The sequence below is a fragment of the Filimonas effusa genome, assembly GCF_004118675.1.
GTDB classification, from domain to species: Bacteria; Bacteroidota; Bacteroidia; order Chitinophagales; family Chitinophagaceae; genus Filimonas; species Filimonas effusa.
Genome location: NZ_SDHZ01000001.1, coordinates 1730143 through 1786709 on the forward strand (window position 1 = coordinate 1730143; position 56567 = coordinate 1786709).

Here is a 56567-nt window from a genome sequence, read left to right on the forward strand (position 1 = left end):
GCACTGAGGATAGATAAGATACTGGTGACAGTTGAGGAAGGAACAGACGGCAAGTAACGGATGGTGAAGGTCAAGAGCCGGCAGCGAAGCATAGCAGGACGATTCTTTAGTTAAAATTCAGGATGATAGAGGATTGAGGGGCTGTTATTTTAGCGCTCTGACGTTTGTTGCTGATAGTGGCGTGGATGATGTGCATTTGGGTTTCGAAAAGTTCGTATAACATATTCGCATTTATACTTAGCGTGCGGGGTTGCGGAAGCTGAGAAGACTGAAGGTAACACCAGGCGGCTTCGCCTTCTTTTTCATAGCCTATATATTGCAGGGATAATGGTTTATTATCGGCTTTTATTAACAAGTGCTGTTGCAGATAAGAAAAGATCATTTTATCGGTTTGGGCTTTGTCTTTGGGATGGCTTAAATCGACCTTTGTTTTATACTGGGTTGCAAGCGCTTTTTCAAAATCGTCGATAAACAGTTTACAACTGATCTCCATGTTTTTTTCAGTAGCATTGTAATTCATCTCCGTTACTGCAACATAAAAGGGATGTAAGATATTTACCATGGCCATCAGCAGCCAGTGACTAAAAACAGTTGCCATTCACCGATAATTTTTTCTTTCTGCAAAAGTGTAACATAAGTTCGACAACATGAGCGATTTCAGCATATTCTTCGTTGCGGGTACTGAACATATTACAGATCTTACCGGAATTGATCATATCCTGTTCATTACAGCTTTGTGTTTAAGGTATGTAATTGCGGACTGGAAGAAACTGCTGGTGCTTGTTACTGCATTTACCGTTGGGCATTCTATAACGCTGGCGTTGAGCACGTTGAACATTGTAAATTTTTCGCGCGACTGGACAGAGTTCCTCATTGCCGCTACCATTTTATTCACGGCGTGTAATAATCTGCTGGTGAAAGATTTCCGGTTTACGGGGAAGAAGCCGTTTATTTATTTTCTGGCACTTTTCTTCGGACTTATTCATGGTTTGGGCTTCAGCAGCCTGCTTAAGAGCATGCTGGGTAAAGACAGCAATATAGTATGGCAATTATTTGCCTTTAACCTGGGGCTTGAGGTGGGGCAATTGCTGATAGTGCTCGTTATTTTACTGCTTTCCTTTATATTCGTGTATATCCTACGCTTTAACCGGAGAGAACTGCTTGTGTTTGTAAGCGGCGCTATTGCTGCTTTAGCCCTCCAGATGATGATAGCCAGGATTCCCATTTCAAAAGCGCACACTGATGAAGAAACTGCTGATTTGTACCAGCCTGCTGGCGGGATTAAGTATAAGTTCCCGGGCACAGAACATTCAAAATAACCCGGGGAGCAATCACGGCAATAAATTTGAGCAGTTAGGCACTATATTGCCTACTCCCAATTCGTACCGTACAGCGAGCGGTGCTCCGGGCAATGCCTACTGGCAGCAGCGTGCCGATTATGAGATCCGCTGTACGCTTGATGAGCAGCAAACGAAGATCACCGGCATTGAGACGGTGACCTATTACAATAATTCTCCTGACGCCCTCTCCTACCTGTGGTTACAGTTAGATGAAAATCAGCATAGCAATATCAACAATGCGAACTATCAATCGGGTTCGACGTTACCTGCCGACGGACAGGTAGATCTGCGTACACTTGAAAAAATGGGTGAGCCGCTTACGGACAACGGCTTTGGCGTAAAGATTAGCCAGGTTACAGATGCAAGCGGGCAAAAGTTGGCTTACACCGTGAATAAGACGATGATGCGGATTGAGTTAAAGCAGTTTTTAAAGCCGGGAGAAAAGATCATTTTCAATGTAGGGTGGAGTTACAAGATAGCAGACCGCATGCGCCAGGGTGGCCGTGGCGGTTATGAGTATTTTGAAGGAGACGGCAATTACTTATTTACCATTACGCAGTGGTATCCTCGTTTATGCGTTTACAGTGATTTCCAGGGATGGCAAAATCACCAGTTTGCCGGCAGGGGTGAGTTTGCGCTTGTTTTCGGCAATTTCAATGTTCAGATGACAGTACCGGCGGATCATGTGGTTGGGGCTACGGGTGAATGCCAGAACTACAGCCAGGTGCTGGATGCCACGCAGTATGCCAGGTGGCAGAAGGCGCAAAGCAGCAAGGAGCCTCTTGAGATTGTGACACTTGCGGAGGCACAAAAGGCTGAGGTAAAAAAAGCGGGCAATACCAAAACCTGGATCTTCAAGGCGGAAAATGTGCGTGATTTTGCGTGGACCTCTTCCCGCAAATATGTGTGGGATGCGATGCCTACTGTTATAGAGGGCAAGAAGATCATGTGTATGAGTTTTTACGGCAAGGAGGCTTATGGATTATATCGCCGTTATTCCACCAAAGTGATCGCGCATACCTTGCAGTCTTATTCCAAATTCACCATCCCCTATCCTTATCCTGTTGCGCAGAGCGTAGAAGCAGCCAATGGGATGGAATACCCTATGATCTGTTTCAACTATGGCAGGACTGAAAAGGACGGGACTTATTCTGAAGCTACCAAAAACGGGATGATAGGTGTTATCATACATGAGGTTGGGCATAATTTCTTCCCGATGATCGTTAACAGCGATGAGCGGCAGTGGACGTGGATGGATGAAGGGTTAAATACCTTTTGCCAGTATCTTACCGAGACTTTATTTGACAACCAGTTTCCATCGCGGCGTGGGCCGGCCTGGGCCATTGTAGATTACATGAAGCTGCCGAAGGATGAGCTGGAGCCTATTATGACGAACAGCGAAAACATCAACCAGTTTGGGCCTAATGCCTATGCGAAGCCTGCTACGGGGCTGAATATATTACGTGAGACAATCATGGGGCGTGAACTATTTGATTATGCCTTTAAAGAATATGCACGCCGGTGGGCGTTCCGCCATCCTACGCCGGCAGATTTCTTCCGGACGATGGAAGATGCCAGTGGTGAAGACCTGGATTGGTTTTGGCGTGGCTGGTTCTATGGGACTGATGTATGCGATATAGCGCTTGACAGTGTGAAGGCTTTCCAGATAGATGCGCATGCGGTTCCGCAGCCGTTGGCGAAGGCTGAAGCAGGCGGGCTTCGCCAGCTTGACCGTCCTTTATTACCGGGGTTTGATGACATATCGGCGATAAGGAACAGGGCTGACACCAGCATTCATTTTCTTACAGACCGGGATACCAGTTTACGTGATTTTTACTGGCGTTATGGGAGGAACCAAGAGCCTTACAATACCCGCTTTACTTATACTACAGCCTCGATCACTCCTACTGAACAACTGGATGAAGCGGCCAGGAAGAAATTTCATGGGCAGTATCTTTATGAGCTAGTGTTTACGAATAAAGGCGGGCTTGTGATGCCGGTGATCATAGAGTGGAATTTTGCAGACGGCACCAAGCAAGTGGAGAAGATACCTGCGCAGATATGGCGGCAGAACGAGCAGCATTTCGGCAAGACATTTCTTCATGCCAAGGAGGTGAAATCGATCCGTATAGATCCTTTCCGTGAGACGGCTGATATAGATGAAAGCAATAACAGCTGGCCCCAGGTAGCGGCTATGGGTAAATTCAAAGCCTTTAAAGCAAAGCAGGCTACACGCGGGCAATCGGAAGGGCCTAACCCGATGCAGTATCCTGCAGGAAAGAAGTAGTGCTATCAGTAAATCCAGATTAACGCCGGGTGGCGTAGTGGCTTGCATGCGGCACGGTTTCTGATTTCATAACAGAAACATGCTACTATGAATGTAAACTCCCTTACTGGCAGCAAGCCAGAGGTCAATGTATCCAATACAGAACGTGTTATTTCCGCCATTGCCGGTAGTTTGCTGGTGTTCAATGCTATCAGCAAGCCTGGTAACCGTGTGGTTAAGGCGGGGGCGGGTGTATTTCTCTTATACCGGGCTATTTCGGGCAATTGTCCGGCTTACAGTTATGCCGGGAAGCGGCGTTTGCCTGACCCGGTGAAGAATATCAACGTCAGGGCTTCCGTACTTGTAAACAAACCAAGGGCTGAGGTGTATGCTTTCTGGCGCTCACTGGAAAACCTGCCACTTTTTATGAAACATCTGAAATCAGTAGAAGAAACCGGTGACGGGAAGTCGCACTGGGTTGCTGCATTCCCGGGATTACCGGGTACTATCAGTTGGGATGCAGCTATCGTGAAAGAGGAAGAGAACCGGTTCCTTGGCTGGAATTCTCTGCCGGGAGCGACTATAGATACTGCGGGCAAAGTTGAGTTTACAGATGCAGGAGCAGGCATGACAGAAGTAAATACCGTGATCACCTATCGTGCGCCGTTAGGACCTGTGGGTGAACAGGCAGGGCGTTTATTGAATCCTGTACTGGAGGAAATGATCCAAAACGACCTGCTGCAATTCAGCAGTTATTTTGACGTTATTCCTGACCGGCTGACTGAGTATTAAGCGCCGGCTTTTTCTTAATGATTAAGGCGCCAACACATAACATAATGAATGAGATAACCAGGAAGCCATAATTACCCGGGGAATGATCGGGAGACAATTCTATTACGTTGTGCAGTTTTAATACTTGATGGTCGATGATACCTTCCACTATATTAAAAAGCGCCCAGCCTACCAGTAATCCTCCGGCAAGCAGGTTTCCTGATTTATCTATTTCTTTTCTGCGTGCTGTTTTCCAAAGCAGTATTATGCCTGTTAATACTACGAGCAGGCAAAACAGATGAAAAATACCATCCCAGAACATATTGATGCTTTTACCTACATAGTCTGTAGCGGGTATTTTATTTGAAAGCATCTCGTGCACCTGAAAGACCTGATGCAGCAAGATACCATCCAGGAATCCTCCCAAACCAATTCCCAATATAACCGAAGCAGTGGTTAAAGGTACGGGCGAGCGCAACCTGTTTCCGGGGTAATTAATCATCCATTTTTTATAGCGCCTGGTTGAGATTATCACCAGGGCAAATACAATTGCAGCAAGGACAACAAATGCGGACAGCATCGTCAATAGATTTGGATAAAACGTGGAGTTGTAAATTCCGTTCATGATGTCCCTGTTGCAGAATGGGCATGCCATTAAGGATGTTTGATTTGCAACAAGCAAAATCAGGCAGGTGATGGAGTACTTCATACGTTGATCTTTTCATTTGTTTGCGTTATCAATTGGAGGGCATTTTTTATTGCGCAGGCATTGCCGTCGTTATTAAAAAACGCCCAGATTATATGTCCCTCCTGTTTCCATAGCAGCATTTTTTTTGCATAACTGTTAATCTGCTGTGTTGAATAGAGTGAATCGTATCCTGTTTTTCCGTGAAACCTGATGTAAACGTGCCTGGCGGTTAATTCGCTGGCTGATGGCCAACGTTTGCCGGCATCGGCAATGACAAAAGTTATTTTGAATTTACGAAGCAACGAAAGGGCTTCGGGTGTGAACCAGCTTTCGTGTCTTGCTTCGAATGCGAAGTGGTAGCCTTTATACTGCTTTAGTATGGAGAAAAAGTGGGTGGTTTTTTCTTCATTAAATGCAAGGTTGGGCGGCAGCTGTATAAGAACGGGGCCAAGTTTCTTTTTAAAAGGTTTGAACACATCGAAGAAACGCGGAAGTGTTTGTTCGGGATCATTTAGTTTTTTTACATGGGTAATATACCTGCTGATCTTTGGGCAGAAGCGGAATTTAGCCTTTACCGTTTTCATCCAATTGGCTACTGTTCCGGGTTTTGGCAGATGATAAAAGCTTGTATTAATTTCTGTAGTCCCGAAATATTGTGCGTAATAGTCCAGGTAAGCGTTTGCCGGCAGGCCTTGGGGATAAAAGCGTTCGCGCCAGTGTTTATAGCTCCAGCCAGATGTGCCTATATGAATTTTGCCTGTCATACATACGTTCTTTTAGGGCTATGCCTGTTTTTTGCATGTTATTATCCGGAATGAGATACAATAGTTATACCGCCGGTTTCCCTTAATTAAGGGCGGTGGATGTGTGGCGTTATGGGGGCAGGAATATTTTTTGCATTACTCTTAGGTTGATTTACCGGTGATTTGTTTACCCGTCAAAAATATTTTTATGAGTTTAGGTCCTGCTTTATTAAAACTATTAGACAAAAAGTATGCGCCCCTGACAATGGTAGAACAGAAGTTCAAGGGATATGATCTTTCCTTTAAAACAGATGTGGATGGTTTACCTATTTTATTATTTATAGGGAAGCGGGATGAGGGCGGCAATGTACGCGGAGAGCGTTATGCAAGGCGTTTGGCAAAAGATAAGGAAGGGGCTGTTATAAAAGACCACTGGGATTTTAAAGGGAAAGCGTCATGAAAAAGGAGGCCATCAAGTTAAGCGATATAAAAAGGATTTTAATAGGAGAAGCTCCCTTTGAGTTTCTCCTGGAAGTATTGCTACGTACCGGTATCATTTACTGTGTTCTTCTACTGACTGTACGGTTATTAGGAAAGCGTATGTCGGGCCAGCTTACGATCACCGAGTTAGCGGTAATGATACTTATGGGCGCTATTGTTTCCGCTCCTATGGAGCTACCGGAGCGTGGCATCATGCAAGGTTTTGCCATCCTTATCCTGATATTGTTATTACACCAGGGGGTGACCTGGCTGGAGGTAAAGTTTAAAAAAGTAGAGCTGGTTACACAAGGGATACCTAAAATGCTTGTAGCTGACGGCGTTATTCAGACAGCAGTACTTGCGCATGTACAGATCTCGAAAGACCAGCTATTTGCGGTATTAAGGGGGCAGGCTATTTACAATCTTGGGAAGGTAAAGCGGGTATACCTGGAGACATGTGGAAAGTTCACTATTTATAAATTTAAAGCATCGAAGGCCGGATTATCGGTATTACCACCGGAGGAGGGAAGGGACAATACGATGCAGCAAGTGAAAGAAGGGAATGAAAGCTGTTCGGTATGTGGTTATACGCGGGAAGTTAAAGAAGCAGTTGCTTCGTGTCCGAACTGTTTCAACAATTCGTGGGAGTGGGCGATCCTATAAAATATTTTGTTATGAAAGAATATGAGATAAAGCTGGGAGACTGGCAGCGTATTTTATTTGGAGAAGTACCTCCCGAGTTTTACCTGGAGGCGGCGTTACGGATCATTTTCATGTATATACTTGTAGTGTTCAGTATGCGGAAGATGGGTAAACGGCTGTCATCGCATCTTAGCAGGAACGAGATGGTGGCTACCATTGCGCTGGCTGCGGCGGCAGGTATACCGGTGCATACGCCGGAAAGGGGACTGTTACCTGCGGTAATAGTAGCCTTTATTGTTATTATCGGGCAGTATCTTGTTTCGCAGCGGGCTATGCGCAGTAATACATTTGAACGTCATGCGCTTGGACAAATAGCAACATTGGTTCATGGTGGGTATATGCATCTGGGAGAAATGGTAAAAAGCCGTTTATCGAAAGACCGTGTTTTTTCTGAGTTAAGAGGCAGGGGATATATTCATCTTGGGCAGGTAGAACGCCTTTATTTTGAGGCCAACGGGCGTTTCAGTATGTTAGAGGCCACCGATCCGCGCCCCGGCCTGTGTGTGCTACCTGAATTTGATAAAGATTTTATCCAGGAACAAATAATAAGGCGCGATATACAGGTATGTACCACTTGCGGGAAGATAAAGGAGACCGGCCCTTATTGTGTTAACTGCGGAAAGGAGGAATTTGATTATGCGGTAGAAGATAGCCCAACGAGATGATAAGCTGTTCAAATTTCTGTCATCCTATAGCCGTTTTTTAAACGAGTCTGGTTTCGTTAGGCTGCATCTTTTTTTTCGACACCAAAGGCAGCAATAAACAAGAGAAAATTGGTGGCCTGCAATAGCATCACATGCGTATGGTTCAGGTGCCTGGCAGCCTCATAATGCCTGGGATAGGTAATAATGAAAGCTGTGGCAAACATCAATGCCTTTGATGGCTTGTAATCGGAAGAATTCTTTGTAAAATCAAGTACAGTATGTCTTTCTTTAAAGAGCACAGTGGCAAGCGCAATTACCGATGTTAAAAACCAGATATAATAGGCAGCTCCTCCTGTAAAAAGCAAAGCATTGTTAGCGATAAGGATCACATAAATAATTACCAGGAGCCGATATGTCTTATATTCTTTGGTCATGTTGGAAATAACTTGTTATTAAGTAAGGATCTTACCTGCCGGGGCGCCGCAGGTGCAGATCACTTTGGGATGGCAAAGCTCACGTAAGCAACAGGGGGGCCTGACAGGAATGCAAATTTAGCTTTAGTGATGAATTTTCAAAATAGTCATTTACTTAGTCTTTTGCGCCCTCCTATCAATATGTGAGGCCATACGCCTTTTTATTTTTAATCTTTAAAGCTATCCTGACCATATAGGCTATAAAGGCAAGCAGTAAAAGGTAGAAGCAGGTATGGTTAACAAAAACACGAGGCAAAACACAGCAGCAAGCTGCGGGAAGAGCACCCAACATGCCCGAAGGGGTACGATTGGAACAAAACCACAGCGCCATTCGAATTTACGGGCAACGGGATAGAGGTGCCTGTTAAATAAATCCGCGGCTACGGCAATATTTAGCTCCAAGGGAAAAACGATTTCAAATTCGTCGAGGTAGGCGGTTATGGCTGCAGCGATTTCCTGTTGCTCTGTTCTTCCTTTGATGCGGGGGAGGTAATACATAAAATTGTTGAGCGATCTCCGGTGGAAAAAGCGCTGGTATTTTTTGGGAATCTCTGCAAAAACAGCTTCCATCCTTTGGTTTATTTGGTCGATAGCGATATCATTTGTCATAGGCAGGAGATGGTTTCAAACGTTAAGCGGGCATCTTCGCGGCAACCATAGAGACGGGTTTAAAACGGCTTTATGAGCCGTATATAAAGCGTTGTTTTCGTAGATGAGGGGCTACGGTGTTTAAAGATAAGAATAGACGGTGAATGACAGAAACGGGAAAAATGTTTAGTGTGGATATAAAGAAGCCGTATCGTCTTTCGATGATACGGCTTCCTGTTCAGGTCTTTTATATACTACAGTGCTGCGGGTTCTACAGCGGTATGTTCTTTCGTGATCTTTACTTTTTCTTTACGCAGTACGCGGGAGTAAAGAGAGAGTTTGGGATTGAAGATGAACAGTAAAATCAATTTTGTCCATGACTGGTGAGAGATCAGGGAATCGTAGTATGATGGCGCTTTGCTGCGGATCTGTGGTAACTTATTCCAGGGGATAGAAGGGAAATCGTGGTGTTCGTTGTGGTAACCTACGTTAAAGGCGACCTTGTTGAGGGGGCCATAGTAGCTATAGGTTTCCTGAACGGGATCGAGGGTAAGGTAATGTTCCTGAATCCAGCGGGCACCGAGGGGATGCAATCCTACTGAAAAGAAGAAACTTATAAGCATAAAAGCAAGGGCTTTGGGGCCTATTAAAAACCAAACGGCGACGTTAAAGGTGATCTGGATGATCCAGTTGATGAGTACCCAGCGGTCGAACAGTTCGATGTTGAGGCGTGCGGTGCGGGTTACCTGGAATACGGGGAAGAGTAAGAACCACAGCATTTTACTGAAGGGGTTGTTACTGATGAGTCTGGCTTCCCAGAAATCGGGCAGATCGGCGTCGAGGTCGTGTTCGCCCTGGTGCGCGTGGTGTTTGAGGTGATAGCGCTGAAAGGACACCGAGCTGGCGAAAACATGGGGCAGATTGGCCAGGATGCCTGCCAGCAGGTTAGGTACTTTTCCTTTGAAGAGCAAGCCGTGGCTTGTTTCATGAATCATCACCCATAAGGCGTGGCTGATAAAGGCTCCCCCAACATAGGCTACCAGGAAGATAAGCCACCAGGCGGCATCGGCAAGCCACCAGGACAGTGCTACCTGGGCGCTGACGAGGCCAATGATCATGAAAATAGTGTAGGGGTTCTTTCCTACCAGCTCCTTTACCTCGGGATGCTGCTTGAGAATCTGTCGCACACGCACGTGATGTGGGTTGGGATCAGTGCTCCACGTAAAATCAGTCGGACGGTTATTCATATTTTAAAAATAGCTTTTTTTTCAATCTATCGAGCGGAAATATGGGAGGGTTACGGCATGCGGGGAATATGCCTTACTTTTGCAGCCCGAATTAACATTACATACACAGATTCCCATGGAACTAAGCAAAAATTTTGAGCCGGCGCAGGCGGAGAAGAAATGGAACCAACACTGGAAGGAGAAACGTTATTTCAACAGTAAACCTGATGGCAGAAAGCCATTTACAGTGGTCATCCCCCCTCCTAACGTCACTGGTGTGTTACACATGGGTCATACGCTGAACGAGACGGTACAGGATATACTGGTACGGAAAGCGCGGATGACGGGCTTCAATGCCTGCTGGGTTCCTGGCAGCGACCATGCTTCCATTGCCACGGAGGCGAAGGTGGTGCAGATGCTGGAAAAGGAAAAAGGAATTAAAAAGGCCGATCTGAGCCGTCCTGAATTTCTTAAATACGCTTTTGAGTGGAAGGAGAAATACGGCGGCATCATATACAACCAGATAGAAAGGCTGGGATGCAGTGTAGACTGGGACCGTGTGAATTTCACCATGGACGATCATTACTACAAGGCTGTGATCAAGGTGTTTATCGATCTTTATAACAAGGGGCTGATTTATCGTGGTGCGCGGATGATCAACTGGGATCCGCGGGCGAAAACGGCGCTGAGTGACGAAGAGGTGATCTATAAAGACGCAGTAGGCAAGCTTTATTATGTTCGCTACCAGATAGCAGGAGAAACGGGCGACGATGCCTGGATAACGATAGCAACGCAGCGTCCTGAAACCATCATGGGTGATACGGCGGTGTGTGTGAATCCTACCGATGAGCGTTATACACATCTGAAGGGTAAGAAGGTGATTGTTCCGCTGGTGAACAGGGAGATACCTGTGATATTCGATGAATATGTTGATCCGGCATTTGGTACGGGTGCGCTGAAAGTGACGCCTGCCCATGATATCAATGACTATAACCTGGGTTTAAAACATAACCTGGAAGTAATAGATACGCTGAACGCGGACGGTACCCTGAGTGCAGCAGCGCAAGTATTTGTGGGCACAGACCGTTTTGCTGCGCGCAAGCTGGTTATCAAACAACTTGCGGAAGAAGGAAGACTTGTTAAAGAAGAAGAGAATCCTACACGTGTGGCTTACAGTGAGCGTAATCCCGATACCGTTGTAGAACCTAAGATTTCTACGCAGTGGTGGGTGAAGATGAAGGAGATCACCGAGCCGGCGTTAAAGGCCGTGGTTGACGGCGATATCCGTATTCACCCGGGTGACAAGTTCCTGGCTACTTATAAATACTGGCTTGAGAATGTTAAGGACTGGTGTATCAGCCGCCAGCTCTGGTGGGGCCAGCAGATTCCTGCGTGGTATACTACGGACGGGAATTTTGTAGTAGCCGCAACACGAGAAGAGGCAGCGAGTCAATTCGAGGCACAAGGCGTTAGCGTTAGCGCTGATGATCTTAAACAGGACGAAGACGTACTGGATACGTGGTTCTCGAGCTGGTTATGGCCTATAGAGGTGTTTAACGGCATCAACGAACCTGACAATGAAGAAATCAACTACTACTACCCTACTTCGGTACTGGTGACCGGGCAGGATATCATATTCTTCTGGGTAGCGCGGATGGTAATGGCGGGTATGGAATACAGGAAAGAGATTCCTTTCAAGGATGTGTATTTCACCGGCATGGTACGTGACAACCAAGGGCGTAAGATGAGTAAGAGCCTAGGGAACTCTCCCGACCTGCTGGACCTGATCGATAAATATGGCGCCGATGCGGTTCGTTTCGGAATCATGATATCTGCTCCTGCGGGTAATGACCTGTTGTTTGATGAAGCAGCACTGGAGCAGGGCCGTAACTTCAACAACAAGATCTGGAATGCGCTGAAACTGGTGAAAGGATGGGAAAGCAGGATCAGTGATGCTTCGGACAACAGCACGGCTGATTTCGCGATAGAGTGGTTCGACTATCGCCTGAAAGAGGTGCGTACAGAGCTTGACAAACTATTTGGGCAATTCCGTTTAAGCGAGGGTTTAAAGACCATTTATTCGCTTATCTGGGATGATTTCTGCAGCTGGTACCTGGAGTGGGTGAAACCTGGTTTCGAGCAACCTGTAAGCGCCGCGATGTACGAGAAAACAGTATCTTATTTTGAGCAATTGCTGCAACTGCTGCATCCTTATATGCCTTTCATCACTGAAGAGATGTATCACCTGCTGAAAGAACAGGATGTAGATCTTTGTGTGAAGCAATTCGATGAAGTTGATTTTCAGCCTGCGGCTGTATTACAGACCGGTGATTTACTGAAAAAGGTGATCTCCGCTATCCGTGACGCCCGCAATAAAAACCAGGTAAAACCCAAGGATACGATCAAACTTTATATCCAGGCAGAGGATACTGCTTCTTATAAAGCTATCGAAAGCATCGTGGCCAAGCAGGTGAATGCCGAACTGATAGACTATACCACTGAAGCGGTTGCCAACTGTGTTGTGGTTACTATCGAAAAAGATAAGTTCTTTATCGCTACGAATCAGCAGATAGATACCGGCGCTCTTAAAGAGGAGCTTGAGAAGGACCTGGCTTACCAGGAGAAGTTCCTGGCCAGTGTAACCAACAAGCTCGCCAATGAGCGGTTTGTTCAGAATGCGAAGCCTGAGGTGGTAGCATTGGAGCGCAAGAAGCAGGCTGATGCGGAAGCGAGGATACAGACGATCAAGGAGAGCCTGGCTGGATTGTAGGGGGATAGATGGCGGATGGCAGATGGCAGATGGCGGATGGCGGATTGAAGAGGAGTTGATGGAAGCTATCGTGGAAGCATTGTTTGCAAGTTTACTATTTTGATGCTATATGGGTACCGGTTTAGAGAAGTGACTTTTTCAGGAGGTTGCTTTTCAAAGCCGGTATTCTTTTTCGGAGACCATTTTAGTTTGGTTTTATTTAAAACAGAAGAGATGTTATTATTACGAAAAGCAGGCGTTGGTGATATCGGGTTCATTCAAAAGTTAGCCAGGGCAACGTGGCCAGCGACTTATGGCAGTATACTTTCGGCAGCGCAGATCACCTATATGCTTGAACTGTTTTATACTACTGAAGTGCTGGAAGATCAGATGCAGAAAGGTCAGCAGTTTATCATTGCAGAATTGGATGGCGCTGCTATTGCCTTTGCGGGATTTACTGTCGACGGCGACAAAGGGAAACTTCATAAGTTGTATGTATCACCCGATGTACAGCAGTCGGGAGCCGGCAAGACGCTGATTACCGAAGTAGCGCGTATTTGTAAAGAAGCCGGAGCAGATAAGCTGCAACTGAATGTGAACCGCTACAACAAGGCAAAAGCCTTTTATGAAAAGCAGGGATTCCGTGTTATAAAAGAGGAAGATATTTCCATTGGGCAGGGTTATTTTATGAATGACTATGTCATGGAACGCGGGCTATAGTTAGTATACCAGTTGATGGGTTTGCTTGATGATACCCATTACGAAGACACTTTGCATATGGCCCATGTTTTCGACCTGGCTAAGGGTGTTTACGTGGAAGTCGTAGTAAGCATCCATGTTTTCTGCAACAACTTTCAACATGAAGTCGAATTCTCCCGAGATGTTGTAACACTCGATGACTTCATTCATTTGCTGAATTGCTTTGATGAAGCGGGTTCCCGCGTTTTTATTGTGTTGTTTGAGGGATACGTAACAGATGACCATCAGTCCTTTTTTCACTTTGGTATGATCGACCAGGGCTGCGTATTGCCTGATTACGCCGGATTCTTCCATCCTGCGGATGCGTTCGTGTACAGGCGTGGCGCTCAGGTGTATTTTATCGGAGATTTCGCGGACGGTGATGCGGGCATTTTCCTGCAAGAGGCGGAGGATGGCGAGGTCTTTATCATCGAGCTGTAGCGGGGTTACCGTTTTTTCTTCTTTTTCCTGCGGTTTTTTCATGTTTAATGATGCATTTGTTCTGCCAAATTAAGAAAAACAGAAGATTTCCACTATTTTTCAGCATTAGCACCTTATTTTATACTACCAACGTACTTTTGGTGCGTTAAAAACAATCAAATAACAGATTTATGTCAACGAGCGTAGAAAAAATTGACTTAAGCCTTCCTTATAAGGTGAAGGATATTAGCCTGGCAGAGTGGGGCCGTAAAGAGATTAAACTGGCAGAAGCAGAAATGCCTGGTTTGATGTCGTTGCGTGCAGAATACGGTGCATCACAGCCTTTAAAAGGTGCGCGCGTTGCCGGTTGCTTACACATGACTATTCAGACAGCGGTTCTGATAGAGACACTGATTGCTTTAGGTGCTGAAGTTCGCTGGAGCTCCTGCAATATCTTCTCTACTCAAGATCATGCTGCGGCAGCAATAGCAGCAGCCGGTATCGGCGTTTTTGCGTGGAAAGGTCAAACACAGGAAGAAGCAGACTGGTGTATTGAACAAACACTGTTCTTCGGCAGCACTGAGCGTCCTTTGAATATGATCCTCGATGATGGTGGTGATTTAACCAACATTGTTTTCGATAAATATCCTGAGCTGGTACAGCATGTAAAAGGATTAAGCGAAGAAACCACTACGGGTGTTCACCGTTTATACGAGCGTATGGCTAAAGGTACTTTACCTATTCCTGCGATCAACGTAAACGACTCTGTTACCAAGAGCAAGTTCGACAACAAGTATGGTTGTAAAGAATCATTGGTAGACTCTATCCGTCGTGCTACAGACGTCATGATGGCTGGTAAAGTAGCTGTTGTTGCGGGTTATGGTGATGTGGGTAAAGGATCTGCCGCTTCATTACAAGGTGCAGGCTGCCGCGTTATCGTAACCGAGATCGATCCTATCTGTGCTTTACAGGCTGCGATGGACGGTTTTGAAGTTAAGAAAATGGTGGATGCGGTTAAAGAAGGTGACATCATCGTTACCACTACCGGTTGCCGTGATATCATCACCGGCCAGCACTTCAAGCTGATGAAAGACAAAGCGATCGTATGTAATATCGGTCACTTCGATATCGAGATCGATATGGCATGGCTGAATGGCAACTACGGTCATACCAAAGATACCATCAAGCCTCAGGTTGATCTTTACAACATTGACGGTAAAGATGTGATTGTACTGGCAGAAGGCCGCCTGGTGAACCTGGGTTGCGCTACTGGTCACCCTTCTTTCGTAATGAGTAACTCCTTCACCAACCAAACACTGGCGCAGATCGAGTTGTGGACTAACCACAAAAATTACGAGAACCAGGTGTATGTATTACCTAAACATCTCGATGAGAAAGTAGCCCGTTTACACCTTGCTAAAATTGGCGTGGAGCTTGACGAGCTGACTACCGAGCAAGCGGCTTACCTGGGTATTCCCCAGTTTGGTCCGTTCAAAGCTGAACATTACAGGTATTAATACCGGGAGATGCTGTTGTTATAGCAGCGTTTTTCTATTATAGAAACAGGGGGTGCTTTTAAAGGCACACCCTGTTTTGTTATCAGCCAAAGCTTTTATGGTTTTGTTTATGGCAGGCCAACAACCATTGCGCTGGCGCCTCCTCCCCCGTTACAGATGCCTGCGGCACCGTTTTTAGCTCCGTTTTGAATGAGGACGTGGATGAGCGTCACCAGGATACGGGCGCCACTGCAACCCAGTGGGTGGCCCAGGGATACGGCGCCGCCATGTATGTTCACCTGTGTGGGTTTCAGGCCAAGTTTCTGCGTATTTACCAAGCCTACTACGGCGAAGGCTTCGCTTAGTTCGAAATAGTCGATCTGATCGATGGTGAGGCCTGCTTTTTCGAGTGCTTTTGGCACTGCCAATGCGGGTGCAGTAGTGAACCATTCGGGGGCCTGTTCGGCATCGGCGTAGCCTTTTACGATGGCAATGGGTTTGATGCCCAGGGCGTCTGCTTTTTCCTTACTGATGAGCACCAGGGCTGCTGCGCCATCGTTCATGGTGCTGGCGTTGGCGGCGGTAACGGTGCCTTCTTTCCGGAAGGCTGGTTTGAGTGAGGGGATCTTGTCGAATTTTACGTTGAAGGGTTCTTCGTCGCGGCTGAACAGGATTGGCTCGCCGCTGCGTTGCGGGATGGGAACGGGCACTATTTCGGACTGAAATTTTCCTTCTTCCCATGCTTTCTGGCTGCGTTTGTAGCTTTCTATAGCGAATGCGTCCTGGTCTTCTCTTGAGAAGCCGCATTCTTTGGCGCATAATTCAGCAGCCATGCCCATTGCATATTTATTATATACATCGACGAGGCCGTCTTTGGCGAGGCCGTCGATCATGGAGATGTCGCCGTATTTGTTTCCCCATCGTTGGTGTGCGTTATAGAAGGGAACGTTACTCATGCTTTCCATGCCGCCTGCCACAACGATATCGGCGTCGCCGAGCAGGATAGATTGTACGCCCTGCATTACGGCTTTCATGCCGCTGGAGCACACTTTGTTAACGGTGGTACAGATGACGCTATCGGGTAAGCCGGCAAATTTAGCAGCCTGCCGTGCCGGTGCCTGTCCGAGGTTAGCCTGTAACACGCATCCCATCAATACTTCCTGAACCTGCTCTGGTTTCAGTCCTGCTTTTTCCACCGCTCCTTTGATGGCGGCTGCGCCCAGCTGTGTAGCGGAGAGATCTTTGAGGCTTCCGCCGAAGCTACCCATGGGGGTTCGAACCGCCGAAACGATGTAAACTGTTCTATTATTCATATGACAATGCTGTTTGGCCAAAGATAACGATTGTTAGCAACAATAAAGAGGAGATAGCGGGTTGCCGGGGGCGGGAGATGCCGAAGGGGGATTGGGAGAAGAGGTTGCGGAGGGTGCCTGTGAGGCAAGTGCGATACAAGTGCGATACAAGTGCGATACAGGTGCGATGTATGTGCGATGCAAGAGTGGTTATGGTATACTTATGGTATAGCTGTGGTATAGGCTGCCTTTAGGGGTTACGGCCGGTTTCGCGGGCAAGAAAAAGGCCTGGCGTTGTTGCCGGGCCTTTTTCAGAGAGAAAAGTGTAGTATTCTATTTGTTTCTTCCGATACAGTTAAGATCGGCGAAAGCTTCTTCGAGACGTTTTACGAATTGTTCTTCGCCTTTTCTCAGCCAAACGCGGGGATCATAGAATTTCTTGTTTGGTTTATCGGCGCCTTCGGGGTTACCGAGCTGGGCTTGCAGGTAGCCTTCGTTCTTTTTGTAGAAGTTGAGGACACCTTCCCAATAAGCCCATTGCATGTCGGTATCGATGTTCATTTTGATAACACCGTAGTCGAGGGTTTCCCTGATCTGTTCTTTAGGGGAGCCGCTACCGCCGTGGAATACGAAGCTTACTGGTTTTTCGCCTGTTTTCAGGTGTTCCTGAATATACAGCTGGCTGCTTTTCAGGATATCGGGGCGTAATTCTACGTTACCGGGGCTATAAACGCCGTGCACATTACCGAAAGACGCTGCGATGGTAAACATGGGGCTTACTTCGTTTAAAGCTTTGTAAGCTTCAGCCACTTCGGAAGGTTGGGTATAGAGTTTGGAGTTTTCAACACCAGAGTTGTCGACGCCGTCTTCTTCACCGCCTGTTACGCCCAATTCGATTTCGATGCTCATACCGAGGGGAGCCATTCTTTTGAAGAAGGCTACAGAGGTTTCGATATTTTCATGCAGGGGTTCTTCGGAGAGGTCGAGCATGTGAGAACTGAACAGGGGGCGGCCGTTTTTGGCTTTAAATTCTTCGCCGGCTTTGATGAGGCCGTCGATCCAAGGCAGCCATTTCTGGGCGGCGTGGTCGGTGTGCAATACAACGGGGACGCCATAGTATTGTGCAACGTTATGAATATGAAGCGCGCCGCTTACGGCGCCGGCGATGTTAGCCTGCAGGTTATCGTTGGGCATACCTTTACCCGCGATAAACTGGGCGCCACCGTTACTGAACTGAATGATAACGGGAGATCCCACTTTGGCAGCAGTCTCCAATACAGCATTGATGGTATTGGTGCCTATGGTGTTAACGGCAGGCAATGCAAACTTATTTTGTTTGGCATCGGCATACAAAGAAGCTAACTCTTCGCCGTATAATACACCGGCATTGTACTTGGCCATCTTGAAAGTTTTTAGGTTTTAGAATAATTAGGTTTAGTTATTATACTAGGCGATGCAAAATAAACGTATAAATCACGAAGATTCAAAGGAAATTAGTGGCCATCTGTGAGCCGTGATAGCTCAAACTGCTTATTTTTGCTATCCTCAAATTCCTAACGGATATTATGAACAAAGAAGAAGATTTCGATTCGAACCTAGCGGGCGAAGAAGGAAGCCAGCAATCAGCTGAAGCCAAAGAGCGTTGGTTTCGCCGCCTTCGTAAGGGCATAACCACTTCTACTGCCGATAAAAAGGAGACGCCAGAAGGTTTGTGGAGTAAATGTCCTGAGTGCAATTATATATGCACTACCACTGAGCTTGCCGAAAGTATGTATGTATGTCCGAAGTGTAACTACCATCATCGTATTGGCAGTGAAGACTATTTCAATATCATATTCGACGATAAAACATATACGGTTCATTTCGATAATATCATCAGTAAAGATTTTTTGGGTTTTACGGATCTGAAGCCTTACCAGAAGCGGCTTGACGAGATACATTCCAAGACTGATCTGAAGGACAGTATGCGTGTGGCTCATGGCAACGTACTTGGCAGCGGCCTGGTGGTTGCGGCTATGGATTTTGAGTTCATTGGCGGTTCGCTGGGAAGTGTTATGGGTGAGAAGTTTGCCCGTGCGGTAGACCTGTGTATAGAGCTTCATTTGCCTTTCCTGGTAATATCGAAGAGCGGGGGCGCCCGTATGATGGAAAGCGCTTTCAGTTTGATGCAGTTAGCGAAGACTTCGGGAAAATTATCGCAGCTGAGCGATGCCGGTCTGCCATTTATTTCGATGCTTACCGATCCTACGTTTGGTGGTATTTCGGCGAGTTTTGGGATGCTGGGGGATCTTAATATAGCTGAACCTGGTGCGTTAATTGGTTTTGCGGGTCCGCGTGTTATCAAGGAAACGATCAAAAAAGACCTGCCGGAAGGTTTCCAGCGCAGTGAGTTCCTTCTTGATCATGGTTTCCTGGATTTCATTGTTGACAGAAAGACTTTGAAGGAGAAACTTGCGCAGGTAATTACGTTATTCAACGGTTAGAACAGACGCCAGCCAGCGGGTTTGTAGTTTTGGGAGACCAGTTGTTACAGCTCCTGCGTTTCGTAATAACCTTACAGTCAAAAGCGAAAAAGAGGCCTACTACTACCCTTTTTCGCTTTTGACTTTTTATTTTTGCAGACTGTACCTGCTAAGCGGGTTATGTATACTTTAACATTTTAAAAGCCAAAAAGCAAAAGCAAAAAAAGAAAGAGCGTTTATTTTTGATTTTTACTCCCTTATTATCAGGGGTTCCAGCAGGCTTGTTTTGGCAGGCTCACCCGGAATTTGGCATCAGACCTTTGAATTGCACAATTGATATGGCAAAAGAGATGAACAACAGGCAGGCCTATTTCAATTACTACATAGAAGATAAATATGTAGCGGGAATAGTGTTGCTGGGAACGGAAGTAAAATCGATACGTGATGGCAAGGTAAGCTTCAATGATGCTTTCTGCCTGTTTGATGACGGAGAGCTTTGGGTAAGAGGTTTATATATTGCTGAATATGCGCGTGGCACTTCGAACAATCATATAGCAGTTCATGACCGTAAGTTATTGCTGACAAAGCGGGAGCTGAAGAAAATGGGGGTTAAAATGAAGGAGAAGGGGTTTACCATAGTGCCGTTGCGTGTTTTTTTAAACGAGAAGAACCTGGTAAAGGTGGAGATTGGCCTGGGAAGAGGTAAAAAGCTGCATGACAAGCGTGATACGATAAAGCAGCGCGATGCCGACCGTGATCTGAAGCGCTATATCGGTTAGAAGACAATTAGCACGATTCTTGAATAACTCTGCAAAATCCCGCCACCATAAATGAAACGTCATTATTTTCTGTTGTTGTTGTGTGTACTTATGAGTGTTGCCACTACCTTACAAGCCCAGACGGTGAAAGGGAAATGGTATGGCGTAGGTAATGTTAATATAGATGGCAGTGCCAATAACTATCTCTGTGAGCTGATCCTGGAGCAGAAGGGCAGTGTAGTTACGGGGGAGTTCAATTATTTCTTTCGCAATGGTTATTTCAGCAATAAGATAAAGGGTACTTACAATGCGACCAAGCGGCAGTTAAAGATCAATTTTATGCCGATGATCTTTTATAAGACGGTAGATGCGGCTATGGGGGTAGATTGTATGATGGAAGGAACCTTTACTTTAAAGGCATCGAAAATAGAGACCACGCTTTCGGGGCGTTTTACCAGTGATGACCTGCATACTTACAGCTGTGCTCCTATCAATGTAAAGTTCACAAAATTGCTGAAGGAAGTGCCTTTCCAGCAGCTTGTTGAAACAGAGATAGAGAAGCAGGCGAAGGATACCCTTGTTCGTCCTGCCGAGTCGCCTATACAGAAACTGCAGCGGGAAGCTTCTATCCAGCTGAATATGCGTACCAAAGAGATCGTGAAGGAGCTAGAGGTATCGGAGGATTCTGTAAGGATAGATCTATATGATAACGGAGAGTTTGATTATGATACCGTTTCCGTGTTCTATAATGGCAAGCTGGTTCAGCATAAGCAATTGCTGGAGACGCGCAAGCCTATTACCTTCAAAGTAGCGGTAGATTCTATTGCAGCCAATAACGACCTGGTGATGTTTGCAGAGAATCTTGGCACCATACCTCCGAATTCGGCGTTGATGATCATTACGGATAAGGATCATCGTTACGAGATAAACCTGACCAGTACTTACCAGAAGAATGCGGCTGTGCGGTTACGAAGGAAAAAGGAGTGAGCCGATGGCCTACTCCTCCGGTAATTCGTGACCGCGGTGGCAGGTGGCGCATGAAACTGCCTGGATCACCTTTGTAGTATCGGTGGCCGGGGTGAAATAGCGGCGATTGATGTCGTTTGTCATACGGATCATTTCGCGGGTCGTTTCTTTTTCGGGTTTGGCGTCGCTGGCGAAATCGGGACGATTAGGGTCCATTTCGCTCTGGGCATGGCAGAAGTTACATTTTACGCCCAGGGCCGTATTATAGCCACGCATGATCTGCTGGAGGCTATCGCGGCTGATATCCTGGGGCAATACTTTCAGATTACGTTTACGGGGTTGCTGATAGGGTTTGTAGGCGGTTACGCTGATAAATACGGCAGCGTTCAGCAACAGCAGTACGACTGTTTTCTTAGAGTGGGGTTTCGACATATCATCAATTATTAAGGGAAGATAGGAAAAAGATAGTAGCTGGCGGGTGAATAACAGGCAGTTACAGAAAGAAAAAGGGATAGGACCTGTTATGGAGGTTCTATCCCTTTTTTATTTCGCAGCGAGAGCGATGTGTTTATATAATGCTCTGCTGTGCTATTTTATTATGTTATGAAACAGACGCAGCTTCTTCTTTAAGGTGATTATAGCTGTTTTTGCTGGATTCTATCAGTTTGAGAATACGTGCACGAACATCATCTTTTAAGCCGTCGACTTCACCTTCGAAGATGGATTGTAATTCGTCGAGTTCCTGACCTGCGTGGCCTCGGAGCCGGCGAAGTTTTCTTTTCCAGGTATCAGCTGTGTCAGAGATCTTCTGACGCGTTTCTTTACCGGAAGCTGGCGCTACCAGCAAGCCTATAGCTACACCGGCTACGAGGCCGGATAACGTACCTACTAAAATTTTTTGTACACTCATAGGAATGTTTTTTGGGTAATGAATAGTGTTTCTATTCTATTATCCAAGAACCTTGCCAGCCTCTTCGCGTTCGGCGAGCCATTTACGGCGGCCATAGCCTTGCAGGACATGGCGTTCGCTATGATAGGAAGAACGGACGAGGGGACCGCTTTCAACATAGTCGAAACCAAGCTCGTAGGCGATTTCGCGGAGTTCTGCGAACTCGTTGGGGTGTACAAAACGGTGAACGGGAAGATGTTTTTGTGTGGGTTGCAGGTACTGTCCCAGGGTAAGAACGTCTACATTTACTGCGGCGAGGTCTTCGAGCGCCTGGATCACTTCTTCTTTGGTTTCGCCAAGTCCGAGCATGATACCTGTTTTAGTACGGCGGCCGCCCTGTTTGAGGTATTTGAGCACTTCGAGGCTGCGCCTGTATTTGGCCTGGATGCGCACCTGACGGCTCAGGCGTTCCACGGTTTCCATGTTATGGCTTACTACTTCGGGAGCGGCGTCGATCACGCGCTGAATATTCTCTTCCTGGCCTTTGAAGTCGGGGATGAGCGTTTCGAGTGTAGTACCCGGATTTAATGCTTTTACGGCTTTAATGGTATTGTACCAGATGATGGAGCCACCATCTTTCAGTTCGTCCCTGTCGACGCTTGTAAGCACGGCATGTTTGACTTTCATGAGGTGGATGGCTTCGGCGACCCGCTGCGGTTCGTCCCAGTCGACGGGATCGGGTCTACCTGTGGCTACGGCGCAGAAGCCGCAGCTACGGGTACAGGTATTACCCAGGATCATAAACGTGGCGGTACCTTCTCCCCAGCACTCTCCCATATTCGGACAATTACCGCTTTCACAGATGGTGTGAAGCTTGTGATTGTCAACCAGATTACGAACGTTCTTATAGCTATCCCCTATTGGAAGTTTTACGCGCAACCAACTGGGTTTTTTAAGTTTAGCCTCCGGTTCTGCAACTGTTTCTGTCTTTGTAACGATCGGTAATTCACGCATAGATGCAAAATTAGGTCACTTTCTCTTACCAAACACCAACGCTACGTGTGCATTGAAAAAGAACTTTTTATCGGATCCTGTCACCATAATGGGCATATCCTTGGTATAATATTCAGCGTTCACCCCCACTTCGAGTGCAGATAACAAGTCGTTAAAGCGGCCATAATCGAATCGCAGGGCGAGCCTGGCATGTACACCGGGTACATAATCGATGTTGCCGAAGCCTTTAAAGGGGCCGCTGCTTCCTACGATAGCTCCCGGGTCGAGGAAGACCGTTTTATTATCGTTGTAGCGGATATCTTTTTCTACTCCGCCTTCATTTACTACGAGGTAATAGGGTTTAAGCATACCGAGGGAGAGGCCTCCGCCGTAGATGGCAGATACGGCTACGCCGTTACGGTTACCTTTTCCTCCTATCATGTATTGTTGTGCAAGTCCGCCTTTGAGGTAGTAGAAGTTATTTTGTTTGCCGAAGATGAAGGGATTTCCGTAGTAGAAGAATCCGTCGCCGCGGGTTCTTTTTTCTTCTTTGGCGTTTTTGCGTTCACCGAGTTCAATCCACCACAGGTTTGTTTTTGTGATGGTTTTATACTTGCCATGTTCATAGAAGATGCCATAGCCATCGGTATTGAGCTTAATGCCGAATTCGCCCTGCTTATTGAAGATAAGGGCGCCTTCTTCCTCCTGCTTTATCAACTGGTTAATGCGTTGCTTCCGTTCTTCTTTCTTCTGCTGCCTAGTGTTGGCAGTTTGTCCAAATCCGGCCGCCGTAATGATAACTGCTATCGCTACTAAAAATGTTTTCTTCACAACGAATTGTTTGATAGGCGTAAATTTAGGCAAATTTTTCTCCAATGACTTCACAAATAATTTATACCGGGAATTTAAGAACAGAGGCAAAACACCTGCAGAGCGGAACAGTCATTGAAACCGATGCGCCTGTCGATAATCAAGGCAAGGGTGAACGATTTTCCCCTACCGACCTGGTAGCTACGGCGCTGGGCAGCTGCATATTAACCACTATGGGAATCAAGGCCCGGGATATGGAAATAGACCTTGAGGGCACTACAATAGATGTGACAAAAGTTATGGTAGCCGACCCGCGCAGGATAGGCACTATAAAGGTGGTATTACACTTCCCTCCCGGTTTGCAGGTAAGTGAAAAGGATAAAACCATACTTGAGCGTACTGCGCATGCCTGCCCGGTAGCTCAAAGTCTTCATTCTTCACTGGTACAGGAAATAAGCTTCCACTGGAACAACTAAGTGGCTCCGCTGGTCCTTAGTATTTTGTTTCCTATTGCACAATTGAGGCAGCGCCTGCAGTTGCAGTAGTTGCCGGTAAGTTCGATCAAAGCCTGGGTATCTGTTGCGTTATGAACGGATATGCCTGCTTTTACCCATTTGCGGGTAATGGTGTTTTGTTCGGGCGGGATCTGTGACAGCCAATCGATGGCCCTTTGCTGGATCTCCGGTATCTGTTTGTACCTGCCATAAGCAAAAAGCAATGGTATCACTGCATTTATGATAATGCCGGCTGTGGCAGCCTTACCCAGTTTTTTAGGCTGGAACGATGTGTTATCGTTGAAGCTGTAGTGATAATGCCAATAGTCGTTGGCGGTAGCCTCGAAAAACGTTATCACCGAGGCCAGGTCTTCTGTTTCGGTGATGAAGGCAAAGAGGTGTTGTTTCTGGTGTAACAGCATCGCCATTTGTGCGAGCCTGAGCGAGGGGAAGGCGGCAGGCCTTAACCTGAGAAATGCGGGCCGTTGTTTTAGAACGGGCAGCCGGTATTTATGTTGCAGGAAGCGGTATTCGCGCTGCAGCATTTGCGGATAGCTATCGGTAAATTCATCGTTGAGCAGGTTGGCTTGTCCCAATAAAAGCGCTTCGAGCTGCTGGATGCAGTGTTTATGCCGGATCAGCAGTTTTACAGGTAATGACCTGGCGATTTGTTCGAAGCAGCCGGCATTTACTTTCATACCATAACTCCGGGCGAGTTGCCACCAGCATACTTCTTCCCAATGATTGCCGGCGGCCTGCAGGGACAGCAGCACTTCATCTGCCTTTCTGCAAAGGCGTTCTACTGCCAGTCTTTCGGTAAAGGCCAGCCAAGCAAGCGGTGACAAGCAGGGTAACTGCCAGCTACAAGCCAGTTCTCCTGCGTTATGCATGAGCATGGCATAGTGCTGGAGCAGCATATTTGCCACCAACGGTTGTAATTCGAGAATAGCCAGGTGTGCGGCGTTGCCTGGAGGCTGTTTATCGTGCGACCATACCACATGCAGGATGACGTTATCGTATCTGCGATCGCAGTGATGGCGATGCCTGTACCAATCGGAAGTATAGATATGGATCTCTACATTTCCCACCCATAAAATACCACCTATCAGAATTTGTGCGTTAAGGAAATCGGGGCCCTGGTCTTTATTCCATTTCCCGGGAGCTATCACCTGTAAGGGGTCGCCCTGAACGGAATACAATGTTACCTGATTATAATACCGGTGCGCCCAGATGAACTGCAGCAATTCTTCTCTGAGGAAGGCTATGGGTAAGGGATAGGTTAGCATAGCAAGTGCTTTGCTCAAAAGTAAGCAGCTATGCTATAAAAGCTATGGTCATTTTGTTCAGGCCAGGTTACCGGGAGCAGTGAGTGCACGAACTACCCTGCTCACCGGCAAGCCCATTACGTTATAAAAGTCGCCATCGATACTTTTTATACCTATTACACCAATCCATTCCTGGATGGCATAAGCGCCGGCTTTATCATATGGTTTGTATTTATCGACGTAGAAAGCAATTTCTTCGGGAGTAAGCGGGTAAAATTCGACACGTGTTACATCGTAGAAGCTGGTTTCTTTTTCGGGCGTGATGAGCACTACACCGGTGATCACTTCGTGTACAAGTCCTGACAGGTCTTTAAGGATAGCGATAGCTTCTTGGCGGTCTTTTGGTTTACCGATGATGCGATTACCGAGGACGACAACAGTATCGGCTGCAAGGATGGGCGCTCCTGTTTTTCCGAGGTTATTCTTTTGGAGGTATTCTTTTACTGCCAAAGCTTTATTGCGGGCGATGTGGATGGGAACTTCCGCTATTGCCATTCCTTCGGGGTAAGCTTCATCTGTTTCCCTGACCACTATTTCAAACGGGATCTCTGCCCATTCCAGTAATTGTTTACGTCTTGGAGACTGGGAAGCCAAAATCAATTGTTGCATACCGCAAAAATACAGGCCGTCATGAATACAGCAAAAAGAAGACCATGGAAAGAATACCTGTGAGCATCACCAGCTTGATAAGTGAGCTAAGACGATGGTAATCTTCGGGAGTGCGCGCCGGGAATAACAAGCGGAATGCTTTGATGAGCGGCGTTATAATGAGCACAACAGTGTAGACAATGCTGATCCACCATCCAAAATGCATGACATAGAACTGGATCGCAATGAGCACAGCAATGAGGACTGTAAACCAAACCGAGACAAAAACTTTGGTTGCCATGGTACCCCATACGATAGGCATGGTTTTACATCCGTATCTTCTATCACCTTCCACGTCTTCCATATCTTTCACGACTTCTCTTATGAGAGAAATAATAAAAGCAAAGCCGGTATAGAGCACTGTGAGCCTGAATATTTTTTCAAAATCGAGATTAGCTGCTCGGTGATAAAGCTGGAAAAAGCGGCTGCCTTCGAGCCAGGTAAGTACTATGATAGACCAGGCGGTGATTGCCGCCACGACTACATTGCCGATGAGGAATTTTTTCTTTAGCGTTGTGGAATAAAAGAACAGCAGGATAACACAAACAAAGGAGGTAATACCTGCTATTTTACTGCTGGTATGAAGGTCGACGTATATATTGCAAGCTATAGCCAGGAAGTTAAGTATGATATGCCATACCAGTACCCAGCGCCGTTTAATGATCTTTGCAACGATGACCTTACCGGGTTTATTCACCAGATCGATATTGAGGTCGAAATAGTCGTTGATGATATACCCTGCAGCGCCCATGAGCACGTATGAAAAGCAGATCAGCAAGAAGTAGACGCCCTGGATGTTGTTATGGATACCTGCATGCCTGAAGATTGGCTGCAGTACGCAATATTCGAACATCACCTGCGTAAGTATAATAAATAACAGGTTAGGCCAACGTACCAGGCGAAGGAAGGCTGTGATCAATCTCATTCGGAACTACAGGTGTGTCTTTTTTTGAAATATGCTGTATAAATGAAAATACGATAATTTATTGCGATTTCACCCTGGTGTCGACCATCCAGTCGCCACGCAGTTTCATTGTTTTTTCGATGACATCCCTGCCGCAACCTTCTCCCCCTTTGAACGGGGAGATATAACGTGCGATACCCCTGATCTCTGTTACGGCATCGGCGGGGCAGCAAGGCAGTCCAACAGATAACATGGCCTCGTAATCGGGGATATCATCGCCCATAAAGAGGACTTCCTGTGGCTGCAGGCCGTGGGCAGCCATATACTGCAAGAGGCATTCCAATTTGTTTTCCACCTTCATGAAGACCTCTGTAACGCCTAATTTATGGAGCCGTTCCTTTACTTCGGGTGAGTCGCCGCCGGAAATGACGGCTACGCGGTATCCTTTTTTGATGGCCAGCTGTAATGCATAGCCATCCTTAATATTCATGCGGCGGACCATGGCTCCACCTGGCATTACCAGTAACATACCATCGGTAAGCACGCCATCTATATCGAAAACAAAGCTGGTAACAGGCTTGAACAATTCAAGTACATTCATACGTTATCTACTTATTGCCTCGAGAGGCAGGCCTGCAAAAGTAGGCAAAGCAGTTTAGCAGATAAAGAATCTTATTTTACGAACAGCTGTTCGTTTTTTGAAATAAATTCCTTAGTTTTGTGTTATCCCTACGATAATATACGGGGAAATTCGGTTGCTTGCTCACAAACAAAAGTCCCCGTGCGGTTCTCCGCAACGGGGATTTTTATTGGTTAACAGCAATTCTTATTCAAAGGTCAGCACTACTGCCTTAAGCAGCGTGAAACGTACTGTTTTCCGTTAGCTTGCAATTTGCTGGTAGCGGAAGGTATAATAAGGGAAAAGGGTTCCTTTATAGATGCTTTGAATTTCGAATTTAAAGATCACTGCACCTTTCTGCCATAAAAGCGTACGACCTGCCACTGGTTGAATGGTATGGTTATTCCACATGTATTTATACCAGCCTTTTCCATTGGCGAAGGCTGCTACAGGTGGCGGGACATTGTCGCCAACCACCTCATTCATACCTATGGTATTGTTATCTGGATCGAGGGCGTCATCGAAATCGTCTGCCACTACGGAAGTAAAGGATTTGTCGATATACTTAAGGACAGGAGCGCCAAACCCGGTTGGAGCGGTGATATCGCCTGTAGCTGTGCCAGTGAATTTTATATCGAAGGTGGTGGATGTGCCGGCTTCATTGTCGGTGAAGATCCAATAGAAATTACCATCGGCAGGCTGGCCGGGGCTAGTTGAATATGCCTGACGGAAAGTATCTACCTGATAAAGTCCACTTGTATTGTAAATGGTACCGGAAGTAACGCCTGAGCCTGTGATAGCCTGCGGCGTACTACCTACAATAACGCCCAGTCCATTATTGAGCGTTAAACCGGGAGACTGCACCTCTTTATTTTTGGAGCAGGAAGCTGCAAAAACAGAGAAAGCGGCGATCAAGATTAACATTGCGTTTGTAGCGCTTAGCTTAGCTTTGCCCCCTTTCAGCAGGGAGCCATTGTTTTGAATTCGCATGATTGTGTGTTTTTGAAAGGAATGAATGGTGTTTCCTGTAGTGGGAGTGACGGGATCAGCGTCACTCCCATTTTTATAGGATAATGATCATTGCTGTTAACCAGTTATATAAATCAGATAGGCTTTTAGTTCCAATGTTCTTCCTGCATTTTCGATAATCACCCAGTTACCATCGTCAAAAGAGCTGTCGATGGGAATTGTGGCAGGTATTCTTATAGCCAGTGTAAAATCTGTTATTGTTTCCACCGCAGCTTCGTAATGCTGTCCTGTTTTCCGAGATACCAGTGTCAATTTTGTCTGGCTTACATCGGGCAGTAAATAGTTCAGGCCGGTAAAAGTTATTTTCCGTCTGCGGCCTGTTTGAATACTATTAGTGGTTCCCTTCATTTCAAGCGCCGGCCAATTCTTTATAATTTTCAGATAATAAGTTTTTTGTCTGCCGTTTACGGTTACTGTGTAAGATGTGCCTGTAGCCAGGTTCACCGCAGTACCGGAAGCGGGGCTAATGCTGGCGCCAGCGGCTACAACAATACCGGGAGTTACAGTAGCAGGCAAAGGCACCGGCCATGGCCAGTAAACCAACAAACTATCGCCTTTGACTACCGCATTGACCTGCTGGCTTTCCAGCGCAATGGTAAAGGATACAATATCATTCACTGCCGTTACATTGTATTCTGTTTCTTTTTTACATGCAACAAACAGGGAACTGAAGAAGATTATATTAAGAAGTGATCTTTTAAGCATAAAATGATTATAAACATTTCAGTAATTTGATAGCAGCAACTGTGATCAGGCTCTTTTCTTAGTAATACGAACAGGGTTTTTAAGCGTGGTTTGCCTGGAGTAGCTAAAGACCTTTACCGTATATACAGCATCATCGGGCAGGCTTTTGGCTAATGCTGCTTCTTCGGTAGTGGAGTTATAGACATATCTGCTTATATATACACCAAGGCTAACGCCCGCTGTAGGGCTATTGGTTACAGAAAGCGCCGCCTTCATATCATACTCTTTTTTGGTTGACTGATCAATAAGCACTACGCTGTTAACATCGGGGGATGAAAGAATATTCTTCCCGCTGATCGTAAGATTTATAGCGCTGTTGGTACCAGGTTTTGTATAATCAAATGTATATACCACAGGATTTACGGCATCGGAGCTCAGTTCATTTAACAGCAGATTGCTTTGTTGTGTTTCAAGCTTAAGTGTATATATGCGTTCGGGGCCGTTAGTGGGTTTTACTGTATACGTCAGCTCCTTTCCTGTTTTAAAAGCTTCCAGTAAATTATCTACGACGCTACCGCTTTCGGGCGTCACTTTTGCGCCTGCCGACACTGTAATTTCCGGAATGATCACCGGCAACTGGTAGTAGAAAGGAAGGTATGCGGTAATAGTATTGCTATTATCGTTTATAGCACCATAAACAGGGTCTTTTCCTTCAGGAATGTTACTGATCTTAAATTCAGTAATCCTGTTTGGCGCATCTACTGTTTCAGTTTTTGTGCAAGCTGTTATTGCGGCGATCATAAAAATGAAAGCCATTCCTCTTTTAAAGAGGAAAGTAGTCATGTTCATCTTCGTTTGTTTAGCAGTTTTCATTTTTTATTTAATGTCAAGGTTTGTGCTGCCATCCATCTGGATAGCATATTTCAATGTCAGGTAACCAGGTTTATTATCGCGGTTAGGATTAGCGGGGCTATCTTTATAAATACTGCTGATCACTATTTTGGCATAGTGTCCTTTAGTAGTTTTTACAATAATGGTACGTGGCATAGAATAAACGATGTGTGCTTTTTTAGCATCGCCGGGGAACAAGGAGCCGTAGAAATCGTAGTATCCCCATCCGTCGCCTGCCCCCTGAAAATGATCGAGGCTTATGAGGTTGCTGGTAATGAATTTATCGTCTGCGACGGGCACTGTTTTAACAACATGCAAGGCGCTATCGAAGAGTTTACCAGGAATGGGTAATACATTAGGGATATATTTCAATGTATCGTAATACTGTGCATCAAATTTTCTATCTACAACCAGGAACATACGTCCTTTTCCGGGGCCGCCATAGCCTGGGAATCCTGGTTTGGACTGTCCGTTATTTACATAAACGGAGCTATTATAAATGCCCCCGAAAGCGATGTCCCAGTTAGTAGTGTACTGTTGGGAAGCGGGTACCATTTTATTTTGTTCGAGGCTGAAATACATGATCGCTGCATCTGAACCAGAGGTGGCATTGGTATCTGCGGCGAGGTTAACGGCTGAATAAATGCCTGTAGCGACCTCCTGGCCCGGTACAAACGGATCGACCGGAGCGTCATCAGATTTTGAGCATGCAAGCATTGTTGCACTTAGTGTTAATAAGCATCCTGCAGTACGGGAGCTGCGGGCATACGTAAACAGACGGAACAGGTTAAGTACCATTTCGTAACAGTTAATAGTCGTTTTGTTGCATAGCAGTACTGCAACCTGCGTACTGGTACACAATAATTGAAATAAAATAATTACAATATCCCGGAAGCTTTAACGAGCTGCCGGCAAAGTGAAGGAAAGAGGCGAGTGTTTCCTGTCTGAACCAATGTGGTTGCAGGCTATCCCAACAGGCAAATGACCTGAGGTATAAGTGCACGCAAATATGGAAATAATAAATCTTAAAAAATAATGCTAAGCGGAAAAGGATTTTCGCGATCGGGAAAAACTATGACATGATGGCTTCGGAAAGTTTTTTATAGAGTTGCGCCAATTGGGGATGCCCGGCTAATAATTGCAAGTGTTTTTCGATAGTTATGGTATCCTTTCGGGCAGCGGGTCCTGTTTGAACGTCGGCGGGGGCTTCTTCTCTTAACCGCAGGGCCGTTTCTTCGATAATAGGCTGAAGGTAAGAAAAAGGTATACCTTCTTTTTTGCAATAGCTATCGGCCTGGGTGTAGAGATAGTTTGTGAAATTAGAAACCAGTACAGCCCCTATATGCAGTTTCATACGTTGCTCATCGTTAGCAGTACCGGAAATACGCGACAATGAAGCTGCGAATTCTGCCAGGTATTCTCTTACTTCTCCTGTAACGCCGTCGGTCAACAGCGGAACAAGTGGTAACACGGTACGTTCTTTATGCAGGCTTTGCAACGGATATAAAACGCCGTAGCGGGGTGAGCATTCCGCCAGGATGTTGATGGAGGCTGCACCGGTTGTATGAACAACCAGTTGTTGTTTATGTAAGCGCAGATCTCTTGCTACGGCAGGCAGGGCGTTATCGGAGACAGAGATAATATAGATATCTGCATCCTGATTCACCACGGAGATATATTCTGTAGAAGTAGCATGAAGTTCTTCGGCCAGTGCATGAGCATGCGCCAGGTTACGGCTTACCACCTGCAGTACTGTATGTCCGGCTTTGAGGATCATTTTGCCTAATACAGTATTTACATTTCCTGATCCTATGAGAACAACCTTCCTATCTTTGGTTTGCACACGCATAAATTTTTTCCGGGATGAAGTTAGCACAAAGATTAGTAAAAGGCTTTTACAGAACTAAATTCAAGACGCTGGGCAGGATATCACCAGAAAAGGCGGCCAATGCTGCCTATCAATTGTTTTGCACTCCCTACAGCGGTAAACCCAAACGGGAGATACCGGCAGTATTTCATAAAGCGCAAAAGCAATCATTTCAATTAAACGGATTGCAAATCAACGGATTTGAATGGATTCCCCTTCATAAGGCGCCTACCTGTACCATTTTAATATGCCATGGATTTGACAGTTTCAGTTACCGTTTCGAGGCTTATGTGGAACAATTGCTAAAGGAGGGTTGCCGGATACTCGCGTTTGATGCACCTGCTCATGGTATTAGTGATGGCAAGCGCTTTAACGTGCTGTTATACAAGCAGATGCTGGTTGAAGTAGCGCAAAAATTCGGTCCTTTCGATGGCATTATGGCGCATTCGGTAGGTGCATTGGCTGTAGGGCTGGCTATGGAGGAATTGCAGCATCCGGATGCGAAGCTTGTTCTGATAGCGCCTGCTACGGAAACAACGCGGGCTGTGCAGCAGTTTTTCACGATGTTCCCGGTGGATGCAAAAACGCATTCCGCTTTTCTGCAACTTATTGAAAATCTGGGCAGTAAACCACTTGATTGGTATTCTATGACACGTATTGTTCCTACGTTAGGCAATAGCATGTTATGGCTGCATGATGAGCAGGACCGGATCTGTCCGTTTGAGGATACTGCATCCTTGCGGGCATTGAACCTTCCCAATGTGCAGTTTATTACTACGAGCGGGCTGGGGCATAGTAAAATATACAGGGAAGCGGCTATTCAAAAACATATCATCAAGTTCCTTGTCTGTTGAAAATAATTTAACATTTTTTGTGTTTTGATCGTTTGCTTTAATATTGCAACATGGCAAAGAACCTTTTGATAGTCGAATCACCGGCAAAAGCGAAGACCATAGAGAAAATCCTGGGCGAAGATTTTGAGGTAAAAAGCTGTTATGGTCATATCCGCGACCTGGAGAAGGACGATATGGGTATAGACGTAAACAACAATTACCATCCGCGTTACATGGTTCCGGAGGACAAGGAAAAGGTGGTGAAAGAATTGAAGACACTTGCTAAGAAATCGAATGAGGTTTGGTTAGCATCGGATGAGGACCGTGAAGGGGAAAGTATCAGCTGGCACCTGGCGGAGGTGCTTGGCCTGGACCCTGCCACGACCAAAAGAATTGTGTTTCACGAGATTACCGCTCCTGCTATCAAGAAAGCAGTAGATACTCCCCGTCGTATCAATATGGACCTGGTGAATGCGCAGCAGGCGCGCCGGGTACTGGACCGGCTGGTGGGTTTTGAGCTGAGTCCTGTATTATGGCGTAAGATAGGCATGCAACGCAGCCTGAGCGCCGGCAGGGTTCAGAGTGTGGCAGTAAGGCTGATAGTAGAGAGGGAACGTGAAATCAACCAGTTTACGCCTGAAAGCAGTTATAAGGTAGAAGCTTTATTTGCAGCCAAAGATATCAACGGGAAGTCGGTTAGTTTTAAAGCTGACGGTCCTGCCAAACTCAACAGCCAGGAAACGGCTCAACAGTTCCTGGAAAGCTGTAAAGGCGCCACTTATGCGGTAGCAGATGTACAGGTGAAGCCTGCCAAGCGGACGCCTGCGGCTCCGTTCACCACTTCTACCCTTCAGCAGGAGGCTTCCCGTAAGCTAGGGTATGGTGTAGCCAAGACGATGCTGCTGGCTCAAAAGCTTTATGAAAGCGGTCAGATCACCTACATGCGTACGGACAGTGTTAACCTGAGTGACACTGCGATGGGCGATATCAACAACGAGATCAACCAATCGTATGGCAAACAGTATTATCAAAGCCGTCGTTATAAAAACAAGAATGAGAGTGCGCAGGAAGCGCACGAAGCCATCAGGCCAACTTATATGAACCAGCATACGGTTGACGATGCGGATACGCGGAGGCTGTATGAACTCATCTGGAAAAGGACGATCGCTTCTCAGATGAGCGATGCTGAGTTTGAAAAAACGATCGCCAAGATCAGCATTTCCACCAACAAGGATCAACTTACAGCTACCGGAGAGGTAATGAAGTTCGATGGCTTCCTGAAGGTATACCTGGAGGGAAAGGATGAAGAGGACGAGGAAGACACTGAAGGCATACTTCCGCCGCTTACTGTACAGCAGCAGCTGGAGTTCAGGGAGATGACCGCTACGCAGAAGTTTACCCGTCCGCAGCCTCGTTATACGGAAGCTTCGCTGGTAAAGAAACTCGAGGAACTGGGTATTGGCCGTCCTTCGACCTACGCTCCTACTATTTCTACCATTATCAAGCGGAATTATGTAGAAAAGCGTGATAAGGAAGGTGTTAAAAGAGATGTATCGATCCTTCGCCTGAGTAAGAGCGGTGAAGTAGAGAAAGAAGTTATACAAGAGAATACAGGCGCTGAGAAGTCGAAAATGTTCCCTACCGACCTGGGGATGGTGGTAACAGATTTCCTGAAGCAGCATTTCCAGAAGGTAATGGATTACGGCTTTACGGCGCGTATAGAACAGGAGTTCGATGAAATAGCTGATGGGAAGTTGAAGTGGGCGAACATGATCGATTCGTTCTACAAACCATTCCATTCGAATATCGAGGTAACGCTTGAAACTGCGGAACGCGCCAAAGGAGAAAGAGAATTAGGAATAGATGCGGCTACGGGCAAGAAAGTAATCGCGCGTATGGGCCGTTATGGTCCGATGGTGCAGATAGGCCATGCAGATGATGAGGAAAAGCCACGTTTTGCGAAATTAAAGTCGACCCAGAGCATAGAAACCATTAGCCTGGACGAGGCGATGGAGCTGTTTAAACTTCCGCGTAATCTTGGTTTGTTTGAAGGCAGCGAGGTTACTGTAAATATCGGCCGTTTTGGCCCCTATGCGGCTCATGACAAGAAGTTTTACTCCCTGAACAAGGAAATGGACCCTTATAGTGTAACGCTTGAGGAAGTGGCTCCTATGATCGAAGAGAAGCGTAAGGCCAAAGATGAGCGTACCATCAAGGTATTTGAAAAAGAAAAGATACAGGTTTTAAGGGGTCCGTATGGTCCTTATATCAAGCAGGGGCTGCGTAATTATAAATTAACGAAGGAGCAGCAGGAGAAGGCTGCGGACCTGACCATAGAGGAGGTAAAAGCGATCATTGAAGAATTGAAGGCCAATCCTCCGAAGAAAGTGGCCAGAAAGAAAAAATCGTAATAATAAAGAAGGTGTATCGTTTTGATACACCTTTTCTTTTTCAGGTAGTTCTTTTAGTGATCCATTTGTCGACGGAGGGGCCTTCGTGGTTTTCCATGCCTTCGAGTACGTCGCCGATATTATCACTGGCTATCAGCATTTTCTGGTAGACATCTTTTAAGAATCCTTTTTCTACCATTGACTGGATGAGGGTGATAAGCGGATCGTAGAAGCCGTTGATGTTGAGTAATGCCACCGGTTTTTTGTGCAGTCCGAGCTGGGCCCATGTCAGCATTTCGAAAAACTCTTCCAGGGTGCCAAAACCTCCGGGCAGTGCAATAATGCCGTCGGACAGTTCATGCATTCTCACTTTACGTTCGTGCATGGTTTCGACCAGGATAAGTTTGGTAAGGCTTGTGTGCGCTATTTCTTTTTTCTGAAGAAATTCGGGCATGATGCCAACCACTTCTCCCCCATTTTCCATTGCGCCATTCGCAACCATGCCCATAAGTCCCAGTTTAGCTCCTCCATACACCACTCCAATGCCGAGGGATGCGAGGGTTTTTCCCAGCTGATAAGCCTGCTCTTCGTAAATTTGGTCATTACCCAGGTTTGACCCGCAGAACACTGTAATTCTTTTCATAGTTATCTCAGATTATAATTTTGTGGAAGAGCTTTTCCGGATATTATTCCCTATATAGGGCCTCTTCACTAATATCCGATTTTTTTCGCTAAAAAGAGTGAATCTACAGTTAAAGCACCCGTATGAGTATTGGATGCAGTCAACAATGAACAGTGTTGTTGTAATTGAACTTCAGTTGCACAGGTTCCTACTGTTTTTGTAAAATCCCAGTACCCGATAAATGCTTGCAATTGTTGTTTCCTGGTTTCAATATAACCGCTTATTCCCGGCTTTTGTGCGGCTTTTGCAGACGTATTAGTCTCACTGTTATGGTTTGTGCACACCAACGCATTACAGCTTACTAAAAGTTGAGGCAATACAAGTGATAACATATCACGCATATACGCAAAAAGGGGTTTAAGGTGGACTGTGCCAACGCTGCCGCAAAATAGCATTTACGTAACATTCCCCGAAATAATATTTGGTATCTTTCTTGTCTTGGAAAACGTATGAAAAACTAGCTTTATGGACACCTATACACGCAAACAGGAAATTGTTAACGGTCTTACCCATGGCATAGGTATGATCTTTGGAGCAGCAGGCATACCGGTGTTGCTGGCCATGGCCACAGCCCATCACAATATTCCGGGGATTATAGGGGCGGGAATTTATGGTTTTTGTTTCCTGCTGTTATTTACAAGTTCCACGATCTTTCATTTTTCGATCGAGCCTTCTATCCGGCGGCTGTTCAAGATATTTGATCATATCAGTATTTATTTTCTTATTGCAGGTACTTACACGCCCTTCCTGCTTGTTTACCTTAACAACAGCTTTGGCATGACCATGTTGTTTGTGTTGTGGGGGCTGACGTTGCTGGGGATTTTTTTCAAGGCCCGGTTTACCGGCAGGTTTGAGATACTATCCACTATTATATACCTATTGATGGGGTGGATGATGGTGGCGGGCGGCAAGCAGTTTTTTGAGCATATGCCTGACCATGTTATTCTGTTCATTTGTATTGGTGCTGCTTTGTACACTATAGGCGTGATCTTTTATATATGGGACAAGTATTTGTATACGCATGCCGTATGGCATGTATTTGTGCTTGCGGCGGCTATATGCCATTATGTTGCGATACTGATGTCGATGTAGCCGGATAGGGATGGGGAGCTTGAGTTTATTACAGATTTAGTTCATTAATAGCCTTATACATATATTAAATATTGGCACAGTTTTTAGTTAGTTGTGGCTTTCTAACTAAAAGCAAGATTCTATGAAAATGAGAAAAACGCTCTTCTCCGCTCTTATGGTCTTAACTATCACTGCAACCACCGTAACCTCCTGCAGCAGCGATGATGACACCAGCTTACCTTCGAATGCCTGTTTTGCCGATGCTTTCACGCTAACAGAAACGAAAGTGGAAGACTATCCTGCCAGTCATATGGTAGCGATTACTTTTGATGCGAAGAACACTTCTTCTTCTGAGTACAATATTCAGAACGGAGCGAAGCCGATTTACGTGAGAGTAATAGTAACCACAACAGATGGTGCTACTTACGAGACCAACCAGATCGTTACGATCACCCAGCTTAGTGCAGGCGGCACATCGAGCACCCAGGTACTGGCTGAATATGGCTCCGGTAAGACCTTTAAAAGCTATGCTATTACCTCAAAGGTTTGCGAATAAGCTTTTGAGTTATCCGATACAGAGGCCGGTTTCTTTGGAAGAAGCCGGCCTTGCTTTTTTGGAATGAGTAGCAAAGGCATAATTATTATCTTTGGCGGCATCATGATGGACTGGAAATACTTACTATCGAATAAGCGGTTCGGAAAAGAAAAGTATAGCAAACCCGAAATAGACCCGGATGAAGCCAGGTCGGATTTTCAACGGGATTATGACCGTTTGATATTTTCATCGCCTTTCCGGCGTTTGCAGAATAAAACGCAGGTATTCCCGCTGCCTGGCAGCGTGTTTGTTCATAACAGGCTTACTCATAGCCTGGAGGTGGCCAGTGTAGGCCGCTCTATGGGGACGCTGTTCTATAATCAGACCAAGAAAAACAATCCTTCTCTTGTTGCTTCTGCCCCATTACTTAGCGAGGCAGGGAATATAGTAGCAGCGGCTGCCCTGGCGCATGATCTTGGCAATCCTGCTTTCGGGCATTCGGGAGAAGCGGCTATATCGCGTTATTTTACCGATGGTGATGGCAAGTCGTTTGAATCGAAGGTTAGTCGCGAACAATGGAAAGATCTTACTCATTTTGAAGGTAATGCGAATGCCATACGGATCTTAACACATTCGTTCTCGGGAAAGGGGAATGATGCCTACGCACTCACGTACAGCACCCTTGCGGCCATTGCAAAATATCCCTGTGCTTCTATTGCAGGGCATGAAAAGAGTATTATACACCGTAAGAAGTATGGCTTTTTTCAGTCGGAGCAGGAAACGTTTAAACGTATTGCTTCGGAGCTGGGAATGGAAAAAGAGATAGAAAAGCCGCTTATTTATAAACGTCATCCGCTGGTGTACCTGGTTGAGGCGGCAGATGATATCTGTTATAGTATTGTTGACCTGGAAGACGCGCATCGTTTAAAGATCATCAGCTTTGAAGAGATAAAATCGCTGCTGATACCGCTTTGTGGCGAAGGCATTGAAGAAAAGCTTAGCCGGACCACAGAGGACGAGGATGCCAAGGTGGGCCTTATGCGCGCCCGCGCCATCAATACACTTACCAGGGCTTGTGCCGATAAGTTTTCGGAGCACCAGGATATACTGCTGGCCGGAGACTTTGAATGCAGTCTTACAGACGCTCTTGCGGACAAATATCTTGAACCACTTAAGGCAATAGCCAGGATCTCGACCGACAGAATTTATAATTACTCCTCTGTTATACATAAAGAAGTAGCCGGCTACAAAGTGATGGCGGGTTTATTGGAGGAATTTGTTCCTGCGCTGGTTTATAATGATACCCATTATTATAAAAAGCTGGTGAAACTTATTCCACAACAATTTCTTACACAGCAGGAAGATACTTATTCCCGTATCCAGTGTGTGCTGGACTTTGTATCGGGCATGACAGACCTATATGCCGTTGAGGTGTACAGTAAGATAAAAGGGATCTCCTTCCCGGCGCTCAGTTAAAGAAATCCGGTAATTACTTACCGAATTTCTTTTTGAGCAGAGAAAGCGCATCGTTCACGCTCATATTGCTGAGGTCGTCTTGTTTTGCTGCCGGTTTGGGTTTGCCGCCGCGGTTATCGGGTTTCCTGTTACCGCTGCGGGCAGGCGCTTCTTCCGTTTGTTTGATAGATAAAGCAATTCTTTTGCGGGCGCGGTCTACTTCCAGCACTTTTACCTGTACATGCTGGTTGAGCTTTAAGGCTTCGTTTGGATCGGAGATGTAGTTGTGTGCAATCTCACTTACGTGTACCAGTCCATCCTGTTTTACGCCGATGTCGACAAAGGCGCCAAAGCGGGTAAGGTTGGTAACAGTTCCGGGCACTATCATACCTACCTGAACATCGTCGATAGAGTAGATATTTGCGAATTCGAACTGTTGAACTTCGCTGCGCGGGTCGAGTCCGGGTTTCTGCAATTCGGACAGGATATCTTTGATGGTATGTTCGCCGAATTGTTCGGTTACATAGTTCTTGACATTTACCTGTTTGATGGCTGCGTCGTTACCGATGAGCTTATCCATTGGCACGCCGAGGTCTTTCGCCATCGACTCTACCAGTGGATATGCTTCGGGGTGTACTGCGCTGGCATCGAGCGGGTGCGCGCCGTCTTTTATACGGAGGAAACCTGCACATTGTTCAAAAGCCTTTCCTCCCAAACGGGGCACTTTCAGTAATTGCTGGCGGTTTGTAAAACGGCCGATCTCGCTACGGTATTTTACGATATTATCTGCGAGGGTGCTGCCAATGCCACTCACGTAGCTTAACAGGTGTTTACTGGAAGTATTGAGGTTTACCCCTACTGCGTTCACACAGCTTACTACTGTTTGATCGAGTTTTTCTTTGAGGCGGAACTGGTTCACATCGTGCTGGTACTGGCCTACGCCGATGCTTTTGGGATCGATCTTTACCAGTTCGGCCAGCGGGTCCATCAGGCGGCGGCCTATACTTACGGCACCTCTTACGGTAACGTCGTAATCGGGGAATTCTTCCCTTGCGGTTTCGGAAGCGGAATATACGGAGGCGCCATCTTCATTAACCAGGAAGACCGGTAAGTTAAGGGCCAGCTTTTTGATGAACTGTTCAGTTTCCCTTCCGGCGGTACCGTCGCCTATGGCGAACACCTCAATATTATAACCAGCCACCAGGTTTCTTATCTTATGTTCTGCATCGTATAACCTGTTGGGTTCGTGGATATAGATAAGATCGGTATGCTGTAATTCGCCTTTTTCATCGAGGCATACCACTTTACAACCTGTGCGGTAGCCCGGGTCGAGCGCCAGGATACGTTTACTGCCCAGCGGAGAGCTTAGTAACAGCTGGCGCAGGTTTTCTGCAAATACGTTGATAGCATCTTCATCGCCTTTTTGTTTCAACAGGGTGCGGAACTCTGTTTCCAGGCTGGGTTGCAGGAGACGGCGGTATGCATCTTTCACAGCGCGTTTAACGTGTACGCCTGCCGGGCTCATGCCTTTGACATACATGTATTCGATAGGTTCTATCGCTTCTTCCTCTACCGGTGATATGGCGATACGCAGGAAACCTTCGAGGAAGCCGCGTAAGATGGCGAGGATCCGGTGAGAAGGCACTTTATGAATAGGTTCTGAGAAATCGAAATAGTCTTTGTATTTAGCCCCTTCCGTTTCCTTTTCGGGGATCACTTTACTTTGGATGGTAGCGGTATCTTCGAACAGCTTTCTCATTTTAGCGCGCACCTGGGCATCTTCATTGATCTGTTCGGCGATGATATCGCGGGCCCCTTGTAAGGCGTCGTCTGCGGATAACACCTTGTCGTTCAGGAAGGCAGCTGCTTCGGCGGCAGGGTCTGCCTCCTGTTGTTCCAGCAACCATAAAGCCAGCGGTTCGAGACCGTTTTCTCTTGCAGTCTGGGCTTTGGTTTTACGTTTGGGTTTGTAAGGCAGGTAAATATCTTCGAGTTCGGCAACGGTGAGGGCTTTATTCAATTTTTCCTGAAGGGCTTCGGTCATTTTGCCCTGTTCGGTAATTGTTTTTTCGATAAAGGTCTTGCGTTCGGTAAATTCCTTCAACAGTTTTGCTTCGTCCTGGATCTGCTGGATCTGTACTTCGTCGAGCGCTCCTGTTTTATCTTTCCGGTAACGGGCGATGAAGGGGATGGTAGCGCCTTCTGCAAATAATTCCAAAACAGCCTGTACCTGCTGTGGCCGCAGGTTTAATTTAACGGCAATAGGTTGTGCAAATTCGAGCATAAGAAACAGATTTTTCCTCTCTTCTGAAAGAGGGCTGCGAATATAGGGAAAGGATACATAAGTAGCCCATAACCCGGTATGTGATTTGCAGGCTTTAGCACACTATGCCCACACAAACACCTATATACCACTCCGATGTTCAGGAGGTAGCCAGCGAACTCAAAACCGATATCAGTAAAGGGCTGACGGCCGATGATGCCAGCCGGCGACTGGAGGAATATGGCAGGAATGCTACGGCGCAAAGCAAACGGGCCCACCCATTTATCATACTGTTAAATCAGTTAAAAAGCCCCGTGGTTTACCTGTTGCTGGTAGCGGCGGGTTTATCGTTCTTTTTCAAGGAGTATGCCGACGCGATTGCGATACTGATAGTAATAGTGGTTAATACTGCCATTGGCTTTATTATGGAATGGCAGGCAGCACGTTCTATGGAGGCATTAAGTCAAATGACCAAACAAAACGCCAAAGTGATGCGCGATGGCAAGCCCCGGGAAATTGACTCTGAAGAGATGGTGCCGGGTGACATCATATTGGTAGAAGCCGGAGATATGGTTCCTGCGGACGGACGTATTGTGGAATCGACCCAATTACAGGCCGATGAGTCGGCGTTAACGGGAGAATCGGTTCCCGTAGAAAAAGAAAATAAGGCGCTGGAAGGCGAAGTAGCCCTTGCTGAAAGAGTAAATATGTTATTTAAGGGAACCTATATCAGAATGGGGAATGCCAAACTGCTTTGTACAGGTACGGGTATGGAAACGGAGCTGGGTGCTATTGCAAGTATGGTACAATCGGCAAAAAAATCGGCTACGCCACTGGAAAAAAAGCTGGAAGGGTTCAGCAAGCGGTTAATGGGTATTACGGTTGTAATTGTAGCGCTTATTTTCCTGGCGGGTATCTTAAACAAGGTTCCTGTGCGTGAAATGCTGCAGACATCTATTGCACTTGCTGTGGCGGCCATACCCGAGGGCCTGCCTATAGTAGCCACACTTGCCCTGGCAAGAGGCATGTTAAGAATGGCCAGACAGAATGTGATAGTGAAGAAATTATCGGCTGTTGAAACACTTGGTTCTACAACTGTCATATGCACTGATAAAACGGGCACCCTTACAGAAAACAGGATGGATGTTACGGCTATAGATCTGCCTCCGGGCAATACCATTGAAACGGGTAAAGTGGAAGAGGCTCTTCAGCGTTCTGATGGTTACCAATGGTTACTGAAGATTGCGGTACTGTGCAATAATGCTTCGTTGGACGAAGCCCGGGAAGATAACAAAGGGATTGGTGATCCGCTGGAGATAAGCCTTCTCCAGTTCGCGTTGGAGAGTGGTGCGGATGGCGGATGGCAGGAGCAGTACAAACGTGAAAAGGAGCTTCCTTTCAGTTCGGAATTAAAGATCATGGCTACGCTTCATCAATATGAAAACGGCTACCTGGTAGCAGCCAAGGGGGCTAGCGAGAACCTGCTGGCATGCTGTACCGGTATACTGGATAACGGCGAGGTGAAAGCGCTGACGGAAGAAGAACGGAATAAATGGCTGGAACGAACAGATGCGCTTGCCGGCCGTGGTTTGAAGCCGCTGGCATTTGCCATGCGCCAGGCAGACGGGCAACCGGAACAACTTGAGAAAGAACTGGTATTTGTGGGACTTGCGGGCTTTCTTGATCCACCACGGCCGGATGTAAAACAAGCGATACAGGAGTGTCATGATGCCCATATACAAGTGGTGATGATCACCGGCGACCATCCCGCTACTGCGGGCAATATCGCCCAGCAGTTACAGATCACGAAAGAAGAAGATAAACTTGTGATGGGTAAAGACATGAAAGCGCTTGAGGCATTGGGCGCTGAAGATAAAGCCCATTGGCGCACGGCGAATGTATTTGCCAGGGTTAGCCCTCGACAGAAGCTTGACCTGGTTACCGTTCACCAGGAAAACAAAGATATTGTTGCCATGACGGGTGATGGCGTTAATGACGCGCCTGCCCTCAAAAAAGCAGATATCGGTATTGCCATGGGGATCCGTGGTACACAGGTGACGCAGGAGGTGGCGGATATGATCTTAAAAGATGACGCTTTTTCGTCGATCGTAGAAGCCATAAGGCAGGGGCGCGTTATTTTCGAAAACATCCGTTCTTTTATCATTTACCTGCTTTCCTGTAATCTGAGCGAATTGCTGGTAATTGGCATATGTGCGGCGCTGAACCTGCCATTCCAGTTGTTTGCGTTGCAGATCCTTTTCATCAATCTTATTACTGATGTGTTGCCGGCGATGGCTTTGGGTGTTGCAGAAGGAAATGACCAGGTGATGAAAAAGAAACCTAAAGACCCTGCCAAACCGTTGATAGACAGAAAGCGATGGATAAGCATATGGGTATATGCCGCTATTATAGGCGGAGCCTCCCTTGGCGCTGCTTTATTGGGCGCACAGGAAGGAGAAAGCAGGGAGGCCACCAATAATGTGTTATTTTTTACCCTTATCTTTTGCCAGTTGCTGCATGTATTTAATATGGCAGCAACAAGTTCTCCCTTTTTTACCAGCGAAATATTCCGCAACAAATACGTGTGGCTTGCATTGATCGTAAGTCTTGGCATTACACTTATCACATTGGCGATACCTGCTTTACAACATGCGCTGAAGGTAGAAAACATGTCGCGGTTCGATTGGTACCTGTCTGTAGGCTTCAGCCTTGGTTCCGTGATTTTGGTGCGTTTATTGAAGAAGTTGCATGTAATTGAGTAACTGCTACTTATACTTGGGTAGGCCTATCATAAACGTCTAACCATTAAAAAACAGGACATATGAAAAAAACTGTATGGATAACCGGCATCGTAGTGCTGGTGCTGGCGGCGGGTATTTTCTTTTACCTGCATTCGCGCAAGAGCAAAGATTTTGAGCCATTGATAAAAGCGAAGTTGCAACAATTGATTCTCGATGGTTCCGATAGTCTTTACCAGCTACATATTGGCAGCATCGAGATAGATGTGATCAATTCAACTATTACCGCTTATGATGCACAATTAGCCGCTGATTCCATAAGAATGAAACAACTGGACCAGGCGCAGAAAGCACCGTCCGATGTGTACGGTATTACGCTTGGCGCTTTACAAATCAAAGGCGTGTCACCGCTTGACCTGCTTAATCAAAAGAACATTTCGCTTCAGACCATTTACCTGAAAGAGCCTGCTATTAAGATCTATCATTATAAACGTGCCTACGAGCGTATCAAGGACACAAGCATTACGCTTTATCAAAAGCTTTCCAAAACACTGGAATCATTTAAGCTTGATACTGCAGAAGTCAAAAACATCACCCTCGATTATTATGATCTCGAGAAAAAGAACAAAGAGATACACCTGAAAGATCTTACTTTCCGCTTTAAGGATATTTTATTTGATGCTACCACCCAGCGTGACAGTTCGCGCTTTTTATATGCGGGAGAAGCAAGTATTTTCGTAAAGAAATATACATTATCCACTGCCGACAACCTTTATAATTTCACCATCGACTCTTTAAACATTCTTACGAATATTAATAAGATCAATCTTTGGGGTATTGCTTTAAAACCCATTGGAGACAAAGCCGCTTTCAGTAAAAAACTCCCCTACCGGAAAGACCGGTACGACCTGCAGGCAGCATCGGCAGTTATTACCAATGCCGACTGGCAAAGTCTTTTCTTCGAAAAAGGTATTCATGCCGACCAGGTAGATATTTATAAAGGAAAAACAGAGATCTATAGTAATAAGGCGTTACCGCCATCGGGACAAAACAAAACAGGCAACTATCCTCACCAGTCTATTATGAAGATCCCGCTGCCGTTATGGATAGACAAAATAGCGTTACATGATTTCGAGGTATTGTACCGTGAATACAACACACAATCGGAGCAGATGGGCACGATACAATTTACCGATGTCAACGGCTCATTGAACAATGTGACCAACCGGCCCGAGAAAATAGCAGAAAATCCTACTATGCGTGTAGAAGCTACGGCTTTATTCATGAACAATGGTCGTTTAAATACTACGTGGAAGTTTGATATGGCGCGTGTGAAAGAGGGGTTGTTCACCATAGATGTGAAACTGGGGAAAATGGATGGTACCAGTCTTAATAAGGCAACGGTTCCATTGGGGTTGTTTGAAGTGAAGAAAGCCGATGTAAAGGAATTCACGGCGTTTATAAAAGGCAACAATTCGAATGCATCCGGTGATATACGGCTGGCTTATGAAAACCTGGAACTGGTAGTGTTGAAGAAAGACGACGATGGAGAACTTAAGAAGAAAGCCCTGGCAAATTTCATTGCGAAGACATTTGTTTTCCAGAAGCAAAATCCGAAAAAAGGAGAAAGCCTTAAAACGCAGCATGCCTATTTTGAGCGGGCTCCTGACAAATCGTTTTTCAGCCTGTTGTGGAAGACTATCATGACCGGAGTTGTAGCTACTGCCAAGGGCGACTAGCCACCGGCAGTTTGATCGAGCTGCAGCACCCTGGCGGGATACCTGTCGGAATAACTGCGGATCATATTTTTAAGCACTTCGTTTTCCGGGTATACGGTCAGGTGGTCTTTTATATGGTCGATGCGGAAGGGATCTACTTTTTCCGGCAGCAGGCCCATACCAACAAAGCGGCCTTTTTCTACGAGTATGCAGGATACATCGCTGCAGATCATAGAAGTTTCGAGTATGGCGTAGGTACCTTTTTCGGACTGTATTTTATCGATGGCAGCCTGTACCCTGCTGTTGTAAAGTTCGGGTTCCTCTGTTAGTACAGGATCTTTTATCGAACGGTCTAAAAAGCATAAGGCTGCATTCAACCCAAACTCTCTTACCAGCTTCCAGAGGTAGCGGTGTGCATCGGTAAGCACGTTGAAGCTTAGCAGTGGCTCGAGGAGTTTTCTTTTTTTATCGATAGCCAGGCGCTGGTAACCGCGTGCGTCTTCGAAGACATAGATACCCAGCAGTTGTTCCGCATGTTTCTGGCTTTGGTTGTAGGCGGGCCATAAACGTTTTATTTCAATGCTTTCGAGGATAGCTGCCGTTAATTCTGTAGGGCAGTCCCTGAAGCTGATGCGGCGGATTTCGCGCAGGAAAGCCTGTCGTTTTTTGCTGGTATCCATGCCGGTAAAATGGCTTAACACTCTTTTCCGGACAGATTTTGCTTTTCCTACATAAATGACATTGTCTTTTGCATCGTGGAAATAGTAGACACCTGGTGTTAACGGCAGCGCCTTTATTTGTTCTTTGCCCACATGCGGTGGCAGTATTTGTTCGCTTGCTTCTTTTTTGAGGAATTCGCGGATCATTTTGTCGCCACCTTTCTGCAAAATGCGTTCAAAGAGGATAGCGGTTGCATCGGCGTCTCCTCCTGCCCTATGGCGGCCATGTACGGGAATATCCATCGAGCGGCAGAGACTGCCCAGGCCATATTTAGGGAATCCCGGAAACGCCTTACGGCTTAAACGTAAAGTGCATAGTTTCCTTGCATTCCAGTCGATGCCAACCTGTTGTAAATGATAGCGGATGAAAGAATAGTCGAAGTTAACATTATGGGCAACGAAGATGCGTCCTTGCAACAGCCGGTGAATATTACCTGCCACGTCTTTGAAAAGCGGCGCCGAGGCCACCATACTGTTGGAAATGCCTGTTAATCCGGCTACATAAGCCGGGATAGGCACCAAGGGGTTTATTAACGTGCTGAACCTGCCCTCCACCTGCCTGCCGTCATGTAAAACAATGGCTATTTCGGTGATACCATTGTCTTGTGCGTGGCTGCCGGTCGTTTCTATATCCACAATTGCATACATACCTTCAGCAAACTAATTAAAATTTCAGATACTTTATACTTTACGTGTATTTTGCGGGCATATTTTAATCCGGATGAAGACAAAAAAGGAAGCGGCGCTCGGTTTCATCTTTGTGACCATGCTCATAGATGTAATCGGATTCGGGATCATCATACCAGTAATACCGAAACTGATCCAGCAGCTTGAGAGCTGTACTGTTAGTGAGGCTGCGCGATATGGCGGCTGGCTGATGGTTGCTTATTCTGTGATGCAATTTGTATTTGCGCCTGTGCTGGGCAATTTATCGGATAGATATGGCCGCCGGCCTATCCTGCTTTTTTCGCTGCTGGGCTTTGGTATTGATTACATGCTTACGGGTTTCTCTCCCAATATAGAATGGTTGTTTGCAGGGCGGATCATCGCCGGGATCACGGGGGCAAGTTTCAGTACGGCCAGCGCATATATTGCCGACGTAAGCACGCCGGAGAAAAAAGCCCAGAATTTTGGGATGGTAGGCGTGGCATTTGGCCTGGGATTCATTATAGGGCCTGTATTAGGCGGTTACCTGGGCAAGCTGGGTCCGCGTGTCCCTTTTTTCGCTGCGGCGGCTCTTGCACTTCTAAATGCGCTTTATGGCTTTCTGTTACTGCCAGAGTCGCTGGCCAGGGAAAACAGGCGGGCATTCAGCTGGCAGCGTGCCAATCCTGTTGGCGCCTTTAAACAGTTGGGGAAGTACCCTGCGATAGCGGCGCTGGCCACGTCGATCACATTGTTATATGTTGCCGGATTTGCCATGCAAAGCACGTGGACATTCTTTGCCATTGAAAAATTCGGCTGGACGGAAGCGATGGTAGGCAATTCGCTTGGATTTGTGGGGCTGCTTGTGGGGATAGTGCAGGGTGGTTTGATACGGGTAGTGCATCCTATACTTGGCCAGCAAAGAAGTGTTGTAGTAGGTTTATTACTTTATACTCTAGGGTTTACCTTATTCGGGTTTGCCAGCCAGAGCTGGATGCTTTATGCGTTTATGATACCTTATGCGCTTGGCGGCATATCGGGCCCTGCGCTGCAGGGAATTATTTCGAACCATGTTCCTGCTACGGAGCAAGGCGAGTTACAGGGGGCGCTTACGGGGTTGATGAGTGGCAGCGCTATTATCGGGCCGATGCTGATGACAAATGTTTTTGCGTGGTTTACGAGCCCCGGTGCACCGGTACAACTTCCCGGCGCTCCGTTCCTGCTGGGCGGACTGCTAACGCTTATAGCCACGTTATTAGCTGTAAGAAGCTTTAAAAAGGATAAAAGTTTTACTTTCGCCGGCAAATAATAGTATTTATGGGAGTAGCAGATCAACTGGCCAAACTGAAAGCCGACAAAGCAGCCGCCAACCTCGCCGCAGGTGAAGCATTTTTGAATACGAATAAGGAAAGAGCAGAGGTTGTTACCCTGCCCAGCGGATTACAGTACGAGGTGCTTACCACCGGTACCGGCGCCAAACCTACCGCCACTCAAACAGTAACCTGCCATTATCATGGAACAATGATAGACGGTACTGTTTTCGATAGTTCCGTTCAAAGGAATCAACCAGCCAGCTTCCCGCTGAATATGGTGATCAAGGGATGGACCGAAGGTTTGCAGCTGATGCCTACCGGCAGCAAATGGCGCTTTTTCATTCCTCCGCATCTGGGTTATGGCGACAGGCAGGTAGGACCTGTTATAGGCCCTAACAGCACCCTTATTTTCGATGTAGAGCTGCTGAGCATCGCTTAACAATAAAACGATTATCGCAGAGGGCTGACCATTATCTGGCCAGCCCTTTTTTATTTCCTGATCCGCAGTTTTGGATGGGATTAGAAATATAGGAGAAAGTTTGCGCCGGGAGATAGTTGTACGCAATATCAAAATCATGATGGAATACAACGACGACCAATTGTTGGCGCATTTGAGAAAAGGCAGTACAACTGCCTTTAAATTAATTTACAACAAGTATGCATTGTTCCTAGCCTTTGAGGCGCATCTCATTCTCGATAATGCCCATGATACTGCCATAGCAGTAGACCAGGTATTTGAGGAGTTGCGGCAGGACCCCTCAAAGGTGAATGACACCCTAGAGAATTATCTTTCCGCACAGGTCTGGGAACAATGTAAGGCTATGCGGAAAGCGGGCCACCCTCCTATCGAGCAGCAGCTCAAAACTGCCATTTCGCTCGGAGAGCGTTTGAAGCAGGCTATCGGCCATATAGAAAAGCGGCTTTCGCAGCAGCAACCTCCTCAATCCGATAACGAGGAGTAGAGCTGCTATTTATAGCCCAGTTTATCGAGGTAGCGCATGGCATAAAAGATGGTGCTCATGTGCATGGCCTGAACGATGCGTTTTTCCTCGAGTAACTGCAGGAATTCGCTCCATTCGAGTTCCAGGATCTCGATCTCTTCGTTTTCGTCGAGATGCTGGTCCTGTACTTTTTTGCCGCCGGTAGCCACAAACATATGCATGAGGTTTGAATTGGTGCTGGGGTTAGCAGAGGTGCGTCCCAGGTAGTGCACTGTTTCAAAAGCATAACCGGTTTCTTCGAGCAGTTCGCGCCGGATGGCGTCTTCATGTGTGTCGTCGGTATCGTCTACACAGCCACCGGGTAATTCAATGCATACCTCGCCCAGGGCCTGCCTGAACTGTTTAACCATTATCACTTTACCGTCTTCGGTAAGGGGCAATGCAGTAGCCCAGTCGGTATATTCCAGCACATAATAGGGATCAACGATCTTTCCCGAAGGTGTTTTACAGGTATCTTTGCGGGCTGTTAACCAGCGGTCTTTAAAAATGTATTCTGAAGAAAGCGTTTTCCAGTTCAAAACATCGCTCATAGTATATTTCTTTTATTTTTAATGCAGGCTGTCAATATTATGCTTGCTATTCGTCCCGTAATGCCTTTCCTGTTAAATGGATGAATACATCTTCGAGATTGGCTTTTTTCACTTCTTTTGGGCGTTCGAATCCTGAATCAACCAATTCATCGACGAGGTGGTCGGGTGTATTTAGTGCTATAATAGTGCCACTATCTACGATAGCTACCCTATCGCAGAGGATCTCGGCTTCGTCCATGTAGTGCGTGGTTATGATAACGGTGGTTCCTTTGCTGCGTATATCGCGTACCAGTTCCCACAGGTTCCTGCGTGCCTGGGGGTCGAGGCCCGTGGTAGGTTCATCGAGGAAAATGATCTTTGGTTCGTTGATAAGCGTTGTTGCGATCGAAAATCGTTGTTTTTGTCCGCCGCTGAGCTCTTTGAACTTGTTTTTCGCTTTATCGCGGAGGTTCACTTTATCGAGAAGCTCCAGGGCGTTCACGTTCCTGTTATACAGGCCTGCAAACAGGTGTATGAGTTCGGTGAGGTTGAGGGCGGGATAATAACCTGAGGTCTGCAACTGAACACCTATAATCTTTTTGATATCATTGGGAGACTCATCGAGATTGAAACCGTCGACGAACACTTCGCCGGCTGTTTTTGTACGTAAGGTTTCAATGATCTCGAGCGTGGTAGACTTACCGGCGCCATTGGGTCCGAGCAAGCCAAAGATCTCTCCTTCAAAAACATCGAAGCTGATACCTTTTACCGCTTCAAAGTCGCCGTATTTTTTTACAAGATTCTTTACAGAGATAATTGCTTTTTGCATATCTGCAGCAAGTTAGCCAAAGATGTCCGAATTCAGGCGTTCCGGGCTATTTACGAAGGAAGATTTGTGTGAAGTAGATAACACCGTTCTTGTCTTTGGCGACGCCAATACCGGTAAGATTATAGTCGCCTTCAATGTTACGTTTGTGACCGGGGCTATGCAGCCATCCGTCGACCACTTTTTCTGCTGTTAATTCGCCGTAGGCAACGTTTTCAGCCGCTGCGTTAATGGTTCCGGTGGCTTGTTTACGGATAGCGGTGATACGGGATTCGAAACCATCGTGCCCGAACTTCGTTTTGCCGCTGGCCATATCGCGGCTATGGATGGCAGCCTGTGCCGAAGCTGCGTCCATCATTTGCAGCGGCGAGCGGCCTGTTTTTTTGCGGTAAGCATTCACTTCTTTTAAAATATCGTTCTCCATGCCTTCCAGAGATATTGCTTTCCTGCCGGAAGCCGTCATAGAAGATGAGGTAGTTGTGCCGTGGTGGCACGCGGCTGTAGCAATGGCAGCCGATAAGAATAATGCTTTGAACATATTACGACATGAAGGGGTGATAAAATAGCTGATGACAGGGAAAATGCAAAGAATATACCAAGTTCCCTGTCATCAGTATTCTATAGAACACTGTTATTGGCTTTGTTTCAGATAGCCTTCGAGTTCCTCCATCATGTCTTTACTTCCGATAAAGAAGGGAGTGCGCTGGTGTAGGGTAGTGGGCGTAATTTCCAGCACACGGCGGGTGCCGTCGGTAGCTTTGCCTCCTGCCACTTCTGCAATGAATGCAAAGGGGTTGCACTCGTATAACAGCCTGAGTTTACCATTTTTACTATCGGTGGTAGCGGGGTACATAAAAATACCGCCTTTGATGAGGTTACGGTGTACATCGGCCACCATGCTTCCAATATAACGCTGGGTATAAGGTCCACCGGTGTTTTTGTCTTTTTTCTGGCAGGCCTGGATATACTGCTGTACTTCCGGTGCGTACTGGTAAAAGTTACCGTGGTTAAGAGAGTAGATCTTACCGGAGGGAGGACATTTGATATCCGGATGGCTGAGACAAAACTCGCCTATGGAGGGATCCAATGTAAATCCGTTCACGCCTCTGCGGGTAGCATATACCAGCATGGTAGAAGATCCGTAAATGATGTAACCTGCAGCCACCTGGCGGTTGCCTGCCTGAAGAAAATCTTCCTGGGTGCAAGGTTTACCAACCTCGCTTACCCTGCGATAAACGCTGAAAATGGTACCGATAGATACGTTAATATCTATGTTGCTGCTCCCGTCCAACGGGTCGAACATGACCACGTATTTGCTATTGTTGCTGACTTCGTCGTCGAAGACAACAAAATCGTCCAGTTCTTCGCTGGCAATGCCGGCGCAGCTGATTCCATGTTGCAATACCCCTATGAACTGGTTATTGGCAAAAACATCCAGTTTTTTTACGTCCTCGCCCTGAACGTTCACTGCACCTGCATCACCCAGTATATCCACCAATCCGGCTTTATTCACCTCCACATTAACCCTTTTGGCTGCTAAACCGATATCACGCAGCAGGGTGCTCAGTTCACCGGTAGCCCGGGGGAAATTGCGGAGTTCCTGGATAGTGAACTCATCAAGTGTTAATACATTCCTGTTTATTGCCATACATGCAACATTTTGTTAGAGAATTCACATTTTGTTAAGAGATTAGCAAATGTAGGGGGTCAAACTAATACCCGTATGTTTATGGGGTTCCCAAATTTGAATTAATTGCGCACACGTTGCCGGATTTATGTGAACATCCAAGAAATGACGTTTAATCAGTTACCTTCGCAGTTGCATGATTTCCCCACAAACAATACAGCAGATCACCAGTCGCATCGATATCCTCGATATTGTCGGCGAATTTGTAAAACTGAAAAAAAGAGGGACCAGCTACCTGGGGCTCTGCCCTTTTCATGGTGAAAAAACTCCTTCTTTTACTGTATCGCCTGCGAAAGAGATCTTCAAGTGTTTCGGGTGTGGCAAAAGCGGCAACTCCATTACATTTTTGATGGAGCATGAGAAATACAGCTATGTAGAGGCGCTTAGATGGCTGGCCCACCGGTATAACATTGAGATAGAGGAAACGGCGGTAAGTCCGGAAATAAAGCAACAGCAACTGGTTGCGGACAGCCTGTTTGCCATCAACAGTTTTGCGCAGAAGTTCTTTGCCGACCAGTTATGGAATACGGAAGAAGGACAGAATATAGCCTTGAGCTACCTCGAGGAAAGAGGTTTTAATAAAGAGATCACTGAAAAGTTCCAGGTGGGGTATAACCCGCAGTCGCGTTACACTTTTTCGCGGCTTGCCACGCAAAACCAGTTTAACCCGGAACTGTTACTTAAGACAGGGCTTGTTGCCAACAGGAATGAGGAACTGGTTGATAATTACCGGGGACGTATCATCTTCCCTATCCATAACAATACAGGCAAGATCATTGGCTTTGGCGCCCGTGTCATAGGCAAGGCGGAGAAAGCTCCTAAATACATTAATACGCCGGAGAATGAGCTTTATATAAAAAGCCGCATCCTCTATGGCTCTTATTTTGCCCGGCAGGCTATAGACAAGAATGATGAGTGTTTGCTGGTAGAAGGCTATACCGATGTGATAAGTCTTCACCAGGCGGGTATTGAAAACGTAGTTGCCAGTGGCGGTACTTCGCTAACCACTGACCAGTTACGACTTATAAAGAAATACACCAACAACCTGACCATCATTTATGATGGTGATGCAGCCGGTGTGAAGGCTGCGTTGCGTGGACTTGACATGGCTCTTGAAGAGGGGCTTAATGTTAAGCTGGTGCTTATACCCGATAAGGAAGACCCTGACAGTTATGTCAAAAAAGTAGGTGCGGGTGAGTTCAAAGAGTTTGTTGCTGCCAACAAGAAGGATTTTGTGTTATTCCAGCTGGAGGTGATGCTGAAGGAAGCCGGCAATGATGTTAACCGCAAAAACGATGTGGTAAACCAGGTAGCCGAAACGCTCAGTAAGATCAATAAGGCGGAAGATTTCACCAAGCAACAGGAGTATATCAGGCGTTGTTCCGGCATCCTGCGCATCGATGAAACGGGGCTTACCAACCTGGTCAACAAGTATAAAAGGGATCGTGTTGCCAAAGAAGAGAAAAGGCAACAGTCGCCGCCCTCCCAGTCGTTCGATTATTCCAGCGCCGAGCCTATCGATGATTTTGGCGGTATGCCACCTGACGCAACCTTTATGGATGTGCCTGATGGCAGTTTACTGATGAACCAGGATGAGGCGCATGAAAGGAATGTACTGAAGGTCCTGCTGGAATATGGCCTGAATCAATGGGACGAGCAGAAAACCATTGCCGCTCATATTTTTGAAGAGCTTGACGGTTTTAATTTCGACAATCCTGAGCTTGAAATGTTGTTTGAAGAATTCCGCCGGCAATATAATGCACACCTGGAACCTACCACCAGAACGCTTTTATACCACGAAAATGAACGGATACGCGATATGGTAGTAAATGTAACCATGTTCCCGTTCGAGCTTAGCCAGCGCTGGGATGAAAAGCTGATGAACATCAAGATCGTCAACCGTGACAACAGCATCCTGGATGTTACCAAAAGCCTGCTGTATTTTAAGTTGAAAAAACTTAAAAAGATGATCGAGCAAAATCAGCGGGACATGGAAGCATCCAACTCCATAGACGAACAAATGCGCCTTATTAAAATACACAGTCACCTTAAAGAAATAGAAAGGGAACTGGTAAAGAATATGGGAACAGTGATCCTTAAGTAAGGGAAATTATTTCTCTGCCGGATGTTTTTTACCTGCCAGTAATTTTTCAAGCGCAGCTTCTACACGACGGGCTTTGGTATCGGCACGTTTTGCGGCGCTGATCCAGGTAACATATTCGTTTTGATGGCTCGCTGGTAGTGAAGTGAAGAAATCTTTGGCTTTGCCATGCTTTCTGAAAAGCGTTTCCAGTTCTGCCGGCGGTACGATCAGTTTTTTATCGAACTCCCCTCCTTTTAAGTCGGCGGTCATTTTAATTTCGGCAAAATTGCGTGAAACGGCTGGCGCCACGGGTGCAGGAGCAACGAAATTCTCCTGTTTTTTGAAACGGATAGCAGTCCATACATGATCCAACGGCACTTCCTGTACGTTTTCGTAACCGTTGTCGGCAAACATTTTCCAACTACAGTCGCGGTTGAGATCACTGGCAATTTTGCTGGCGGCTTTGGGATAAGCAACCCATAATTTGCCTTCTGTATGCATTGCGGGAAATACGTCTTTGAGAATATTGCAAAGCTGGTTTTGGTTGATAACAAAGACCAGTGCGAAGTCGATCCTTTTAGCTTTTAATAGCGGCGTTACATCTTTAGAGAAGGAAAGCTTGCTAAACTGTTTTTCTATGGCTGATGGAATGCCCTGGATGAGCAGGTTCTTTTCATCTTTTAATTGCAATTTCTCGAACAAACTTTGCTGCGACATGCCTCGTACAAAATTTTAAGGTGAAAAAAACAGAATGCAAAATTATTAAAAAAACCCGCATAAAATGCAGGTTTTCCTAAATTTTGCACGAATTTATCACTTTGAGGCTGTCTTTTTCTAATTCCGTACTGGCGTATAATACTTTAACGCCTCTGGCATCAGCTTTTTAATGTTGGCGATCCTTTGCTCGTCGCTTGGGTGGCTGCTCAGCAATAATGGTGGCTTTTGGCCACCTGCAGCGGCCATACGTTCCCAGAAACTAACGGCGACTTCGGGGTTATAGCCTGCCATAGCCGCAAAGATCAACCCGTAATGGTCGGCTTCGGATTCCTGCTTGCGGGAATTGGGCAGCAATACCCCTACCTGGGCGCCGGGCGCGTAAATGGCATTGAAAATATTGAGCGCCCTTGTATTGTTGCCTAAAGCTACTCCACCTGCTGTCTGGAGTCCCTGGGCTACCATTTGCTGACTCATACGTTCGCGGCTATGACCTGCAACGGCGTGGGTGATTTCATGTCCCAGTACCACTGCCAGGGAAGCTTCATCGCGTGTTATGGGTAATAAACCGGTGTAAACGACCACTTTTCCGCCAGGCATACACCAGGCGTTCACTTCCTTGCTGTCTACCAGGTTAAATTCCCATTTATAGTCTTTTAGTTCATTGGCATTCCCTTTCTGCTGATAATACTTGGTTATAGCCGTTGCAATGCGGTTTCCGACCCGTTTTACCATGTCGGCATCTTTGCTGGCGGCACTGCTTACCACTTTATTTTCGGACAGGAACTGCTTGTATTCGGTAAGTGCGGCGGTTTGTAATTCAGATTCTGAAACAAGGGATAACTGGCTCCTGCCTGTAATAGAGTTGCGGGAGCATGCTGCAGCGGCGGTTGCTATGGCTACTACTGCTATAAGAGAAGTGCGCGTCATAAGGATGAATTATATAAGGGTCGTTAGTCAATATTTATACCAATTTAAGCCGATCGCTCAAATTGACAGTTGTGGCTGAGCGTTGCCTATTCCCCGTCTCTTTTCCGCTGGCGGCGGCGATCGCGGTATTTAAGTATGGGGATCTTGCTTTCAGTGCCTTTGAGCAACCTGTTAATGTTCTTCTGATGCGTTAAAATGACCATCAAGGCCACTGCGATCGCAAATACGCGGTACAGCGGCTCGCGCTCATTAAAGATGAAAAGAATGAATACAGCAAAAGATACACTGGCGAGAATAGAGCTTAATGAAACGAACCGGGTAAGGTATAATACCAGCAGGAATACGCCAATACAGCATAGGGCCACCAGCGGCTGAATAGCTACCGCCATCCCCAACAGGGTTGCTACTCCTTTTCCCCCTTTAAAATCGGCATAAAGCGGGAAAATATGTCCTACTACAGCTGCCAGCCCGAGTCCTATCATAAAATTGGTCCGGTCCCA

59 protein-coding genes (2 of these 59 only partly in view) are annotated in these 56567 nt (G+C 46.4%); 26 read left to right on the forward strand and 33 right to left on the reverse strand.

The features are described from left to right. On the forward strand, window positions 1–57 hold the 3' end of the coding sequence (locus ESB13_RS06445; RefSeq protein ID WP_129002191.1) for a hemolysin family protein. Its footprint begins 1230 nt before the window's first position; only the last 57 of its 1287 coding nucleotides appear in the window; its start codon lies beyond the left edge, outside the window; it ends in the stop codon at window positions 55–57. A 49-nt stretch (window positions 58–106) separates the two neighbouring features. Here ESB13_RS06445 and ESB13_RS06450 read toward each other — a convergent pair whose 3' ends face one another. After that, on the reverse strand, window positions 107–598 hold the full coding sequence (locus tag ESB13_RS06450) for a DUF6702 family protein (RefSeq protein WP_129002192.1): 492 nt from the start codon (window positions 596–598) through the stop codon (window positions 107–109). Window positions 599–647: 49 nt separating this feature from the next. Between ESB13_RS06450 and ESB13_RS06455 the strand changes: the two genes are divergently transcribed. The 3 genes from ESB13_RS06455 to ESB13_RS06465 all read left to right on the forward strand — a co-directional run bounded on the left by ESB13_RS06455 (window position 648) and on the right by ESB13_RS06465 (window position 4398). Then, entirely contained in the window at window positions 648–1319 is a 672-nt protein-coding gene (locus ESB13_RS06455; protein ID WP_129002193.1) for a HupE/UreJ family protein, read from the forward strand. Then, entirely contained in the window at window positions 1243–3627 is a 2385-nt protein-coding gene (locus ESB13_RS06460) for a M1 family metallopeptidase (RefSeq protein WP_129002194.1), read from the forward strand. Before ESB13_RS06455 ends, ESB13_RS06460 begins: the two co-directional genes overlap by 77 nt. A gap of 87 nt (window positions 3628–3714) precedes the next feature. Further along, window positions 3715–4398 (forward strand): YgaP-like transmembrane domain, encoded by a 684-nt coding sequence (locus ESB13_RS06465; protein WP_129002195.1) that lies wholly within the window; start codon window positions 3715–3717, stop codon window positions 4396–4398. Here ESB13_RS06465 and ESB13_RS06470 read toward each other — a convergent pair. Beyond that, a complete protein-coding gene (locus tag ESB13_RS06470) occupies window positions 4370–4957 on the reverse strand; it encodes a DUF2243 domain-containing protein (protein ID WP_164974113.1) in 588 nt (195 codons plus the stop codon). The two genes, ESB13_RS06465 and ESB13_RS06470, sit on opposite strands and share 29 nt — an antisense overlap. Window positions 4958–5082: 125 nt before the next feature. Next, entirely contained in the window at window positions 5083–5829 is a 747-nt protein-coding gene (locus tag ESB13_RS06475; RefSeq protein WP_129002197.1) for a DUF72 domain-containing protein, read from the reverse strand. 187 nt (window positions 5830–6016) lie between these two features. On the opposite strand from ESB13_RS06475, the gene ESB13_RS06480 reads away from it, so the two are divergent. From ESB13_RS06480 to ESB13_RS06490, 3 genes are read left to right on the forward strand one after another with little or no spacing between them, the layout of a single operon-like run. Then, window positions 6017–6268: a hypothetical protein gene (locus ESB13_RS06480; protein WP_129002198.1), complete on the forward strand. Its 252-nt coding sequence runs from the start codon at window positions 6017–6019 to the stop codon at window positions 6266–6268. Then, a complete protein-coding gene (locus ESB13_RS06485; RefSeq protein WP_129002199.1) occupies window positions 6265–6951 on the forward strand; it encodes a YetF domain-containing protein in 687 nt (228 codons plus the stop codon). The genes ESB13_RS06480 and ESB13_RS06485 overlap by 4 nt, the downstream gene beginning before the upstream one ends. A gap of 11 nt (window positions 6952–6962) precedes the next feature. Next, entirely contained in the window at window positions 6963–7655 is a 693-nt protein-coding gene (locus tag ESB13_RS06490; protein ID WP_129002200.1) for a DUF421 domain-containing protein, read from the forward strand. 56 nt (window positions 7656–7711) lie between these two features. On the opposite strand, the gene ESB13_RS06495 is transcribed toward ESB13_RS06490, so the two are convergent. From ESB13_RS06495 to ESB13_RS06505, 3 genes are all read right to left on the reverse strand, one after another. Next, entirely contained in the window at window positions 7712–8068 is a 357-nt protein-coding gene (locus tag ESB13_RS06495; RefSeq protein WP_129002201.1) for a hypothetical protein, read from the reverse strand. 237 nt (window positions 8069–8305) lie between these two features. After that, window positions 8306–8716, reverse strand: coding sequence for a hypothetical protein (locus ESB13_RS06500; RefSeq protein ID WP_129002202.1), 411 nt, complete (start codon window positions 8714–8716; stop codon window positions 8306–8308). Window positions 8717–8949: 233 nt separating this feature from the next. Next, window positions 8950–9942: a fatty acid desaturase gene (locus ESB13_RS06505; protein ID WP_129002203.1), complete on the reverse strand. Its 993-nt coding sequence runs from the start codon at window positions 9940–9942 to the stop codon at window positions 8950–8952. 115 nt (window positions 9943–10057) lie between these two features. On the opposite strand from ESB13_RS06505, the gene ESB13_RS06510 reads away from it, so the two are divergent. Beyond that, a complete protein-coding gene (locus ESB13_RS06510) occupies window positions 10058–12691 on the forward strand; it encodes a valine--tRNA ligase (RefSeq protein ID WP_129002204.1) in 2634 nt (877 codons plus the stop codon). Window positions 12692–12904: 213 nt separating this feature from the next. Then, window positions 12905–13390 (forward strand): GNAT family N-acetyltransferase, encoded by a 486-nt coding sequence (locus ESB13_RS06515; protein WP_129002205.1) that lies wholly within the window; start codon window positions 12905–12907, stop codon window positions 13388–13390. Here ESB13_RS06515 and ESB13_RS06520 read toward each other — a convergent pair whose 3' ends face one another. After that, window positions 13391–13891 carry an Lrp/AsnC family transcriptional regulator gene (locus ESB13_RS06520; protein WP_129002206.1) on the reverse strand — a complete coding sequence of 167 codons (501 nt, stop codon included), beginning with the start codon at window positions 13889–13891 and terminating at the stop codon, window positions 13391–13393. A 128-nt stretch (window positions 13892–14019) separates the two neighbouring features. Between ESB13_RS06520 and ahcY the strand changes: the two genes are divergently transcribed. Then, the gene (ahcY, locus tag ESB13_RS06525; protein WP_129002207.1) at window positions 14020–15345 is read left to right on the forward strand and encodes an adenosylhomocysteinase; all 1326 of its coding nucleotides are present in this window, start codon (window positions 14020–14022) and stop codon (window positions 15343–15345) included. Window positions 15346–15452: 107 nt separating this feature from the next. Here ahcY and ESB13_RS06530 read toward each other — a convergent pair whose 3' ends face one another. After that, on the reverse strand, window positions 15453–16637 hold the full coding sequence (locus tag ESB13_RS06530) for an acetyl-CoA C-acyltransferase (protein ID WP_129002208.1): 1185 nt from the start codon (window positions 16635–16637) through the stop codon (window positions 15453–15455). 312 nt (window positions 16638–16949) lie between these two features. Further along, the gene (gene fbaA, locus ESB13_RS06535) at window positions 16950–18017 is read right to left on the reverse strand and encodes a class II fructose-bisphosphate aldolase (RefSeq protein ID WP_129002209.1); all 1068 of its coding nucleotides are present in this window, start codon (window positions 18015–18017) and stop codon (window positions 16950–16952) included. Between the two features lie 164 nt (window positions 18018–18181). On the opposite strand from fbaA, the gene accD reads away from it, so the two are divergent. The 3 genes from accD (at window position 18182) to ESB13_RS06550 (ending at window position 20823) form a co-directional block, all read left to right on the forward strand. Next, the gene (accD, locus tag ESB13_RS06540; RefSeq protein WP_129002210.1) at window positions 18182–19099 is read left to right on the forward strand and encodes an acetyl-CoA carboxylase, carboxyltransferase subunit beta; all 918 of its coding nucleotides are present in this window, start codon (window positions 18182–18184) and stop codon (window positions 19097–19099) included. 317 nt (window positions 19100–19416) lie between these two features. Continuing rightward, on the forward strand, window positions 19417–19857 hold the full coding sequence (smpB, locus tag ESB13_RS06545; protein ID WP_181955287.1) for an SsrA-binding protein: 441 nt from the start codon (window positions 19417–19419) through the stop codon (window positions 19855–19857). A gap of 51 nt (window positions 19858–19908) precedes the next feature. Next, window positions 19909–20823: a hypothetical protein gene (locus tag ESB13_RS06550; protein WP_129002211.1), complete on the forward strand. Its 915-nt coding sequence runs from the start codon at window positions 19909–19911 to the stop codon at window positions 20821–20823. Between the two features lie 9 nt (window positions 20824–20832). Here the strand turns inward: ESB13_RS06550 and ESB13_RS06555 are convergent, their stop codons facing one another. The 4 genes from ESB13_RS06555 to ESB13_RS06570 all read right to left on the reverse strand — a co-directional run bounded on the left by ESB13_RS06555 (window position 20833) and on the right by ESB13_RS06570 (window position 23515). Further along, window positions 20833–21234: a c-type cytochrome gene (locus ESB13_RS06555; RefSeq protein ID WP_129002212.1), complete on the reverse strand. Its 402-nt coding sequence runs from the start codon at window positions 21232–21234 to the stop codon at window positions 20833–20835. Between the two features lie 169 nt (window positions 21235–21403). Then, window positions 21404–21712, reverse strand: coding sequence for a YtxH domain-containing protein (locus ESB13_RS06560; RefSeq protein WP_129002213.1), 309 nt, complete (start codon window positions 21710–21712; stop codon window positions 21404–21406). Between the two features lie 39 nt (window positions 21713–21751). Further along, entirely contained in the window at window positions 21752–22705 is a 954-nt protein-coding gene (lipA, locus tag ESB13_RS06565) for a lipoyl synthase (RefSeq protein WP_129002214.1), read from the reverse strand. Window positions 22706–22720: 15 nt separating this feature from the next. Beyond that, the gene (locus ESB13_RS06570; RefSeq protein WP_129002215.1) at window positions 22721–23515 is read right to left on the reverse strand and encodes a hypothetical protein; all 795 of its coding nucleotides are present in this window, start codon (window positions 23513–23515) and stop codon (window positions 22721–22723) included. Window positions 23516–23559: 44 nt separating this feature from the next. On the opposite strand from ESB13_RS06570, the gene ESB13_RS06575 reads away from it, so the two are divergent. After that, window positions 23560–23970, forward strand: coding sequence for an OsmC family protein (locus ESB13_RS06575; protein WP_129002216.1), 411 nt, complete (start codon window positions 23560–23562; stop codon window positions 23968–23970). Here ESB13_RS06575 and ESB13_RS06580 read toward each other — a convergent pair. The 9 genes from ESB13_RS06580 to ESB13_RS06620 form a co-directional block, all read right to left on the reverse strand. Further along, window positions 23967–25274 (reverse strand): DUF2851 family protein, encoded by a 1308-nt coding sequence (locus tag ESB13_RS06580; protein WP_164974114.1) that lies wholly within the window; start codon window positions 25272–25274, stop codon window positions 23967–23969. The two genes, ESB13_RS06575 and ESB13_RS06580, sit on opposite strands and share 4 nt — an antisense overlap. A 57-nt stretch (window positions 25275–25331) precedes the next feature. Next, window positions 25332–25922 (reverse strand): Maf family protein, encoded by a 591-nt coding sequence (locus ESB13_RS06585; protein WP_129002218.1) that lies wholly within the window; start codon window positions 25920–25922, stop codon window positions 25332–25334. Window positions 25923–25941: 19 nt separating this feature from the next. Beyond that, window positions 25942–26886: a geranylgeranylglycerol-phosphate geranylgeranyltransferase gene (locus ESB13_RS06590; protein ID WP_129002219.1), complete on the reverse strand. Its 945-nt coding sequence runs from the start codon at window positions 26884–26886 to the stop codon at window positions 25942–25944. A 58-nt stretch (window positions 26887–26944) separates the two neighbouring features. Further along, a complete protein-coding gene (locus ESB13_RS06595; RefSeq protein WP_129002220.1) occupies window positions 26945–27466 on the reverse strand; it encodes a KdsC family phosphatase in 522 nt (173 codons plus the stop codon). Between the two features lie 279 nt (window positions 27467–27745). After that, window positions 27746–28474, reverse strand: coding sequence for a hypothetical protein (locus ESB13_RS06600; RefSeq protein ID WP_129002221.1), 729 nt, complete (start codon window positions 28472–28474; stop codon window positions 27746–27748). 96 nt (window positions 28475–28570) lie between these two features. After that, the gene (locus ESB13_RS06605) at window positions 28571–29218 is read right to left on the reverse strand and encodes a hypothetical protein (RefSeq protein WP_129002222.1); all 648 of its coding nucleotides are present in this window, start codon (window positions 29216–29218) and stop codon (window positions 28571–28573) included. A 45-nt stretch (window positions 29219–29263) separates the two neighbouring features. Then, a complete protein-coding gene (locus ESB13_RS06610; RefSeq protein ID WP_129002223.1) occupies window positions 29264–30070 on the reverse strand; it encodes a hypothetical protein in 807 nt (268 codons plus the stop codon). Between the two features lie 3 nt (window positions 30071–30073). Beyond that, entirely contained in the window at window positions 30074–30805 is a 732-nt protein-coding gene (locus ESB13_RS06615) for an HmuY family protein (protein ID WP_129002224.1), read from the reverse strand. Between the two features lie 355 nt (window positions 30806–31160). Further along, window positions 31161–31931 (reverse strand): Rossmann-like and DUF2520 domain-containing protein, encoded by a 771-nt coding sequence (locus ESB13_RS06620; protein ID WP_246022455.1) that lies wholly within the window; start codon window positions 31929–31931, stop codon window positions 31161–31163. Window positions 31932–31951: 20 nt separating this feature from the next. On the opposite strand from ESB13_RS06620, the gene ESB13_RS06625 reads away from it, so the two are divergent. Both ESB13_RS06625 and topA read left to right on the forward strand, forming a co-directional pair. Then, the gene (locus tag ESB13_RS06625; protein WP_129002226.1) at window positions 31952–32809 is read left to right on the forward strand and encodes an alpha/beta hydrolase; all 858 of its coding nucleotides are present in this window, start codon (window positions 31952–31954) and stop codon (window positions 32807–32809) included. 50 nt (window positions 32810–32859) lie between these two features. Beyond that, window positions 32860–35199: a type I DNA topoisomerase gene (gene topA / locus ESB13_RS06630; protein WP_129002227.1), complete on the forward strand. Its 2340-nt coding sequence runs from the start codon at window positions 32860–32862 to the stop codon at window positions 35197–35199. A 40-nt stretch (window positions 35200–35239) separates the two neighbouring features. On the opposite strand, the gene ESB13_RS06635 is transcribed toward topA, so the two are convergent. Then, window positions 35240–35821: an LOG family protein gene (locus tag ESB13_RS06635; protein WP_129002228.1), complete on the reverse strand. Its 582-nt coding sequence runs from the start codon at window positions 35819–35821 to the stop codon at window positions 35240–35242. Between the two features lie 68 nt (window positions 35822–35889). Then, entirely contained in the window at window positions 35890–36201 is a 312-nt protein-coding gene (locus ESB13_RS06640) for a hypothetical protein (protein WP_129002229.1), read from the reverse strand. 124 nt (window positions 36202–36325) lie between these two features. Between ESB13_RS06640 and trhA the strand changes: the two genes are divergently transcribed. From trhA to dgt, 3 genes are all read left to right on the forward strand, one after another. Beyond that, window positions 36326–36952, forward strand: a complete 627-nt coding sequence (gene trhA / locus ESB13_RS06645; protein WP_129002230.1) for a PAQR family membrane homeostasis protein TrhA — start codon at window positions 36326–36328, stop codon at window positions 36950–36952. Window positions 36953–37073: 121 nt separating this feature from the next. Next, window positions 37074–37487: a hypothetical protein gene (locus ESB13_RS06650; RefSeq protein WP_129002231.1), complete on the forward strand. Its 414-nt coding sequence runs from the start codon at window positions 37074–37076 to the stop codon at window positions 37485–37487. A 63-nt stretch (window positions 37488–37550) separates the two neighbouring features. Next, entirely contained in the window at window positions 37551–38942 is a 1392-nt protein-coding gene (gene dgt / locus ESB13_RS06655; RefSeq protein WP_246022456.1) for a dGTP triphosphohydrolase, read from the forward strand. A gap of 13 nt (window positions 38943–38955) precedes the next feature. Here the strand turns inward: dgt and ESB13_RS06660 are convergent, their stop codons facing one another. Beyond that, window positions 38956–41205 (reverse strand): Tex family protein, encoded by a 2250-nt coding sequence (locus tag ESB13_RS06660; protein ID WP_129002232.1) that lies wholly within the window; start codon window positions 41203–41205, stop codon window positions 38956–38958. A 104-nt stretch (window positions 41206–41309) separates the two neighbouring features. Here ESB13_RS06660 and ESB13_RS06665 point away from each other — a divergent pair, with 104 nt between their 5' ends. Next, the gene (locus tag ESB13_RS06665) at window positions 41310–43946 is read left to right on the forward strand and encodes a cation-translocating P-type ATPase (protein WP_129002233.1); all 2637 of its coding nucleotides are present in this window, start codon (window positions 41310–41312) and stop codon (window positions 43944–43946) included. A gap of 59 nt (window positions 43947–44005) precedes the next feature. Further along, window positions 44006–45661, forward strand: coding sequence for an AsmA family protein (locus tag ESB13_RS06670; RefSeq protein ID WP_129002234.1), 1656 nt, complete (start codon window positions 44006–44008; stop codon window positions 45659–45661). Here ESB13_RS06670 and ESB13_RS06675 read toward each other — a convergent pair. Continuing rightward, window positions 45658–47007 (reverse strand): exonuclease domain-containing protein, encoded by a 1350-nt coding sequence (locus ESB13_RS06675; protein ID WP_129002235.1) that lies wholly within the window; start codon window positions 47005–47007, stop codon window positions 45658–45660. The two genes, ESB13_RS06670 and ESB13_RS06675, sit on opposite strands and share 4 nt — an antisense overlap. Before the next feature lie 73 nt (window positions 47008–47080). On the opposite strand from ESB13_RS06675, the gene ESB13_RS06680 reads away from it, so the two are divergent. The 3 genes from ESB13_RS06680 to ESB13_RS06690 all read left to right on the forward strand — a co-directional run bounded on the left by ESB13_RS06680 (window position 47081) and on the right by ESB13_RS06690 (window position 49279). Continuing rightward, a complete protein-coding gene (locus ESB13_RS06680; protein WP_129002236.1) occupies window positions 47081–48313 on the forward strand; it encodes a TCR/Tet family MFS transporter in 1233 nt (410 codons plus the stop codon). Window positions 48314–48321: 8 nt separating this feature from the next. Continuing rightward, complete coding sequence (locus tag ESB13_RS06685; protein ID WP_129002237.1) at window positions 48322–48756, forward strand: FKBP-type peptidyl-prolyl cis-trans isomerase; 435 nt, start codon at window positions 48322–48324, stop codon at window positions 48754–48756. 136 nt (window positions 48757–48892) lie between these two features. Further along, window positions 48893–49279: a hypothetical protein gene (locus tag ESB13_RS06690; RefSeq protein ID WP_129002238.1), complete on the forward strand. Its 387-nt coding sequence runs from the start codon at window positions 48893–48895 to the stop codon at window positions 49277–49279. A 5-nt stretch (window positions 49280–49284) separates the two neighbouring features. On the opposite strand, the gene ESB13_RS06695 is transcribed toward ESB13_RS06690, so the two are convergent. The 3 genes from ESB13_RS06695 to ESB13_RS06705 are packed head-to-tail and all read right to left on the reverse strand — an operon-like array spanning window position 49285 to window position 51077. Further along, window positions 49285–49848, reverse strand: coding sequence for an NUDIX hydrolase (locus tag ESB13_RS06695; RefSeq protein ID WP_129002239.1), 564 nt, complete (start codon window positions 49846–49848; stop codon window positions 49285–49287). A 46-nt stretch (window positions 49849–49894) separates the two neighbouring features. Further along, window positions 49895–50656, reverse strand: coding sequence for an ABC transporter ATP-binding protein (locus ESB13_RS06700; RefSeq protein ID WP_129002240.1), 762 nt, complete (start codon window positions 50654–50656; stop codon window positions 49895–49897). A gap of 46 nt (window positions 50657–50702) precedes the next feature. Then, window positions 50703–51077 carry a CAP domain-containing protein gene (locus ESB13_RS06705; RefSeq protein WP_220399556.1) on the reverse strand — a complete coding sequence of 125 codons (375 nt, stop codon included), beginning with the start codon at window positions 51075–51077 and terminating at the stop codon, window positions 50703–50705. Between ESB13_RS06705 and ESB13_RS23925 the strand changes: the two genes are divergently transcribed. Then, window positions 51076–51219: a hypothetical protein gene (locus tag ESB13_RS23925; RefSeq protein WP_220399557.1), complete on the forward strand. Its 144-nt coding sequence runs from the start codon at window positions 51076–51078 to the stop codon at window positions 51217–51219. The genes ESB13_RS06705 and ESB13_RS23925 overlap by 2 nt on opposite strands. A 65-nt stretch (window positions 51220–51284) precedes the next feature. Here ESB13_RS23925 and fbp read toward each other — a convergent pair whose 3' ends face one another. Next, a complete protein-coding gene (gene fbp, locus ESB13_RS06710) occupies window positions 51285–52301 on the reverse strand; it encodes a class 1 fructose-bisphosphatase (RefSeq protein WP_129002242.1) in 1017 nt (338 codons plus the stop codon). A gap of 175 nt (window positions 52302–52476) precedes the next feature. Here fbp and dnaG point away from each other — a divergent pair, with 175 nt between their 5' ends. Then, window positions 52477–54444 (forward strand): DNA primase, encoded by a 1968-nt coding sequence (gene dnaG, locus ESB13_RS06715; RefSeq protein ID WP_129002243.1) that lies wholly within the window; start codon window positions 52477–52479, stop codon window positions 54442–54444. A gap of 6 nt (window positions 54445–54450) precedes the next feature. Here dnaG and ESB13_RS06720 read toward each other — a convergent pair whose 3' ends face one another. From ESB13_RS06720 to plsY, 3 genes are all read right to left on the reverse strand, one after another. Continuing rightward, window positions 54451–55140, reverse strand: coding sequence for a YdeI/OmpD-associated family protein (locus ESB13_RS06720; RefSeq protein WP_129002244.1), 690 nt, complete (start codon window positions 55138–55140; stop codon window positions 54451–54453). A 117-nt stretch (window positions 55141–55257) separates the two neighbouring features. Next, window positions 55258–56067 carry a M48 family metallopeptidase gene (locus ESB13_RS06725; protein ID WP_129002245.1) on the reverse strand — a complete coding sequence of 270 codons (810 nt, stop codon included), beginning with the start codon at window positions 56065–56067 and terminating at the stop codon, window positions 55258–55260. An 86-nt stretch (window positions 56068–56153) separates the two neighbouring features. Then, window positions 56154–56567, reverse strand: the 3' portion of a protein-coding gene (gene plsY, locus ESB13_RS06730) for a glycerol-3-phosphate 1-O-acyltransferase PlsY (RefSeq protein ID WP_129002246.1). Its footprint extends 243 nt past the window's final position; the window shows 414 of its 657 coding nt (coding positions 244–657); the start codon falls outside the window, past its right edge; the stop codon is at window positions 56154–56156.

Coding starts and splice junctions, on each gene's coding strand:
- ESB13_RS06585 (WP_129002218.1), bottom strand. CDS start 25,922: ATGCAACAATTGATTTTGGCTTCCCAGTCTCCAAGACGTAAACAATTA.
- dnaG (WP_129002243.1), top strand. CDS start 52,477: ATGATTTCCCCACAAACAATACAGCAGATCACCAGTCGCATCGATATC.
- ESB13_RS06665 (WP_129002233.1), top strand. CDS start 41,310: ATGCCCACACAAACACCTATATACCACTCCGATGTTCAGGAGGTAGCC.
- ESB13_RS06465 (WP_129002195.1), top strand. CDS start 3,715: ATGAATGTAAACTCCCTTACTGGCAGCAAGCCAGAGGTCAATGTATCC.
- ESB13_RS06460 (WP_129002194.1), top strand. CDS start 1,243: ATGAAGAAACTGCTGATTTGTACCAGCCTGCTGGCGGGATTAAGTATA.
- ESB13_RS06575 (WP_129002216.1), top strand. CDS start 23,560: ATGACTTCACAAATAATTTATACCGGGAATTTAAGAACAGAGGCAAAA.
- ESB13_RS06600 (WP_129002221.1), bottom strand. CDS start 28,474: ATGCGAATTCAAAACAATGGCTCCCTGCTGAAAGGGGGCAAAGCTAAG.
- lipA (WP_129002214.1), bottom strand. CDS start 22,705: ATGCGTGAATTACCGATCGTTACAAAGACAGAAACAGTTGCAGAACCG.
- ESB13_RS06700 (WP_129002240.1), bottom strand. CDS start 50,656: ATGCAAAAAGCAATTATCTCTGTAAAGAATCTTGTAAAAAAATACGGC.
- ESB13_RS06635 (WP_129002228.1), bottom strand. CDS start 35,821: ATGAAAAGAATTACAGTGTTCTGCGGGTCAAACCTGGGTAATGACCAA.
- ESB13_RS06605 (WP_129002222.1), bottom strand. CDS start 29,218: ATGCTTAAAAGATCACTTCTTAATATAATCTTCTTCAGTTCCCTGTTT.
- ESB13_RS23925 (WP_220399557.1), top strand. CDS start 51,076: ATGCCTTCCAGAGATATTGCTTTCCTGCCGGAAGCCGTCATAGAAGAT.
- ESB13_RS06505 (WP_129002203.1), bottom strand. CDS start 9,942: ATGAATAACCGTCCGACTGATTTTACGTGGAGCACTGATCCCAACCCA.
- ESB13_RS06660 (WP_129002232.1), bottom strand. CDS start 41,205: ATGCTCGAATTTGCACAACCTATTGCCGTTAAATTAAACCTGCGGCCA.
- ESB13_RS06705 (WP_220399556.1), bottom strand. CDS start 51,077: ATGGAGAACGATATTTTAAAAGAAGTGAATGCTTACCGCAAAAAAACA.
- ESB13_RS06695 (WP_129002239.1), bottom strand. CDS start 49,848: ATGAGCGATGTTTTGAACTGGAAAACGCTTTCTTCAGAATACATTTTT.
- ESB13_RS06590 (WP_129002219.1), bottom strand. CDS start 26,886: ATGAGATTGATCACAGCCTTCCTTCGCCTGGTACGTTGGCCTAACCTG.
- ESB13_RS06500 (WP_129002202.1), bottom strand. CDS start 8,716: ATGACAAATGATATCGCTATCGACCAAATAAACCAAAGGATGGAAGCT.
- ahcY (WP_129002207.1), top strand. CDS start 14,020: ATGTCAACGAGCGTAGAAAAAATTGACTTAAGCCTTCCTTATAAGGTG.
- ESB13_RS06720 (WP_129002244.1), bottom strand. CDS start 55,140: ATGTCGCAGCAAAGTTTGTTCGAGAAATTGCAATTAAAAGATGAAAAG.
- ESB13_RS06580 (WP_164974114.1), bottom strand. CDS start 25,274: ATGCTAACCTATCCCTTACCCATAGCCTTCCTCAGAGAAGAATTGCTG.
- ESB13_RS06650 (WP_129002231.1), top strand. CDS start 37,074: ATGAAAATGAGAAAAACGCTCTTCTCCGCTCTTATGGTCTTAACTATC.
- ESB13_RS06595 (WP_129002220.1), bottom strand. CDS start 27,466: ATGAATGTACTTGAATTGTTCAAGCCTGTTACCAGCTTTGTTTTCGAT.
- ESB13_RS06530 (WP_129002208.1), bottom strand. CDS start 16,637: ATGAATAATAGAACAGTTTACATCGTTTCGGCGGTTCGAACCCCCATG.
- ESB13_RS06685 (WP_129002237.1), top strand. CDS start 48,322: ATGGGAGTAGCAGATCAACTGGCCAAACTGAAAGCCGACAAAGCAGCC.
- ESB13_RS06520 (WP_129002206.1), bottom strand. CDS start 13,891: ATGAAAAAACCGCAGGAAAAAGAAGAAAAAACGGTAACCCCGCTACAG.
- ESB13_RS06675 (WP_129002235.1), bottom strand. CDS start 47,007: ATGTATGCAATTGTGGATATAGAAACGACCGGCAGCCACGCACAAGAC.
- ESB13_RS06610 (WP_129002223.1), bottom strand. CDS start 30,070: ATGAAAACTGCTAAACAAACGAAGATGAACATGACTACTTTCCTCTTT.
- fbaA (WP_129002209.1), bottom strand. CDS start 18,017: ATGGCCAAGTACAATGCCGGTGTATTATACGGCGAAGAGTTAGCTTCT.
- accD (WP_129002210.1), top strand. CDS start 18,182: ATGAACAAAGAAGAAGATTTCGATTCGAACCTAGCGGGCGAAGAAGGA.
- ESB13_RS06485 (WP_129002199.1), top strand. CDS start 6,265: ATGAAAAAGGAGGCCATCAAGTTAAGCGATATAAAAAGGATTTTAATA.
- topA (WP_129002227.1), top strand. CDS start 32,860: ATGGCAAAGAACCTTTTGATAGTCGAATCACCGGCAAAAGCGAAGACC.
- dgt (WP_246022456.1), top strand. CDS start 37,551: ATGAGTAGCAAAGGCATAATTATTATCTTTGGCGGCATCATGATGGAC.
- ESB13_RS06480 (WP_129002198.1), top strand. CDS start 6,017: ATGAGTTTAGGTCCTGCTTTATTAAAACTATTAGACAAAAAGTATGCG.
- ESB13_RS06495 (WP_129002201.1), bottom strand. CDS start 8,068: ATGACCAAAGAATATAAGACATATCGGCTCCTGGTAATTATTTATGTG.
- ESB13_RS06475 (WP_129002197.1), bottom strand. CDS start 5,829: ATGACAGGCAAAATTCATATAGGCACATCTGGCTGGAGCTATAAACAC.
- ESB13_RS06690 (WP_129002238.1), top strand. CDS start 48,893: ATGATGGAATACAACGACGACCAATTGTTGGCGCATTTGAGAAAAGGC.
- ESB13_RS06455 (WP_129002193.1), top strand. CDS start 648: ATGAGCGATTTCAGCATATTCTTCGTTGCGGGTACTGAACATATTACA.
- ESB13_RS06555 (WP_129002212.1), bottom strand. CDS start 21,234: ATGTCGAAACCCCACTCTAAGAAAACAGTCGTACTGCTGTTGCTGAAC.
- ESB13_RS06725 (WP_129002245.1), bottom strand. CDS start 56,067: ATGACGCGCACTTCTCTTATAGCAGTAGTAGCCATAGCAACCGCCGCT.
- ESB13_RS06625 (WP_129002226.1), top strand. CDS start 31,952: ATGAAGTTAGCACAAAGATTAGTAAAAGGCTTTTACAGAACTAAATTC.
- trhA (WP_129002230.1), top strand. CDS start 36,326: ATGGACACCTATACACGCAAACAGGAAATTGTTAACGGTCTTACCCAT.
- ESB13_RS06680 (WP_129002236.1), top strand. CDS start 47,081: ATGAAGACAAAAAAGGAAGCGGCGCTCGGTTTCATCTTTGTGACCATG.
- ESB13_RS06615 (WP_129002224.1), bottom strand. CDS start 30,805: ATGCTTGCATGCTCAAAATCTGATGACGCTCCGGTCGATCCGTTTGTA.
- ESB13_RS06490 (WP_129002200.1), top strand. CDS start 6,963: ATGAAAGAATATGAGATAAAGCTGGGAGACTGGCAGCGTATTTTATTT.
- smpB (WP_181955287.1), top strand. CDS start 19,417: ATGGCAAAAGAGATGAACAACAGGCAGGCCTATTTCAATTACTACATA.
- ESB13_RS06450 (WP_129002192.1), bottom strand. CDS start 598: ATGGCAACTGTTTTTAGTCACTGGCTGCTGATGGCCATGGTAAATATC.
- ESB13_RS06510 (WP_129002204.1), top strand. CDS start 10,058: ATGGAACTAAGCAAAAATTTTGAGCCGGCGCAGGCGGAGAAGAAATGG.
- ESB13_RS06550 (WP_129002211.1), top strand. CDS start 19,909: ATGAAACGTCATTATTTTCTGTTGTTGTTGTGTGTACTTATGAGTGTT.
- ESB13_RS06670 (WP_129002234.1), top strand. CDS start 44,006: ATGAAAAAAACTGTATGGATAACCGGCATCGTAGTGCTGGTGCTGGCG.
- ESB13_RS06640 (WP_129002229.1), bottom strand. CDS start 36,201: ATGCGTGATATGTTATCACTTGTATTGCCTCAACTTTTAGTAAGCTGT.
- fbp (WP_129002242.1), bottom strand. CDS start 52,301: ATGGCAATAAACAGGAATGTATTAACACTTGATGAGTTCACTATCCAG.
- ESB13_RS06515 (WP_129002205.1), top strand. CDS start 12,905: ATGTTATTATTACGAAAAGCAGGCGTTGGTGATATCGGGTTCATTCAA.
- ESB13_RS06560 (WP_129002213.1), bottom strand. CDS start 21,712: ATGAGTGTACAAAAAATTTTAGTAGGTACGTTATCCGGCCTCGTAGCC.
- ESB13_RS06470 (WP_164974113.1), bottom strand. CDS start 4,957: ATGCTGTCCGCATTTGTTGTCCTTGCTGCAATTGTATTTGCCCTGGTG.